A 57671-nucleotide genomic window follows, 5' to 3' on the forward strand; every position below is an offset into this window, starting at 1 on the left:
TCTAGCCCTGATAGAAATGGTTACCCCGCAGTAAACAAGGGACAGCTCTTGGTCTTGATGCGGGAACAACGGCGCGAGGAGTAGAAATGGATAGCAGGAAATAGCTCCTGAATAAAAAAGGAAAGGTTACCTCTATTATAGGTAACCTTTATATTATATATTATAAAGAATTTATTTTTGCAGAACTCTTGTTTAACTGTTGTTATAATAAGTTCTAATCTTTTTTTATTTCTTTATAAATTACACTTAGAAATTCTGCATAGGACTTTTCAAGGCCGATAATATCTCCTGATTTAAGATTCAGTCCTCCTACCCCTGTATTATCCGGTTTAACTTTTAAAGACGAAATCTGAAAATATAAATTATCATCGTTAGCTTTTGGCTGAACCTTTACTGTGGAACCTAAAAGTTTTTTGGTTGAAATGGTATAAATTTCTCCGGGTACAATTTTTAATTTAAAAAATGATCTGGGAGACAAAATATAGTCTTTACGGTTAATGTTTATTTTCTGATCTTTTTCCGAAGACGCAAATACATACATTTCCCCATTCTTAACGGCCAATTTTTCTTTAGGTGTATAGTAAAGGGCAATTTTATAGTTTGCAGCATTGAATGCCTGCGGAGTTCCATCAACATTTTCAAAAGGCTTCAATGCAAATGTATTGGCACCAATTTCTTTTGCTTTTTTATACACCAGAGAAAAAACAAGCGCATCATCTTTTGAAAAGCCCTGAACTTCTACTTCTCCCAGGTAGGTAGCTTCTGCCGCATCTTCTTTTTTATAGAAGAATTTATCTTTATTATCATTGGTTTTTTCAACTTTAGTAAGATAAACATTTTGTGCATTGCAAAGCTGAACACACCATAAAGAAAGAATGATTACTATATTTTTCATATCTAATTATTGTTGTGAAAGTGTACCTACACATTCTTCAAGGCTATTCTCCCAATGTTTAGGTTCAATATTGTAGGTTTCCTCTATTTTGTCCAAAGACATTGTACTTCTTACTGGTCTTTTGGCTGGAGTTGGATATTGCTCTGTTGTTAAAGGTTTTAATTTTACCGGAGATCTTGAAAACTCAGCGATTTTTTTTGCAAACTCGAACCATGTTGTCTCAGGATAGTTTGAAAAGTGAAATATTCCAAAGGTTTTCTTCGGAGCTTCGATAATTTTCATGATGGCTTCTGCAAGATCGTTGGCATTGGTTGGTTGCCCAAACTGATCGGCAACAATTCCAAGTTCTTCTTTTTGCGAGAACAGATTCAGCATTGTTTTCACAAAATTCTTATTAAATTCAGAATAAAGCCAAGATGTTCTGATTATAATTGTTTTAGGATTGATTTCTAATGCCAGCTCCTCTCCTTTTCTTTTGGATTCTCCGTACACGCCTATTGGATTGGTAAAGTCATCTTCAGAATAAGGGAGATTTGTGCTTCCATCAAAAACATAGTCTGTAGAAACATGAATCAAAATGGATTTGTAGTCTGTACAGGCTTGGGCAAGATGAGCTACTCCATCTGCATTTACAGCAAAAGCCTTTTCTTTTTCTTTTTCCGCCAGATCAACAGCTGTGTAGGCAGAAGCATTGATACAGTAATCCGGTTTGTTATCATAAAAAAAATCATTTACCTGCTCCTCGTTTGTAATATCTAATGTTGCAGAATCTGTGAATAAGAATTCATATTGATGTTCAAAATCGGGAGCTATTTTTCTAATGCAGTTCCCCAACTGTCCGTTGCTTCCTATTACTGCTATTTTTTTCATTTTTCTATTATTAATTTTTAAAATATGGTTATGAGTTTTTTGCATTCTGGGATCTTAAGAACTTAACTCTGGATTGGAAATCTTTCTGAATTAAATCTACATAAAACTTATCAAATATTTCTTTGATATCTTCCGGATGAATTTCAGATTTTCTTGTTTTTACATTGAAATAAATAACGGTAACCCAAAGTACGGCATGAATTGTTTTTTCATCCAGACTTTTCATTAGGATTTCAACCTTGGCAGTTCTATCCTGAACATCGATGGTCTTACTGCTAATAACCACTTGTGTATTATATCTTACTTCTTTCAGGTAGGCAATCTCATTTTGAATCGCAATCCATGTACACCCGGTTTTCTTTGTGTATTCTTCGTATGTAAATCCATAAAATGTTTCTACGTGGTCTTCTCTGGCATTGAACATATAATCCAGATATTTCACATTATTCAAATGCCCGATCGGATCACAATCACTAAACCTCACTTTTACCGTAGTTGATACTTCTTTTTCCATTCCGCAAAAATAAAAAAACCACCTCTAAAAGAGATGGTTAGTTTTATAAATCTTTGTTAATTTGCGAAATTACTGAATTCCCAGTTCTTTCTTTACAGCTGCTGTAGCATCTGCTCCTGCTTTGTAAAGGAATGCTGGTGAATTTGCATCCATAATGTAGTCGTATCCGTTAGCTTTTGCTACTTTTTCTACGGCATCATTTAATTTTTTCTCAATAGGTCCGAAAGCTACATCTTGTTTAGCTTGCAGATCTTTTTGAGCCTTATCCTGCATTTGAGCTATTTCTTCTTGAATTTTTTGTAATTCAGCTTCTCTAGCTTTGTTTTCGTCTGCAGTTTTCTTAGGAGCTTCTTCAGTATACTGCTTTAATTTAGCTTGTCCAGCATCTGCTTTTTTCTTAATCTCAGCTTGTTTTGTATCTAAGAATGTTTTAAGATCAGCATCTGCTTTTTTCTTTTCAGGCATAGCATTAAGAACTCCCATTACATCTAAAGTAGCAATTTTTTGAGCTTTTGCCATACCTACAGACACAACCATCATCACTGCTGCAAATAATACACTTAATTTTTTCATAATTGGTAAATAAATAATTTAATTTGTTTTTAGATTTTAAATTGTAGCAAAAGTTAATTTATAAATTATTTTTTGCTTTTGCTATTAGTTTTATCTTTTGAAGAACTTCCTTTCAATAAGACATCCAATACTTTTTCTGAGTAATCGTATCTTTTCTCAACAATCAGTACATTATTCCTTGTTTTATCAAGAAGTATGCCTAATCCATTTTTTGTACGTACGGTTTCCATAGCGCTCCAGATCTGATCCTGGAAAGGCTGTACAAGATTGGTTCTCAGCTTTGTAATTTCTCCGTTTGTTCCAAAACGTAAGCTTGTTGTAGTTTTGATATTTTTATCAAGATCCATTACTTCTTTTTCTCTAAGCTTAAGCTGATCTCCAATCAACAAAACTTTTTCACTTTCAAATGCAGCCTTTTTTCTTTCATATTCAGACTGAAGGCTCTGAAGTTCTGATTCCCAGGTATCAATCTGTGCGTTCAATCTTGCTTCGGCTTCTTTATATTGAGGTAATTTATCCAAAATATACTCGGTATCTACCACGCCTATTTTCTGGGCATTGCTAAGCCCGAAAAATAGAAGCAATACGAATGTGAAAGTTAATTTAAAGTGCTTCATATCTGTGCAATTATAGTGTTTGGTTCATCAGGAAGTGGTTACGCCATCCGGACTTGTCTCCAGATAATGTTTTATCAAGACCAAGGGCAAAGTCAAATCCAATTAATCCAAATGCTCCCATATAAACTCTTACTCCTACCCCAACTGATCTTTTCAGCTGGAACGGGCTGTAAGTACTCCATGAATTCCATACGTTACCACCTTCAGCAAATGTTAGTGCATAAATTTTTGCTGTCTGGCTCATTGAGATCGGATATCTCAATTCTAAAGTAAATCTGTTATAGATTGTACCTCCTCCTTTTTGTGTAATATCTTCAGCCTGACCTCCTTCTGTAGTGGCATTTTCATAACCTCTTAAAGGGATCAATTCTCTACCGTCATATCTACCACCGAATAAACCTGTTCCTCCCATATAGAATCTTTCAAATGGCGGAGCTCCCAGGTTGCTGTTATATCCATCCATGAATCCCATTTCTGCGGAAGATCTTAAGACAAGTTTTCCAATGATTTCATTGTAGACATCTGCTTTAAACTTGATCTTATAGAATTCCATCCACTTATATTTGTCAATTGGTGACATTGTAGAATAGTCTTTCTTCTTGAACAATGAATAAGGCGGAGTCAGTTTCGCAGAAAGTTCGATATTGGATCCCATTGTAGGGAAGATCGGGTCGATACCTGCCGAGTTTCTGCTCAATCCCAGATTGACACTGAAGTTATTGGCCGTACCATTATATTCTGTTGTATCTCCAAACTGGAACGGATAGTTATTGAAGTCATACTTCTGGAACTGTATTCCTGTATATAGTGAGAAGTAATCATCCGGCCAGTTCAATAATCTGTTTAATCCTAGTGATGCAGAGAAAATGTTTAGTTTCTGTGCGCTTCCGTATTGATCTGTATATCTTACTCTTGAATTGTTCAAACTTACAGAAAGGGCTGTCGGCCTTGTTCCAAACAACCAAGGTTCTGTAAATGATACTCCATAGTTTTGGAAATATTGTCCTGCCTGAACCTGAATAGAGAAGGTTTGCCCATCTCCCTGAGGTACTGGTTTAAAATCTTTAAACTTAAGGAAATTCTTTAGTGAGAAGTTGTTAAAAGTCAAACCTAAAGTACCGATAAAGCTGTTACCTCCGTAACCTGCTTGTAACTGTACCTGAGATGATCCTTTTTCTACTAATTTCCAGTTGATATCAACGGTATTATCCTGTTGGTTTGGCTGAATATCCTGTCCGATCTGCTGAGGATCGAAGAAAGACATCCCTGCTAAATCAAAATAAGTTCTTTTGATCTCTGTTTTTTTGAACAGCTCTCCTGGTTTTGTTCTAAGTGATCTAAGGATAACGTGGTCATGGGTTGTAGTATTTCCCTGCCATGTTACTTTATTCCAGGTTGCCTGTTCACCTTCATTGATTCTGATCTCAAGGTTTACGGCATCTCCTGACACCGATTTTTCAACAGGTGTTACATTAGAGAAAAGGTATCCGTTATTCATGTAAACGGATTTGATATCAGAGTCATCTTCTTTACCGCCATCTTCTCCCACTTTTTTGTTGAATCCGACAGCATCGTAAATATCTCCTTTTTTATATCCTAAAAGTCTTTGTAAATATTCTGTAGAGTATACTGTATTCCCTGTAAACGTTACGTCTCCGATATAATACTTCTTACCCTCGTTCAATTTTACATTGATCTCGTAGTTATTTTTCTTATTTCTCCATACTGAGTCAGAAACAATTTTTGCATCTCTGTATCCTAAAGAGTTATAATAGCTGATAAGGCTTTGCTTATCCTCCTGATATTTATCTTCAATGAATTTTGAGGATTTTAAAATACCACCGATACCGAAACGTTTCTGTTTGGTTTCCTTGAATGCTTTATTTCTAAGCTTTCTGTCTGTAACGGTTTCATTTCCTTCAAACTCGATATGATCGATCTTGATTCTTTTGCCCTTATCTACATTGATTGTCCAGTCTACCAATGCAGGATCTCCGGCATTTACCTTGTCCTGAATAGTGATTTTGGCATCGGCAAAACCTTTTTTGATGTAGTCTTTCGGAATATTAGTTTTCAGACTTGAAACTAAGTTCTGTGTGATTTTAGTTCCCGGCTTAAGGTTGTTATCCTTCGCCAGTTTTTCACTTTTAGATTTACCGATACCTTTTCCTGCAAATTTCACTTCACCAAGTTCCTTCAGATCCTGTAAGTAAAATTTCAGAACGATAGTCTGACCTTCAATGCTTTGAACGTAAACTTCCACTTCAGAAAAAGATTGGGTGTCCCAAAGTTTTTTAACAGCATTGCTGATTTTCTGTCCCGGAATGTCTACACTTTCTCCTTTCGACAAGCCTGTAAATCTTAAGATCTGAGCTGGTGTATATTTTTTTACCCCATCTACAACAATGTCTTTCAGTGTATAGGTGCCTGCCTCATTTTCTGCATGTACAGCATTATTTACTTTTGTGCTGTCTTGTGGAGTTACTTGTCCATAAAAATGTGCAGAAGCAGCAAACATAATGATGGGTAATAGTCTAAACTTCATTTTATCGAGTCTTTCTTTTCTTAAATTTTTATTGGCTTTTTATCTGCTCACCGGTTAACCCGTATCTTCTTTCTTTGTTTTGATAATCAACAATACATTGGAAGAAAATATCTTTGGTGAAATCCGGCCATAGAACATTTAAAAACTGTAATTCTGCATAAGCAATCTGCCAAAGAAGAAAATTGCTTATTCTTATTTCGCCGCTGGTTCTGATGAGCAAATCTACAGGAGGAAAATCTTTTGTATAAAGATAGCTCTCAAATAGGTTTTCATTAATATTCTCTATCTCTACTTTTCCTTCTTTTACATCAGAACTAATATTTTTAACGGCTTCCAGTATTTCATTTTGTGAGCCATAGCTTATAGCCAATACAAGGTTTCCTTTTGTGTTTTCTTTTGTAAGATCTACCACACGCAGCAGCTGATCTTTTACCAAAGGAGGAAGCTTATCAAGGTTTCCTATAACATGCATTCTCAATCCTTTACTGAAGATCTCTTCTGCTTCAAGCAGTAAGGTTTCTACCAGCAGATTCATAAGTGTGTTCACTTCTTCTGCCGGACGGCTCCAGTTTTCTGAAGAGAATGTATACAATGTTAAATAAGGGATATTAATCTCATTGCATGCATTAATTGCATTTCTCACAGCATTAATGGCATTCTTGTGACCGAAAGTTCTTTCCTCGCCACGAGATTTTGCCCATCTTCCATTGCCATCCATAATGATAGCTACGTGTTTTGGTAAATTCTCAGAATTTATTTTTTCTTTAATCAACGACATATTATTCACAATAACATGGAGGTCTTCCGAACGAATATGTAAGACCTAAACTGAAAGTATTCATCCAGTCATTAGATCTTTCATCTCCAATATTTCTCTTTTTAATAAACTCTGCTTCTCTTTCTTTAGAAACCGCATAATAATTTCCTGACTGCAATAATGAAGCTCCTGTTGAAGGATCCAAAATATCAGCATTATAGGAAGTTTTTACATCTTTGGAAAGGATCTTACTGTGATCCAACTGATCCGTCAATGTATATCTGAATGTAGCTTCTGCAAATATCGCCCATGAGTGGTTAAATTTATATTTCAAACCTACTCCGAAGGGAATATGCATTGTTACTTTTTTCCCTAAAGAATAATCTGTTCTGGTTGTGAAATCCAGTTCATTGGTTGGAGCCATTGCCACGCCATCTGCATCTCTTCTGAAGTCATTCACAAGAGTTGCTTTAGGAGCATCAAACATTAAAGCACCGATACCTCCGAAAATATAAGGACTTAACATGCCCATCTGTTCATTATTTACAGGAAAAAAGTTATATTCAAACATTAAACTTGCCTCATACACATTATTCTTTCCGTATGAGTTTCTATTTCTTCTGTAATCTTCTTTTGCCGCTTTATCACTAAACTGAACCTGATTATAACCTAAATCCAATCTAACAGTCTGATGCGGGTTAAAATTAAATCTGTATAACAACCCTCCATAAAAAGGTATTCCCCAATCTGACACTCTGCTTAAATCCAACGGCTTTTGTAAAATATAATTTGTCCTTCCTACATCTCCCACTAGGTTACTCATACCTAGACGAACTCCCAATTCGTTTCTTTGTGCTTTAACACTTACCACTCCAAGGAAGGCAAGGAAGCTAAACAATAATTTTCTATTCATAAAAGAATATGGATTTATGGTTATTTTAAAATTTAATTTTTGCAAATATAAAACATTTTTATATTAATGATAATCTTAATGTTTAGTTAAAAATAAACAAAAAAACATAATTTGTTATAAAGTAAACGACAAAGTGACGAAAATATTCTTTTTTTCGTAGTACGAAAATACATCAAGTATGAAAAAACCCCCATTAAATGAGGGTTTAATGCTTTATTTTTTATTAAATAGTATCTGTACTTTATTTCTGATTCTGATCAAAAGTGGTTCTTTATAATTTTTATCTTCATCAAAATATCCGTAGCCATATCCGTAGCCGTAACCGTAGCCGTAGCCATATCCGTATCCCTGCTTCGTATTATAATCATTATAAATAAGACCTAAATGATCAATTTCGTTATTATGATATTTTTCCGTGATCATTTTCAACATATACTTTTCTGTATACTCATGACGTACAACATACAGGTTGGCATCAGAAAGCTTCATCAACTCATAAGAGTCTGCCACTAAACCTACCGGTGGAGAGTCTATAATGATGAAATCATATTTTTCTTTAAGTTCTTCAATAAATTTGATATTTCTTTCACTCATTAAAAGCTCAGAAGGGTTTGGAGGAATAGGTCCTGAAGTGGCTACATCAAGATTTGGAATTCTGGTTTTATTCACAATCTGATCAATTCCAACTTCTCCTGTCAGATAATTTGAGATTCCATATTTATTATCAATTTTAAAATCTCCAAATATTTTAGGTTTTCTGAGGTCCATTCCCAGCAGGATTGTTTTCTTATCGCTTAATCCTATTACTGATGCCAAATTGATAGAAACATATGTTTTACCTTCTCCTCCGACAGATGATGTAATCAGGATCACCTTACCTTTCTCACCCCCGTTATCCATCAGGAATCTCATATTTGCTCTGATTCCTCTGAAGGCTTCTGAAACAGAAGATTTTGGCTGCTCAAGTACTGTAAGCATATTTTCATTACTGTTATTACCGATTACTCCAAGAAGTGGAATCTTCGTTGCGCTTAGCAGTTCTTTAATGTTTCTGATCTTATTGTCAAGCAGCTCACCAATCAGGATAAATACTAACGGAAGCAGTAACATACCTAAAATAATGATAACTCTTGTCAGTTTCACATTAGGTCCTATCGGCATCTGCCCCAGGTTCTTCGCAGGGTCAATAATGGTAATATCAGACTGATTGGTTGCCATTCTCATCTGGGTATCACCTTGCCTGCTCAAAAGACTGTTATAGGTGGCTTCAATCATATTATAACCTCTTTCGGCATCCAGATATCTTCTTTCTTTTTCAGGGTAAGTTGCCAAATCAGAATTAGCACCTGAGATCTCACGATCTATTTTGTTGATTTCTTCGTAATACCTATTGTAATAGCTCCTCAAACTATTGGAGGATCCCATTTTTGCTTCATCAATAAGCCTGTTAATTTCTTTCATTGGCTCTGATGCAGGTTTATATATGGCCGCCATTTCTGACCGCTTAGTATAAAGGGCTTTAAGTTCTGAAACTGTTGCAGTAAACATACCATCTTCAAAACCTGCAGCATTCGTCCCGATCATTTTATCAAAATTCTGCGATTGGAGTGTATTTTTGATATTATTGAGAGAGGCTATTTTACTTACGATATCGGCCTTTTTCGCTTCAAGTTCTTTTATTCTTTCAAGAGATTTTTCATCTCTATCTTTAATGTTATAAAGCTTTTCCGATGTCTTTAAATAATTTAACACATTAGCGCTTGAATCTAATTTCTTACGAATATTGCTTAAATTTTCTTTTAAAAACAGATCTGTATTCTTATTAACAATATTTTTATCTGCCAGCCTTTTTTTCTGTAATTCGGCAACGGATTTATTCAGGAAATTGACCGTACTGTTAAGATTGTACCCTTTCTTAGTAATAATCATAATAGACTTGATTTCTTTATCAAAATCAACCCCTATTGTAGAAATAATTTCATCTACACTCTGATTCACAGATTTCAGGCTTACAATGATATTATCCAGTTTAATTTTAGATGGAACGGGATTTTGAAGCAGTCTGAATCTCAGATTCGGAGAGGTATACCATTCATTAATCCTGATTATTTTATTAACTGGTCTAACGTAAGGATTAATGCTCTGAAACCCTTCTATTTCATAATTATATAGATTGGTAGACTCTCCTTCTTCCGGCAGTACTACCTCATAGGCTCCTCCTCCTTTTGGAATAAGAGTGATGGGATAATTGATCTGCTGAAGATGACCTTTATCAATCTGAAGAAAAACAGATGAGTCATCCTTATCCAAATAAGTAGATTTTATAAGGCCCTTGGTAGAATAGTTCACAAAAAGGTCCAGTTCTTTTACAAGAAATTCGTTATGAGATCTCGATAAAAGCATTTTCTTTAAATAAAGGCCATCCTGATTTCCTGTATCTCCCCAGATGAAGTTAATAGACTGATTAGATTGTGTTGGAAGAAATTCTGATCCTTTACTGGATGTACTTAAAGAAAGGTCTGATGCAAAAATATTCTGTGCATAATATTTTCGGTAAACCCACGCAATGGTATAGCCAATCAACAGCATGAAAACAAACCAATACCAATTTTTAAGTACTCTTCTTAAAAAGTGTTCGAGATCAAATAATGCAAATGAACCGTACTTCTCTTTCAGAGCTTCGTTCTTTCCTACTTGTGTATCTTTTCCTGGAATCATAAGGATTAAAGTTTTTGTAGGATTGTGTATAGAGTTAATGCCGTTGTAATCGCCGTTACACCTGTAAGCAAAGTCTGAATAGGGTCTTTCCCGAATCCGTTTAAGCTTTTTCTTCTGGTATTAAGGTAGATTTCATCTCCATTCTGTACATAATAGTAAGGAGAGTTCATAATATCTTCACGGGTAAGATCTATTTTAGCAATCTTGATTCCTTCGGGAAGCTTTCTGTGTATAACAATTTCTTTTTTATCAATTGTTCTGTTCAACCCTCCGTTAATAGCTAATGCTTCGGTAATGGTAAGGGTATTTTTATGGGCTACTTTCTCTCCTGAAAGGCCAGTCGTTTCCACGTCACCAAGAATATAGTAAGTGATTCCGTCTGTATTGAGTCTTACTTCCGATTTGCCATCCTGAAAGTTTTCATTCACTTTGTCCTGTATTTCTTTGGTAACATCGTCAAGTGTTCTTCCTTCTGCTTTTACATAGCCTATTCCAAAAACATTGATATCTCCATTGGAATCCACTTTCAGCCCGTTGAAATAAAAATTCATATTTCCACCTCTGCTGACCCCGGTAGTACCGATTCCGCCAGCAATTCCTCCTCCTGAAGCAGCGGGGCTCATTGCACTACCGCCTCCAATACCGCCTGAAGTATTGTAAGAAGAATAAAACTGTGCCGCATCTCCTTTTGGGGTGGTCACAATGTTAAGATTAAGGATATCATTTTTTGTAATCCTGTATACAGGAATATTGTAGGGAACAAGACCTTCTTCGTTAATAACAAGACTTTCGCTTGGCTGTAAATATCTTACATCTTTTGTAGTGATGCACGAGGTAATTAAAAAAGGTATTATTAAAAATAAATACTTAAAGTTTTTCATCATATTCGAATATTGTTTACAAAAGTAATATTTAATTGTTAATTTTTGTTATTTCTTAATCGATATAGCAAATCTGGTAAATAAGCTCCGAAAAAACCTAATGCAATAACCACCATTAATAACAGATTTACATTAATATGTCTTAAGTAATAGGCAATTCCTACAATCATAAGATAGTAAAGAATAATATAAAAAGAAGATCTTCTATGGGTAAGATCAAGTTTTAGGAGTTTATGGTGAATATGGTTTTTGTCAGCATCGAAAGGTGATTTTTTGTTATAGATCCTCACAAGAATAACGTTTAAGGTATCTACAATAGGAAGAATCAGAATGGCCACTGCTACAACAGGAGCAGACTGAAGATGATACCTTGGAACATCCGGTAATTTTTTATCAATAAAAATATCTATAAAGCAAATGGATGTAAAAGCCAGCAAAAACCCAAGAAGCATGGAACCGGTATCTCCCATGAATATTTTATTGGTTCTGTAATTGGAAAGGTTGTAATATAAGAACGCAAGTACAGTTCCGATAATTACAACGGATAGAACAACCAGCGGGTAATTATATTCCCCTAACCGGTAATAACTTATTCCGAATAAAGCACTGCAGATCACAGAATATCCACCTGCCAGCCCGTCAATCCCATCAATAAGATTAAAGGCATTGATCAAAATAATAAAGGTAATGATACTAAAAATAATACTCACGAAATAGTCCAGCTCATATATTCCCAAAATTCCAAACAGACTTCGGATTCTGATATCTGACCCTATGACCACCAGTGAAGAAACCACAACCTGTGCAACAAGTTTTTTATATGCTCTCATCACAACAATATCGTCCATTACTCCTATATAGAGCAGAATAATTAATGAGGCAAACAGGAATTTATAAAGGTCAAACAGCTCATATGCAAATATGGAAGAGCAGATCCCTATTGAGTAAAAAATAGCAATTCCTCCAAGATTGGGAATTTTTCTAAGATGTGAACTTCTTATTCCCGGTTCATCCATCAGATTTTTTCTTCTGGAGATTTTTACAATAGTAGGAATAGAGAAAAAAGTAATTAAAAACGAGAACAAGAATCCCAGTCCTATTTTTATATAGAAAATAGGTATCCCCGATCCGCTTAAGAACAATTCAAAATTTTTCATTTTTTTATCCAGTACGTATATCCCCACAACAAAAATTCACAATACAGACTTTAACTTCATCCGAATTTTCTATTGACCGAAACAATAGCACTTACATTTGTGTTTAAATTAACTTCCTTATCAGTTTTTTCTGCCCGGCAAAAAATAACAGATAAAATATCTTTTTCTTCAAAGGCAAAGATAAAAGATAATTCTTACCAAAACGACTATACTTCAATATATCTTGAATTTTTATTTGTCTTTCTTTCATGAAAACAGCTAATTGGTCAGACATATTATAGAACATTTCTTTCTTTTTCACAAAGGCCAGATAGGCAAGAAAAGAATACACTCCCTCAAAAATCTGAAAATTTTTCAATTCTTTTTTTTTGTGGAAATATCGGGATTTTGCAAAAGCCTGTTCTACATCTGCGACTGCTTTCAGTATATCAAGCCCTTTTTCCGTATGTGTTTTTGTGATGGAATCTGTACGTTCAAGATACTGATAATGAAAATTTTGAGTTTGGGCTACAGTATCACATTCCAGCAGCAGCTGCGGAATCAGCTGTATATCTTCAAAGTGAACTCCTTTTTTAAATTTTTTCGGATCGAAAAGCTCTTTTTTAAACAACTTATTGCAGGCAAAATAACTGATATCCGAAAAAACTGAAAAATTATTTTCTAGCTGTATAACTTCCGGCATGTTGGGAAGCTGTGTCAGCTTTTGGGTAATGCTGCCCTTTTCATCCACTTTCTGAATATTACAGATCACCATTTTCGCATGATGTTTCTCTGCCAGAAGAAACATTTCTTCAAACATTGTTTCGGTAACATAATCATCACTGTCTACAAAACCTATATAATCACCTTCAGCGTGATTGATTCCAAAATTACGGGCATCGCTCAAACCGCCATTTTCTTTGGTAAAGGCCTTTATTTTTTCAGGATATTTTTGTGCAAATTCTTCAATGATCTTTTCAGAATTATCTTTGCTTCCATCATTCACCACAAGAATCTCAATATCTTTCAGACTCTGATTCACCAGAGAATCAAGGCATTTTGTCAAATAATTTTCGACATTATAAACGGGAACAATGATGGAAACTTTTGAGGGAACGTTTGTCATACATTAAAATTTCGTCAGTCGTGCATTCAGCCATCCTTTTTTAGCTTCATCAAAATCTTTTCTTGAACATGGAATGCAGTTTTCTATATTTTCATCATCGCCAAAATACCACAAATTACTGAAAGTATCACGTTTAAATGCATACTGTCTGTCATCTATCAGAACATAAAAAAGTTCATAATGTCTTTCTTTCGGGTGAGAATGCTGAATATTGATCCCTTCAATCAGATACCATAGCATTTGTGCTAAAAGCTGATGGTTCAGCTGGTTTTCAGAATAAATATTGTAGTTAAAAATTCCTACGGACTTCAGATTTTCACTCAACCCTATTTCTTTCATATAGGCACAAACTTCTCTTCGGTTCAATCCGTTTACCTGTGGATTCATAGAGAATGGCTCACTGAAACTTTCAATAGCATCACAATTCACTGTTGCCAGGTCTGCTTTTCTGAAGAAAGGTTCGGTTTTTTCGGTAGAATTCATCATTTCCGCAAGCCGGATAATATCGAATTCCACTTCTTTGATCAGCCTTACAGAATCCATTTCATTCAGATGTTTCTGATACCCTAAATGGTGGTAATTCTTAATGGAAAAATTTTTGGCTCCGAAAATTTTGCTTAAAAAAGTATGCTCATTAATGGTTTCGCCTTGCTGAAGGGAGATAATATTACTGATCTGGGTGTAATTAATGCTTTTCTTATGAAAGTTCAACGCAGAAAATAATGAAAAGGCAAAATCATTGGACCCGCCAATAATTACCGGAATGGCTCTTTTGTAATGACATGCCGACAGCACTTCCTGCAAAATATAGTGGGTGTCCTGAACAGACTTCCCAGATACCAGATCTCCAAGATCTACAACCGGAATTTCGAAATCCATCTGTGAAAGCTTGTAAAACTCTTTCCTTACTGCTGTAAAATCCTGTACTTCCGCATCTCCGCCTGCCCCTCTGTAATCTGATACAAACAAAAGAACAATACTGTCTTCTTTGATATCTTTTGTAATCCGATTTCCTATCTGCCAGCTTTCTGTTTTGAAATTTCTTGGTGAAATGATAAAGTCTTCGAAATCCATATTTTATTTTGAAATGTAATAATTGATTAATTGCTTGACATAACAAACATACAAAAAAAGCCTTCCTTGAGGAAGACTTTTGATAAGATATAAAATTATTTCTTAGTTACTTTTTTATAAATTTAGACTTTATATTTCCTTTTATGGTATGAATATCAATAAAGTACAATCCTGAAATCAAAACACTTATATCAATTTTTTCTTCTGAAAGATTAGTTTTCGAGTGTATTATTTTCCGCCCGTTATTATCATAAATGTCATAACTTATTATTTTCTCATCTGATGTAATATGCAGAAAATCTTTAGCCGGATTTGGGTATACTTTCACACTCTTCAATACTGCTTCTGAGGTTTTCAGACTACCTGCATTAAAAAAATATTTCTTACAAAAAACCGCTAACAAGCAATGTTAGCGGTTCTATTATTCTATTGAATTATTATTTTTTCTTAGCAGCAGGTTTCTTAGCTGCTGTTGTTTTCTTTGTTGTAGCTGCTTTTTTAGCTGCAGGCTTTTTCTTTTCTGCAAAGGCTTTAGGATCCTGATCTGTAATCCATTTTTTAACCTCATCTAAAGAAAGCTCTTTCAATTCGTCTGCTTCATATTTTGTATCGTCTGCTTTCTTCGGAATTTTGAACATCGCTTTTCCAAACTTAATGAAAGGCCCCCATCTTCCGTTTTCAATGGAAATTTTTTCTTTTTCCCATTGCTGGATATATCTGTTTGCTTCTTTTTCAAGTTTCGCATCAATTAATTCATTGATATCGCTTTGAGAAAGATTTTCGAAATTGTATTTTTTCGGAACATTCACAAAAATATCTTTGTATTTGATGAACGGCCCGAACCTTCCTGTTCCTTTTGTTACCGGCTCTCCTTTATACGTTGCAATCGGAGCATCAGCAATTTTCTTTTCATTGATAATTTCCTCAGCTCTTTTTTGGTCTACAGAAAGCGGATCTTCACCTTTCGGAATACTGATATAGGTTTCTCCCCATTTCACATAAGGCCCGAATCTTCCAACTCCTACTGAAACCGGCTGCCCGTCAACTTCACTTAAATCAAAAGGTAATTTGAACAGCTCCAGTGCTTCTTCAAAAGTAATGGTAGCAATATTTTGGCCTGTCATTAATGAGGCGAAGATCGGTTTTTCTTCATCATCCGTCTCACCAATCTGGATCATAGCTCCAAACCTTCCGATTCTTGCGTGAACATTTTTTCCGGTCTTAGGATCTACTCCTAATAATCTGTCTCCTGTTGCACGGTCTGCATTTTCTTCTACATCTTCAATTCTTGGGTGGAATTTTGAGTAGAAATTCGTCATCATTTCTTTCCATTTCTGGTCACCGCTTGCAATTTCGTCAAAGCTTTCCTCTACTCTTGCTGTGAAACCATAGTCAAGGATTTCTCTAAAATTATCGGTTAAGAAATCATTCACTACCTCACCTATGTCTGTAGGAATGAATTTATTTTTATCTCCCCCGAATTTTTCATCAAGGACTACTTTTTTAATCTTATCTTTTACCAGAGACATTTTGATCACCTCACGGGTTTGTGGCTCAATCTCTCGTTTATCCACATATTCTCTGTTCTGGATGGTCTGAATGGTTGGAGCATAAGTAGAAGGTCTTCCAATCCCTAATTCTTCAAGCTTTCTTACCAATCCCGCTTCCGTATATCTTGCACTTGGTCTTGTGAATTTTTCTGTAGCGGTAATGGTTTTATAATTTAAAACTTCGCCTACGCTTACTTTCGGCAATAGTTTTTCATTGTTCTCTTCATCATCATCTTCCGTCTTTACAATCCCATAAGCCTTAAGGAAACCATCAAATATGATAACTTCTCCCTGTGCTTCAAAATGGTGTGGTAATGATGCATTTCCGATCTCGATTACTGTTTTTTCTATTTTGGCATTGGCCATTTGAGAAGCAAGTGTTCTTCTATAGATCAGCTGATAAAGTTTATTCAATTGAGCATCACCTATACTTTTCACTCCAAAATCTGTAGGGCGGATCGCTTCGTGAGCCTCCTGTGCTGAAGCTGATTTTGTGGTATAATTTCTTGGAGAAGAATATTCTGCCCCATATTCTGATATAATCTGTTTTTTTGCTCCTTCAATAGCTTCCTGAGAAAGGTTTACCGAGTCTGTTCTCATGTAGGTAATGAACCCTTCTTCATATAATCTTTGTGCCAGACGCATGGTGTTGGTCACATTATATCCTAATCTTGAAGATGCTTCCTGCTGTAAAGTGGAAGTGGTGAACGGAGCAGATGCTGAACGTGTTCCTGGTTTGGTTTCTACATTCAGAACTTTAAATTCTGTAGTTTTCGCCTGCTCAAGGAATTTTTCTGCCTCTTCTTCTTTTTCGAAGTCTTTTTTAAGTTTGGCAGCAATCTCCTGTTCTGTTTTATTTAGAAATATCCCGTCAAGTTTAAAGCTTGCTTTGGGTACAAATTCACGGATTTCTTTTTCTCTTTCAACAATTAATCTTACGGCTACAGACTGTACTCTTCCCGCAGAAAGGCCTGGTTTTACTTTTTTCCATAGTACAGGCGACATCTCAAAACCTACGATTCTGTCCAGCACTCTTCTTGCCTGTTGAGCGTTTACCAGATTCTGATCAATATCTCTTGGATTGTCAATTGCTTTTAGAATAGCATTTTTGGTAATCTCATGGAAAACAATTCTTTTTCTGTTTTCCGGCTTCAGCTTCAATTCGTCTGCCAAGTGCCATGCAATGGCTTCTCCTTCGCGGTCCTCATCGGAAGCCAGCCATACCATCTCTGCTTTTTTTACTGCCGCTTTTAATTCGGTTACCAATTTCTTTTTGTCTGCTGAAACTTCGTAATCAGGACTGAATGTAGCTAGGTCTATCCCCATTCCTTTTTTAGGAAGATCCCGGATGTGTCCGAAACTGGATTTCACTTCAAAATCCTTTCCTAAATATTTCTGAATAGTTTTTGCTTTTGCCGGGGACTCTACGATTACTAAATTTTTCGACATTCTAAAAATTTTTGCAAAAGTAAAGCTTTTTTATTATATACTTTTTGTTAAACGGGTTTAATTTAAAAACCAAGCTGGTTTCCCCAACTGTTTAAGCACTATTTGTTAAACAAACAAGTCCTTTGTACTGTTGGTTTTAGCCTGTTATTAGCTTTTCAATATGTAATGATATAGAAATTTTCATCAGCTATAATAGACACGAAAAATATATTTTAGACTGAAAAAGTGAAAAATAAGGCTCAAAAACACTCGTTAAAAACTCATTTTCAAGCGTTAACGTTTTATAATTTTCACAATCTTTACGGAATTATTTATTCTAATCAAATAAATTCCCGAGATCAGAAAGGAAACATCCGCTTGATGATTTACAAACGTCCCGGATGTTACCAGCTGACCTAAAAAATTATAAATCTTGTATTGGTATTCTTTACCTTCTTCGCCTTTAATATAGAGAGTATTGGAAACAGGATTTGGGTACAAAACGATTTCCGTATCTGATGTTTTCATTTCCGCATCAGCAGTCTCCAAAATAGGTCCTCCTAACACGACAGGTTGTTTTGAAGCAGGCCCTTCTTCATTTCCATTCGCATCATATTCTATTTTTACACACCGGCAGCCGGTTCCAAAATAAGGATCATTATTATCGTGAAAGGTCATTAATCTATTGGTATTCGTATCAAAAAGTAAATTGACCGATCTTCCCAGATAGTTTGAAGCCAGGGCATCTGTCCAGATTGCAGGATACTGGAAGTTGACCACATTAAAAGTTCCTTGTGGAGACTGGTTGCCAATCACACTTCTAAACCCTCTTGATCCTGAATCCGGATAATTACCCACCGGATACGAAGGATCACTAAATAGATAACCGATTGTAGAATTAGAAGTATTCCTTACCCTAACTCCTGAATAATCCGTTGTAAGAACGTAAGATGTAGCTATATTTTTGTCTTTTTTATACCATGGAGTCTGTCCAAAATCAGCTCCTGAAACTATTGCCGAATTGGTCAGATCCGGGATACGCCATCCTTCAGGGCATGGATCAAAAGGAGATTTCTTCCCACCCCTTCCCCATCTATCCGGTGCCAGATTAGGCTCTGTTGACAGCCAGTCTGTTCCGTTAGTATAGTTGGGTGTACCACTGTTAAAAGGAGCAAATGTGCTCGGAATCATGTATACCAAAGGATTTTTGACAGAGTAAGACAATATTTTGGAAACTTTATCGGCAGGTTTATCGGCAGTTTGTACACCCGATGCAGAAGAATATACATCATAAGGTATAATATAATTTCCGGAAAGGTTGTTATAAACGGCCGGAGTAAGTGTGGAATAGGAAACCGTTCCACTAGCCGTAACTGTTCCCAAAAAGACATTATAAGAACTTCTATTGTCTGCATTCTGAAAAACAGGAATAGGATCTTTTCTCCCCCATTGATAATGTAATCCTGTGGCTGCGCGTATTTTGGACAGTTCACCTGCGGTAGGTGTAAGAGGATTTACAATATTGGGAAATGCGTCTGTTGCTCCCAAATTACGATCCATAAATATTGTCTGTAAGGGAACATCTGCTTTCGGCACATAATTTACATAGTTTACTGCTGCAGCTACCGGCACTTCTGTTGTATACACATAAGATGTAATCGGAGTATCTGTTACCCAGATATGCCAGCTCCAATATACCGGAGCCGTAATACTTCCATTATGGAGTGTCACAACTGCATTCCCACTTTGATTAGGAACAACCGCTACTGATATTTTTGAATTTACAAGATCCTGAAGTGAAGCAGGTGAAGGATTAACCACAGAAACATTACTGATAAGATTGACATTACTGGACCAAAGAACATTTGCTTTTAAATTATTAAAACTTGAAGTATTCAATATTCCAGGATTATTTAAAAGTCCGCTTTGCACTGAAAAAGCTTTACTTACCGGAATTTCTATTACTGAAAGTGAATTGTTTTTTACGATCTGATAGCTGTTGGGATTATCAATACCTTCGTTATATTCTACTACAGCAGGAAGATATTCTGTAGGAAAATCATAATCATTTACAACATATAAAGGATCTTTTATACACCTGCACCCATTAGCATCTGAGGTATACATTCCGGACAGCGGAAAATAAAAATAACGGCCTTTTATATCAGGATAATTGGGATCCGGAATATCGGGCTGTGTTTTATCGGGAATCATAGACAACCCTCTTACACTTACAGCTGGCGATGTATCAAAATGCCGAGTCATTGTTGCTGTCCATAATGCAATATGATGCTGGTCTGTATATTGCCCTAAATGAGCACTCCGTATAAGCTGTCCGTTACCCGGAAAGACTCCCATATCACTTCCTCCGGCATTGGAGAGATCAAAGCCAAGGTTTGGATATACTTTAAAGCCTGTCATAAATCCGGGACTACCTGCATCGGTAGGTTTTATAATATGATATTTATTGGTTTCAAATGTATTTTTCGGCATATTCGTTTTCACTCCAAAAGGGGAAAAGTCTATTCTTATATCATCAATATATGCCGGAGAAGCCAGATTAGCGACAAGCACGGAAGGAATCCTCCATCCGTTCGGACATGGATCATAATAAGATTTATCCCTGTACGGCTTTGCACTGTCATCAGTATTATAAATAGTTTCAATTGTTCCTTGCGAATTATCTGACCAAAGATTAAGCTCCGAAAGCCTGTTGTCCGGCAAAGCAGTTGATTTTCCAAACCAATTCACAGGAAGATTGACATTATTATTGTAATAAGCCTGGCCGGAGTTATCATCTTTATTAACATAGATAATGCTCAGTGGATTTTTTACAGAAAGCCTGAGGTTGTTTGTTACCTCTGCATTTGAAAGCAGAACAAACTTTCTGAGATCATCAATACTTACAGCATTGGTCATATTCTTTGCTGCTCTATGTCTTACGCGGCCTGCTGACCCTGAAACTTCATAGAAGTCATTCCCTCTAGTAACCAGAGGCGGAATTGGATCTTTTCTTCCCCATTGGTAAAGAAGCCCGATATTTTTGTTCCAGTCTGATGATGTGATGGAACTCGTCAGCGCACCGAGGTTTCTGTCCATCCATTTCCAGTCTGAATCCGGAATTGGCTCCACAGTTCCGTCTGATTTCATTCTTTTAAGATTGTTAAAACTTTTGTAAGAGGTTCCATTGGAAGGATCATCAGTTACCCAAACATGCCAGCTCCAATAGATCTCACCGTTTACTCTGAAAGCCACTACAGCATTTCCTTTTTTAGTTTTATTGATAGGAACTTTTATTTTAGCATCCTGCCCGGAACCTACCATTTCCAGCGCATAGTTTACTCCTGATTTTATTAATCCATGTACATCTTCCCACAATACATCAGTAGTTATTGTTCCCGCAGGAATACCACTGCCATTTAAATATCCACTTCCATCCCACATCGCATAAGCTTTTCTTACCGGGATCCATAATCCTTCACTATTCTGTGCCGGATCAAAAATATAACTGTTAGGTGCTTTTTTCCAATCGGGAATTAGAATCTTATTTACATATTCATGCAATGGTCTGCTCAGCGAATCTGGCTTTTCAACAGCCACAGCATATTCTACACATGTCTCTGGGATTAAATTTCTTTTTGAAATGATATTACCCTTCGAACATATTCCCATCAATACCAGGCAAAGAATTGCCGTTAATTTTTTAATTGATTTTTTCATACCTTATTGATTATGTGTTGATAACGAAGTGCAATTTTTAAGCCTATATCAACAAAAAGAGATTTATTTTATAAATAAAAATAACATATTTCAATTACGTTATTAATGACACAAAAATAAAGCATTTTAAACATTACATACTTCAAATTTCATCACAAAAAAAAAGACAGCTTTTTCAAGCTGTCTTTTAATAGTATATAATAAGAAGGATCAATTTACGGAAGAATATAGCTTTTATAACCATCTATTGAGAATCGCCCCGCTTTAATATTGTTAAATATTGAAAAGACCACAAAATTAAAGACTACAAGTGTAATAATAAATGCATAAATCATATTCTTTACTCTTGGAGAAACAACATACATTGCATTCGGAATAATTATATACGCGAACCCGATGAATGCCCCTGCAAGCCTTGACGAGAAGATGGGGTTATTTCTAAAAATGAAATACAAACAGACTCCGATTACGGCATAATTTCTATGATATTCATAATAGGGGTACAATTCTTTCATTTTATTATCAAAGACAAAGAGGAAGAAAGTCAGAATAGCCATCATTACTTCAGGAATCCCGATAGCACCGTTCAATCGTTGTATGCTTTCGTTCATATATCCGTTGAAACCTTCTACGAGCATATTTTCTGATGCCATGCCATCCAAAAATCCTCCGAACGATCTATAAACCTCAAACGGAGACAGAAATACTGAACCTATAATCATGATCAGCATCACTGTTTTATTCAAAGGGACACGAGCAAGCCAATACATGGGAAGAAACAAATAACATACACTATGTATACCTGAGCCTATGAATATGAAAAATAAATAATGCCAGAATTTCCGTTCTTTGATATACCTTATAGCGAAATACACAATAAACGTCCCCAGATTTTGCCTTATCTGCCCACTTTCCCCGATAAAAAAGTTGGGAATAAACATAAACAGCGTAAAGGTAAAGGGATAAAACGTGTTGTCTTCCGTGTACTTCACTTTAAAGATCATCGCTAAAATAGCAATAACAAGCGTCACCATATAAAACGGAGCATCCAGAACATTGAGCAGGAATTTATTGATAAGCGTATACAGCCATTCCACATCCAGAGTGTCCGGTCCCTTCATATGGAGCATTTTCATAAAGATACTGTAGTAGCTTTTGGTATCAGAATAGATATAAATTCCTTTGTAACTTCCGTAGTCAGGTCCAACATCTTTTCTAAAACCTACAATAATGATAAAATAAATTGCCAGGAACCAAAACCACTTTTTATCTACCTTTTTCCCATATACTTCCTGAATACTAAAGAAAAGCATATAGATAATCGCAATGATGTAATATGGATGTAGTAAAGTCATGCTAGATCTCTGATGTATTTTTAAACTGGTGATATGCTATGATCATTCCTGTCAGAATTAAAGGTAAAAAAAGTCTTACTTCCCAAAAAAGCCCCACTAAAGTAATCATAATAAGATAAGGAATCGAAAAGAAAAAATATTTTCCAAAAACTTGTCTGTTTTCAGGATCTGTACAAAGCTTATAGATAAAATAGATTACCGTTAGGGCAAAGACCAATCCTGCAAGATTGAAAGGACTTGAAAAGTTTCTGTTGATATAAAATCCTTCTACAAAGGTAGTTTCTCTGTTTGCCAGCAGCGCTCTTAACCCCAGGTAAGGAAGAAGAAAAGCAACAACCAGCGGTATGAGTTTCCAAATGATCCTATAATTTCCTTTTTTCAATTCGTCTATATTAAAAAATACTGCGGCAAAAAAAGCAATGTTAATGCATGCTGTCTCTCTTACCAGTGTAGAAATTCCGATTAAACCGATTAGAATAAAAAAGAATATATTTTTCTGGGTATGCAAATATTTCAGAGTTAAAAAAACACCCGCCAGATAACAAAACAAAGCGATAATATCACAGTTGGTAGGTGCATACTGAGTGATTACAATAAAAAATACGGATAAAAGATGGATGATTCTCCTTGCGTTGATATTTAAAACCAAACCTATTGGTTTAAGTTTAAATATGGCATTCAAAATCAATGAACAAAACAGGAAGAATATGCTGTTCATAAGGAAAAGCCCATGATAAAAGGGAGTTCCGTTTTTGGATAAAAAATCTTTAAAAAAGGAAAGAGGCCCGTTGATAAGGTTATACATCAGGTCTGTCATCAGTACACTCAGGTAATTGGGAATCACTCTGTACGCGTATACTGAGGAGAATAAAAAATCGGGAGTTTTTTCTGATGTTTTCAGCCTTGTGTAGGAAGATTCAAACCCGTAATAAGACATGGCAAACAGCAGAAGCGGAAGTACTATAACAAATAGAAATCCGTTTATTTTTTCATCATTTCTTTTCAACATATCTAAAACAGATTCTTATTTTTTTAATAATAATTGTGATTTAAAATACATTTCTATAAAAGGGAACTTTTGCAAAAGTAGAATATTTTTTCATTCTTCCTAGAATATTTTATTGATTTTCAGCCAAAACTTATCTTCAACTATTTTGAACTAATTCTTAAAAATTTAAATTTGCAGACTTGATTTAAATGCAATGCATCGCTTTTTTATATTTTTATATTATCTGATCTCCAAAAATAAGATCCTTTCTGTACTCACAGCTTTAGGAATTGCCGTTTTATGTCTCTTCTTTGCTTCCAGGATTAATTTTGAGGAGGACATCAATCAGATTATTCCTAAAAACGAGAAATCAGATCTTACAGCAAAGGTTCTTAAACAGCTTAACTTTTCGGATAAGATCATTGTAATCATTGAAAACAAATCCGGAGAAGACAGCTTTCTGCTTTCTGAAACTGCAGATACTTTCCTGAAGAAAATTGAGCCTTTACAAAAGTATATCGGCTCTGTTCAGGGGAAAGTGAATGATCATGAAATTTCAGAAACCTTTGACTTCGTCAACCAAAACCTGCCATTGTTCCTTAATGAAACAGATTACAAAGAGATTGAAAATAAGCTTCAGAAAGACAGCATTTCCAAACAGGTAGAAAGCAATTATATTTCTTTGGTTTCTCCCACAAGTCTTGTAACAAAAGAGTTTATCAAAAAAGATCCTCTGGGACTCACCTTTCTCGGAATCAAAAAATTAAATGCATTAAACATAAGCAAAGACTTTAAACTTGAAGACAGCTACATTGTAACCAAAGATGGAAAAAATCTTTTACTTTTCATTGACCCTAAGAATAAAAGCAATGATACAAAAGCCAACGAAGCATTTGTAGATCAGCTCAATCTTATAAAAGACAGCATTAACAAACAATTTAAAGGAAAAACGGAACTAAGTTATTTCGGTTCTCCGGTAATTGCTGTAGCCAATGCTCAACAGATCAAAAAAGATATTCAGAATACAGTGGTTATTTCTTTGACCGTGCTTTTGATCCTGCTGATCTATTATTTCAGAAACTTCTTTACACCCATCATTGTCTTTTTACCAACTGTTTTTTCGGTACTCCTGGCCTTACTGATCTTGTATTTTATTAAAGACAAGATCTCAGCAATTTCATTAAGTGTGGGTGCCATCCTCATCGGAATCACGATAGATTATGCCTTGCATATTCTTACCCATTATAAACACAATAACAATATTGAGGAACTTTATAAAGAAATTACACAGCCCATTGTTTTGAGCAGTGCAACAACTGCCGTTTCCTTCCTGTGTCTTGTTTTTGTACGTTCCGAAGCGTTGAAGGATCTTGGCCTCTTTGCCGCCATTACAGTCATTTTATCTTCAATTACCGCTCTCATCATTGTTCCTCAGCTTTATAAACCCAAAGCATTAGAAGAAAAGCATAACACCAACTTTATTGATAGAATCGGGTCTTATCCTTATGAGAAAAATAAGCCATTAATCATAGGATGCACTGTCATTATTATTGCCTGTCTTTTCGGGTTCAGACACGTGGGCTTCAATGAAGATATCGGGGATCTGAATTATATTCCTAAAGAGCTGAAGATCAGTGAAGCCAAACTACAAAAGCTTTCGGATATCACTTCAAAATCTATTTACACCATTTCCTATGGAAATTCAGAAGAGCAGGCGCTGACCAGGAATTCGAATTTGAATAATTTCCTCGAAAAAGAAAAAAAAGATGGCAAAATCCTAAGCTACAGCTCTATTGGCAATATCGTTCTCTCTGAAAAAGATCAGCAGAAAAAGATTGAGGAATGGAACCGCTTCTGGAATGACAATAAAAAAAATCAGATCATTTCCGAATTGATCAGCAATGGAAACAAATTCGGGTTCAACAGTTCCGCATTTGATAATTTCAATGAGGTTTTACATAAAAACTATGCTACACTAAGTCTGAAAGATTACGAAAAAGTAAAAGCACTTCAGATCTCAGAATTCATGAGCCATGAAAATGGTTTCTACACGGTTTCTAATGTGGTAAAAGTGGATGAAACCAAAAGAGATGCCTTCATCAAGGATATTGAAAAAAAGCACGATGCTCTTGCTATCGATCGCCAGCAGATGAATGAAAACTTCCTCGGGCTGCTGAAGAGGGATTTCAGTACTTTGATCAACTATTCACTTTTAGCAATCATTTTAACGATCATTGTTTTCTTCCGGAATTTTGAACTAACTGTTCTTACCATGTTCCCCATTGTTCTAACGGGTGTTGTAACAGCCGGAATTCTTTATTTTTTAGGTTTGGAATTAAATATCTTCAGCACCGTGGTGTGTACACTGGTATTCGGTGTAGGAGATGATTTCAGTATTTTCCTTACACAGGCCATGCAAAAAGAACACACAACAGGAAAGAATGAATTGCCAACCTACAGAATTTCAATTATTCTTGCGGTCTTCACAACAATCCTTTCTATTGGCTCCCTTATTTTTGCCAAACATCCTGCTTTACATTCGCTGGCTTTGGTTGCTTTAATAGGGATGTTCTCAGTGATTATTATTACATCTACATTATATCCTTTCTGGTTCAGATTACTTATCACCAACCGTGCAAAGAAAGGGCTGTCTCCCATTACATTCAGAATGTTCTTCCAGTCCGTTTTTTCGTTTCTTTATTATGGATTGGGCGGATTGATATTCTCAGCTTTCGGAAGTTTTTTTGTTAAAAACTCTAAAGGCAGAACTTTAGACATCATAAAACTAATTCTGGCGAAATTTTTAACATCCGTATTGTATTCGAATCCTTTTGTAAAGAAAAGAGTTATTAAAAATACGGCTGAAGATTTCAGCAAACCTGCAGTAATTATTGCCAATCATACTTCTTTCCTGGACACCCTGGCTATTGCCATGGCCACTCATAAAATCATTTATCTTGTTAATGACTGGGTGTATCAGTCTCCTGTTTTCGGAAAACTGGTAAGAGCACTGGGATTTTATCCTGTTTCCCAAGGGATAGAAAATGGAATGGATAAACTAAAAGAAAAGATTGAGCAAGGGTATTCTCTTGTTGTATTTCCAGAAGCGGAACGTTCTTACACCAATGATGTAAAGAGATTCCATAAAGGGGCATTTTATCTTGCCGAACAATTCGGATTAGATATTCTTCCTCTTTATATCCACGGAAATTCTGAAGTACTGCCTAAAGGAGATTTCATCATCTATGATGGAAGTATTACAGTGAAGGTAGGTAACAGAATCATCAAGGATGACATGAGCTTTGGTAAAAATTACTCTGAGAGAACGAAAAAGATCAATGCTTATTTCAGAGAAGAGTTCGCTAAACTAAGAGAAGAGGTTGAGGATGAAAATTATTTTAAAAAGAAATTATTCTTAAGTTTCTTATACAAAGATGCTGAAGTAATAAAGGCTGTGAAAGATGATTTCAACACCAACAAATCAGTATATTTTGAGCTCAACAAATATATCTCCTCCGACGCAAGTATTCTTCATATTGCTGATGACTTCGGACAAAAAGATGTTTTATTAACATTATATCAGGCGAGCAGAAGAGTCTTTTCACTGATCAGAAATGATGAAAAAAGAGAAACCGCCGCCCATAGTTACCTGATAAAAAGAAGAAAGATACATTATATAAAAGACCTTTCGGAAATCAATAAAACAATTGATGTGCTTTTGATCTCGGATGACGGTTTTAAAACGAATGATCTTCCGGTTCATCCTGACACCATCATTTTTATAAATACCAAAGACACTTCGTTTGTAAGTGAAAATTATACATTAGAATTGAGTACTGAATTCATAAAAGTATTTAAAGCCCAATAATAAATATGAAAAACATATTTTTGTAAACGCTAAATAAAAACTAATGAGAAAGAATATACTTGTCATATATTATTCACAAACCGGCCAATTGGAAGATATTGTGAGAAATATAGCCAGACCTTTTGAGGCTCGAAAGGAAGAATATGATATCACCTATTATAATATTCAACTGAAGGAAGACTTCCCTTTTCCATGGCCAAGTGATGTTTTTTTCAACACTTTCCCGGAATCTTATCTACAAATTCCAAAAGAAATAGTACCTCCGTCAGAAGAGATACTTCATAAAAAATATGACCTGATCCTGTTTGGATATCAGGTGTGGTACCTTACTCCATCCATCCCGATTATTTCCTTCCTGAAAAGTGATTATGCAGGAAAGATTCTCAAGGATACACCTGTGGTTACCATTTCCGGAACCAGAAATATGTGGATGCTTTCACAGGAAAAACTCAAACTCTATTTAAGAGACTTAAAAGCCAAACTTGTAGGAAACATTGCCCTGGTAGACCGCCATGATAATTACACCAGTGTACTGACCATTCTTCGCTGGCTGACAACGGGGCAGAAAGAAAAGTCCGGGATGCTTCCTGCAGCAGGTGTTTCCGATGAAGAAATTTCCGGTTCGGTAAAGTATGGCCAGATTATTGAAAAACATTTTAAGAACAATGATCTTAATGCTTTACAACCTGATCTTGTTAAAAACGGGGCCATTGAAATCCGTCCGTTTCTGGTACGGGTAGAGAAGGTGGGTAATAAAATTTTTACGGTATGGTCTAACCTGATAATCAAGAAAAAAGAGAAACGTCCATTGCTGATAAAATTCTTTAAGGTATATTTGATGGCTGCGATATGGATTATCTCACCTGTCGTGTTGGTATTACACCTGCTTACTACCCCAATATTTTGGTTTAAAAGACAAAAACAAAAAAGATATTTACAAGGAATTAATTTAAAATAGAATGTACGACGTATTTATAACAAAAGCATCAAAATACTTACCCAATGAGCCGGTAGCGAATGATGAAATGGAGACTTATCTTGGGCTTATCAATGATGCGCCATCTAAAGCAAAATCACTTATCCTAAGAAATAATAAAATTACGACAAGGTACTATGCTTTAGACAAAGAAGGAAACCCTACGCACTCCAATGCGCAGCTTACTGCAAAAGCAATAGAAGGACTTTTTGACGAAAATTTCAAAAAGGAAGATATGAAATTATTATCTGTAGGAACTACTTCACCGGACCAGATCCAGCCTTCTCACGCTTCTATGGTTCACGGTGAACTGAACATCGGAAAATCTATTGAGATTAATACTGCAACAGGTCTTTGCAACTCGGGTATGAATGCTCTTAACTACGGATTTCTTTCTGTAAAAGCAGGTGTACAGGATAGCGCAGTATGCGCAGGTTCCGAAAGAATGTCTGCCTGGATGACTGCAGATAAATTCAACCATGAAGCCGAAAACCTGATATTACTGGAAGAGAGACCTATCATTGCTTTCAAAAGAGAATTCCTTAGATGGATGCTTTCTGATGGAGCCGGAGCTTTCTTATTGGAAAATAAACCAAGAGAAACAGGAGTTTCTTTAAAAATAGAATTCATAGATTTTTATTCTTACGCTCACGAGATTGAAGCATGTATGTATGCAGGATGCGACAAACAGGAAGACGGAAGCTTAAAATCATGGGCAGATTACCCTTCGGATGAATGGTTGAAGCAATCTATTTTCGCGATTAAGCAGGATACGAAAATCCTTGATAAATATATTCTTGTAAAAGGAGCTGAAAGTTTAAGGGCTTCTTTTGACAAACATAATCTGGATCCGGATAAAATTGATCATGTTTTAGCACATATCTCTTCCGGCTATTTCAAAGATGGACTGAAAGATGAGTTTGCTAAAAAGGGAATGGATTTCCCGGCTGAGAAATGGTTCTATAACCTTTCTGACATCGGAAACATCGGTGCTGGCTCTATCTTTGTTGCTTTAGAGGAATTAATGAATTCCGGGACATTGAAAAAAGGAGAAAAAGTACTTCTTTGTGTTCCTGAAAGTGGAAGATTTGCTTATTCTTGCTCACTGTTAACGGTTTGCTAATGGAAAACAGATTACCCACCTCTGATAAAGATTTTGTAGAAAGCCTTATTCCGCAGCGTTTTCCTTTTGTAATGGTACATGAGCTTACGGAATATTCTGAAAATCATCTTACATCGGGATTTGAGATAAAAGAAGGCAATCTCTTCATTCAGGACGGTTTTTTTCAGGCTTCAGGGCTAATAGAACATCAGGCACAAAGTGTTGCACTTCATACCGGATATAAATATTATCTGTTGGGAAAAGATGCTCCTACAGGGTATATTGGAGCCATCAAGTCGTTTGAGGCTGAAATACTGCCTAAAACAGGAGATCACCTGAGTTCTGAGGTAACCATCCTTAATGAGATAATGGGAGTAACGTTAGTAGATATCGTAACCAGACTGAACGGTGAAGTGATTGCAAAATCACAAATGAAAACCGCTGTAAAATAACTGAAAATGGAAATAAAGGAAGATAATATCATTAACATACACAACTTTTTACCTCATCGTGAACCGATGTTGATGGCAGACTATATTCTGGAACTGACCAAGGAAAAAGTGGTGACTTCCTTTGAAATTAAAGAAGATAATATATTTGTCCACAACCATGAGTTTGTTGAAGCAGGTTTAATTGAAAATCTGGCGCAAACCTGTTCATCTATCCTTGGGCAAAGCTTTTTTGAGAATCCTGAAACAGACACAAAGGTGATCGGATTTATCACCAACATCAAGAAAATTGAAGTTTTTGCCCTTCCAAAGGTAAATGATAAGATTATCTCCAAGGCATCGCTTATTTCTCAGTTTGAAAATATCTGTCATATCTTCTGTGAAACTTTTAATAATGATGAATTACTGATCAGAGCAGAGATTAATCTGTTCATTCAGGAAGTAACATCATAAAGAAAAGCCCAAATTAAAATAAAGAAAGCTGTACATTTTTTGTACAGCTTTTTCATTTGTTGAATAAATTCATTTTGTTTTTAGAATTAAGTCTAGGCTAAAGCCCACTCCTATTGAATACTTCACAAAATTTTCGTAAAAAAACATCATTTTCATTTACATTCTGCTAACAAAAGCACCCGCAAACAATTAGTAATCAACAAAATACACCATACAAAACATCCTTAAATAAGGAATTATTTCACGTGAAACATTATCCAAATCCGTGAAACATTCATCAATAAAGAAAAAATGTTTAGCTAAAAAAAGTGGAACATTTCTGCTCCACTTTATAAGTATATCAACTAAAAGATTAGTATCCAAAAATTTCTTCAAGTGATACTTCCTGGAAATCTCCCATTTTATTGATAGATTCCATATTCAGGTTTTCTTTCTTACCGATAATTGCTGTATTATATTTTACAGGCTTCACTTCAGTATTATAGAATCCTGTAAGCTGCGGCAGTGTCAACCCCTGAATTTCTGAATAAATATCTTTTCTGATATCATAATCAACACCAAGCTTTTTCAGTGCCAACTGATTAAAGAAAATATTTGTTCTGTTGATTCTGTTGGAAGCAATCTGCTTCAATGAGGAACCTCTTGCGTTTTCAAACTGCGCAGGAATCTGTGGTAATGCAACCATCAGCTCATTCATTGCATTTACTGCTAAAGGCAGCTTATTCGCCTGTGTTCCTATATAATTGGTGATATAATTGGCATGTCCTTTTTCAGAAGCATTGGCATAAGACACATAAGCTGTATAAGCCAATGACTTACTTTCTCTGATCTCCTGGAAAACGATAGAAGATAAACCTCTTCCAAAGTATTCATTGAAAACGTTTGCTTTCCCAAAGTTGCCAAGATTTACATTGCTTCCTTTTGCCACTTTGGACATTTCCATCTGCACCATATCATAATTGGTGAAATATACCTTTCCTTCAGTAGCAGGCTCTGCATATTCTTTTGCCTGTGCAGGCTGGAGGCTTGTATTAGAGATGAAAGGTTTAACAGCTTTCTCTAAACCAGACTGATCCTGTCCGTAAAGGAAAACCTGATAAGGATATTGGTTCAGGGTTTTTACTTTTTTCATCAGCTCTGTAGCATCAATACTCTCAAGACGATCTTTGGAAATAACATCTGCCATTCTTGAGTTTTTACCATATTTAGCATAGTTTGAAAGCGCACCCATGATTCTTACCTTATCTTTCTTGGCTGCCGCTCTTGATTCAAGAATTGTTTTTACCGTCTGACTGTAAATTGTTTTATCTGCTTTTACATTCATCATCCAGTGATTCATCAATTCTACTCCTTTCTTCATGTTATTTTCAAGACCACTTAAAGTGATTACCATCTGATCACTGGAAGTTCTCAGATTATAGCTGATTCCTAATTTATAGAATTCTTCTTTCAGTTGTTCGGGAGTATATTTATCTGTTCCAAAATACTCAAAAGCTGTTCCGGCAAGAGAAAGCTCCTTATCATTATCCGTTCCGAAAGGGAAAACATAACTTACCTGGGCAATCTCATTGTATTTGTTCTTTACAAAGCTTATAGTCTTGTCCTTAACTTGTGACGTCTGGATTGCAGATTTAAAATCAATAAACTCAGGTTTGATTTCTGCAACTTTTGTATTTAAAATATCTTTAAGGAAAGGAGATTGTGCTTCTCTGTTCAGTTTAATAGGTGTAATCCCCGGATTCTCTACACGAACAAGTTTATCATTCACTCCTTTTTCCTTATAAACCACTACATAATTGTCTTTGAAGAAATTGTTCGCAAACTTGACAACATCTGCTTTTGTGATTTTTTCATATTGATTGATCTCATCCAATTCCTGCTCCCAGGTTCTCCCTTTAATATAAGAATCATAAAGTTCAGTAGCCAATCCATCAGCGGTTTCCCAGCCCTTCATGCGCTGAACCTTTTTATCATTGATGATAGCCTTCAGCATCCAGTCCGGAAACTCGCCTTTTTTCACAAGATTCAATTGATCCAGCAGTAATTTTTTAGCTTCATCAAAACTTTGTCCTTCTTTAGGTGTTACTACCAGAGCAAAAGAACCGTACATCTTAAAAGGAGATTCATAAGCTCCCGCACCAAGAGTCTTTTGTTTTTGATTGATATTAAGATCAATTAATCCTGCATCACCTCTATTGCTTAAAATCTCAGCCACAACATCTGCAAGCCTTGCTTCCTGAGTTCCGTAAGAGTCGGTTCTCCAAGCTATTGTCATTCTAGGGGTAGACGGACTTTTTACTGTTCTGGAAACAATCTGCGTCATTGGTTCCTCTGTGACCATCTTTTTCATCGGAAGTTCTTTATACTTAAACGCGCCGAAATATTGATCAACTAATTTTATAGTTTTATCAAAATCAAGATCACCAACCAACACCACTGCCATGTTATTAGGTACATAATAAGTATCAAAATACTTGTGGATTGCCTCCATTGAAGGGCTCTTCAAATGTTCTGAAGTTCCGATCGTCGTCTGCTGTCCGTTTGGATGTTTTGGGAAAAGCGCTTCCATTAAAGCATAATTCACCAGGCGGCCGTCATTATCCTGCGCTCTGTTATATTCTTCATAAACTGCCTCTAGTTCTGTGTGGAAAAGACGTAACACCAATTCTGAAAAACGTTCTTTTTCTACTCTTAACCATTTCTCCAATTCGTTGGAAGGGATATTGTTTTTATAAACTGTTTCATCCAGCCAGGTATGAGCATTTGTTCCGGTAGCTCCCAGTGAAGAAATTGCTTTATCATACTCGTTGGCGATGGCATATTTAGAAGCTTCCTGAGAAACTTCGTCAATCTTCTTATAAAGTTCTTTCTTTTTTGCCGGATCTTTTTCTGCTTTATGCTGTTCATAAAGATCAGAAATTTGTTGCAATAAAACCTTTTCCTTCGCCCAATCCTGAGTTCCTAAATGCGAAGTTCCTTTAAACACCATGTGCTCAAGATAGTGAGCCAATCCCGTATTATCACTCGGATCATTATTAGATCCTGTTCTTACAGGAATATACGTTTGAATTCTTGGTGCATCCTCATTCTTAGCAAGATAAACTTTCAGACCGTTTTTTAAAGTGTACACTCTTACACCCGATTGGTCATTTTTTACCGTTTCATAGGTATACCCTTGAGCATCTGTCTGCTTTTGGGTTTCAAATTTCTGAGCCATTGCGCTTATCATGCAGAAAAGCGAAACAGAAATAAAGAACTTTTTCATAGTTGTTATTTAATAATTGTTTTTATATTCAAATTTCAAAACATTAGTCTTATCATATAATACACTTGTTACAGCGGATCTGTTACAAATATTTTAGAATAAAGACTCATATTATATTCTAAGATTCCAATAGACAAGTTTTGTTAAACTCATTGCTTGAAAAATCCTTGTTAATATAAGTATTTGACTCATAATGCCATGCAAAAAGAACAAATAATCATTTCATTTTCTGTATTACTCATTAAAATCGTAAAAAAACAAGTTATACTTTTGATTAAAAACGATGTTCTAATCTTTGATACAGCCTCTTTCTCACGACGATACCAACCTCAGGTTTAATATGATTTACATATAATGTATTTTCACTATTTTAGCCACCTGATTAAAAGAATCAAAACAGGTGAACCCTATTTCATCTGGAATCTAAAAAAATTAACATTATTTAGATGAAAAAACAAGACCTGCCTCAAGACGAAAGTAATCTGAAATCGGCCAACATGACAGAAGTTCTGTATGTAACGGATGAAAACGATAATTACACCACTGCCAACAGCTCTGGATGGGATGCCAAGAAGGCCGCTCTGGATGAATCTATGGAGCTTATCCATGAAAGAATTGAGGAGGCCAGGCAAAATGTTGCCAATCATATTGTGAGCCCAATTGTTTATTTTATGGAACTTAATAAAATGGATCCGGGAGTACTTGCTTCTTATGTAGGAATATGGCAATGGAGGGTGAAAAGACATTTTAAACCCAGAATATTTAAAACACTAAGCGAAACTGCACTGAAAAAATATGCCGATGCATTTGGAATTTCAGTGGATGAATTAAAAAACTTCGATGGAAAACAAATGAAATAATAAGGTATATATTTTGCCTGATTTCGTTTAACCAATGAAAAAGATACAAGCTGCTAATGAAATTAAACTTTGAACACCATCAGACTGCGCATTGCGAAAACGGTGTTGCTTCTAATCTACTGCTTAATAAAGGCCTGAAACTAAGCGAGCCGATGATCTTCGGGATCGGCTCCGGATTGTTTTTTGTCTATCTTCCTTTTTTAAAGGTGAATTTTGCTCCGGGCTTCAGCTATCGTCCGATGCCGGGTGCTATTTTCAGTAAAGCAGCCAAAAGATTAGGAATTAAAATCAAAAGAGAAAAATTCTCAAATCCTAAAGATGCCCAAAAAGCTCTTGAAAGAAATTTAGAACAAAATATACCTACCGGACTTCAGGTGGGAGTTTTCAATCTTACCTACTTTCCTGAAGAATATAAATTCCATTTCAATGCCCACAACCTTGTCGTATACGGAAAGGAAAACGGGCAATTCCTTATCAGTGATCCGGTAATGGATTATACCACTTCCCTTTCTGAGGGAGAGCTTGAAAAAGTAAGATACGCAAAAGGAGCATTACCTCCGAAAGGACACATGTATTATCCGGTGTATGTTCCCGAAAATATCAACCTTGAAGAGGCTATTAAAAAAGGAATCAAGGATACCTGCAAAAATATGCTGGCACCGGTACCTCTTATCGGGGTAAAAGCAATGCGATGGGTAGCAAGAAGCATCCCGAAATGGGCAGAAAAGAAAGGAACAAAAGTAACCAATCATTACCTGGGACAACTGATCAGAATGCAGGAAGAAATTGGGACCGGCGGCGGCGGGTTCAGATTTATCTATGGAGCATTTCTGCAGGAAGCAGCTGTCATTCTTAAAAATGATGAACTAAAGGAATTATCAAAAGAGATCACTTCAATAGGGGATCTTTGGAGAGATTTTGCAGTAGATATTGCCAGGGTTTATAAAAACAGAAATTCAAAAAGCAACATCTACAATGAACTTTCAAAAACGATGCTGCACATTGCGGATCTGGAAGAAGCTTTTTATAAAAAACTGAGAAAAGCGATCTGATATGGCCGAGAATATGATTGAAATCAAAAACTTATATAAAAAATACAAAAATTCCGATGAGTTTTCTGTAAATGATATCTCTTTGAATATCAGCAAAAATGAAATCTATGGTATTCTGGGGCCTAACGGGGCCGGAAAAACAACCCTGATCTCTATGCTTTCAGGATTGATTAAACCTACTTCAGGATCATTTACAATTAACGGATTATCTCCACATACTTCAGGCTTCAAAATAAGACAGATTATTGGCATTGTTCCTCAGGAATATGCTATTTATCCTACTCTTACGGCTAAAGAAAACCTGATGTTCTTCGGAAGTTTATATGGTTTAAAACATAAACAGCTTACCAAAGCTATTGATGAGTCTCTGGAAATCATGGGCCTTTCAAAATTTGCCAACAAACAGGTGGGACAGTTTTCAGGAGGAATGAAACGCCGTTGCAACCTCATCGCCGGAACCCTGCACAATCCGAAAGTTCTATTCTTAGATGAGCCAACCGTTGGTGTTGATGTACAATCCAAAAAAGCAATTATTGACTATCTTTTGAATCTCAATAAACAGGGAACCTGTATCATTTATACTTCTCATCACCTGTCGGAAGCAGAAGAATTCTGTACTAAAATTGCTATCATTGATCACGGAAAAATTCACGCAGCAGGAACCCCTGAAGAGCTTGTTTCTCAGATTGCCAATGCGGAAAACCTTGAAGATGTTTTCATTTCATTAACCGGAAAAGAATTAAGAGATGTTGTTGTATAAACTGTGGAGAAGCTTTATTAAGGAAATTCTTCTGCTGAAAAGAGATATCGGAGGAATTGTGATCATCTTTGTGATGCCCTTACTTCTGATTGTAACTATTACCCTTATTCAGGATTCTACCTTTAAAAACCTTGAAGGATCAAAAATCCCGATCATTTTTATTGATAATGATAAATCTGAAGTTTCAAAAAATATAAAAAGTGAGCTGGAAAACAGTAAAACCTTTCAGTTACTAACCAATTTCAATGAGAAGTCGGCTCAGGATGCAGTTTTTGCCGGAGATTATCAGATGGCGATTGTCATTCCTGAAAATTTAACCAAGGATTTAAACTCCAATATCGATTCTAAAGTTCAGACCATTGTGAGTTCATTCGGTCTGGAAAATGATTCGACAAAAGTAAAAACAGCCGCTCCTAAAGCAAAGGAAATTCATTTGTATTTTGATCCTGCCACCAATGCCGGATTCAAAAACTCTGTGATGAACTCCGTCAATAAAATGGTTTTCGAGATTGAAAATAAAAAGATCTATAAAGCTTTCCAGGATCAGCTGGGAACCACAGAGAATCTTGACGAAAATAAAAACCTGATCAGCTTTAAAGAAATTACTCCGAAAAAAGGAGCAATGGATGTGATGCCGAATTCCGTTCAGCATAATGTTCCTGCATGGACTCTTTTTGCAATATTTTTCATTGTTGTTCCTTTATCAATTAATCTGGTAAAAGAAAAAAGTCAGGGTACAAGCGTAAGAGCAAGAATAAGTCCTACACCGTATTTCGTTCATATTTTAGGAAAGACATTTACTTATCTTATCATTTGCATCATTCAGTTTTTATTGATGGTGGCGGTAGGAATTTATCTTTTCCCTTATATGGATCTTCCGGCTTTTGATGTATCAGGAAAGATGTTCCAGCTGGTTATGGTAACTTTATTTGCAGGATTGGCTGCCATTGGCTTTGGGGTTCTATTGGGAACTATTGCCGATACTCAGGAACAATCCGCCCCATTCGGAGCAACTTCCGTAGTGGTTCTTGCTGCCATCGGCGGGATCTGGGTTCCGGTTTTTTTAATGCCTGAATTTATGCAGACCGTAGCCAGGTTCTCCCCTATGAACTGGGGACTGAATGCTTATTATGATATTATTTTAAGGAACAGCGGTATTGGAGGAATTGCCAAAGAACTGGCATTCTTATTTTTATTTTACCTTGCCACCGTATCCATTTCTATTTTTTACGAAAAGAAACAAAATGCAGTCTAAAGAAAATATATTATCCTGTACCGAGGAAGTAAGAGTAAGATTCAATGAGACAGATCCGCTGGGAATTGTCTGGCATGGTCATTACATTGTTTATTTTGAGGACGGAAGAGAAGCTTTTGGCCGCCAGCACGGCCTAACCTATCTTGATATTCAGAATGCAGGATATGTAACACCTATCGTAAAAAGTACCTGTGAGCATTTTCTCCCGTTAAAATATGGAGAAACTTTCAGAATTGTAACCACCTACATAAATTCTGTTTCTGCCAAGCTCATCTACAGATATGAACTCTTCAATAAAGAAGATCAATTGGTTTGCAGCGGAGAAACCATTCAGGTTTTTCTGGATAGTAACGGAAGCTTATGCTTATACAATCCGGAATTTTTTCAAGCCTGGAAAGACAAAATGGGACTATCATGAGGAAGGAAATTTACATCACAGACTACAACTGTGTAACTCCGTTAGGTTTCAATGTTGATTCCAACTGGAAGGCTCTTTTAGATGGGAAATCTGGAGTTGCTTTACACAAAATCATAGACAATCAGGAGGCATTTTACGCTTCCATGATTGATTCTGAGAAAATAAATGAAGAATTCAATAGGTTCTTCAACGGTACTCAGAATGACATCCGAAATTTAACAAGACTGGAGAAGATGCTGCTTTTAAGTCTTCAGCCTCTTGTTGAAAAATATACAATATCAGAAGAAACTGCCTTTATCCTATCTACAACAAAAGGAAACATCAGTCTGCTTAAAAACCAGTCTGAATTACCGGAGGGCGTTTATTTATCAAAATTAGCTCAGAAAATAGCTGCCTTCTTTGGATTCAAAACAAAGCCTATTGTTATTTCCAACGCTTGTGTTTCAGGAGTAATGGCTATTTCAGTGGCAAAAAATATAATTCAGGCAGGAAAGTACAAGGACGCTTTCATTATTGCGGGAGATGAGCTTTCTGAATTTGTTATTTCAGGCTTCAATTCATTTCAGGCGATAGGATCAGAACCTTGCAAACCTTATGATAAAAACCGAAACGGAATCAATATCGGTGAAGCCGCCGCTGCCGTGTACATCACTTCACAGCCTTCTGAACATGAAAAATTCAGATTTAAGGTTCTTGGAGATTCTGCAGTGAATGACGCCAACCATATTTCCGGACCATCAAGAACAGGTGACGGTTTGTATGCCAGTATCAAAAATGCAATGACAGAAGCGAATGTTTCTTCAGAACAAATTGATTTTATCTCTGCCCACGGAACGGCAACATTATATAACGATGAAATGGAAGCTATCGCATTCAACAGAATGGAATTACAGCATGTTCCCCTGAACAGTATGAAAGGATTCTATGGACATTGTCTGGGTGCATCAGGACTTCTGGAAAGTATCATCTCTATGGAAAGCGCTCTTCACAGTACTTTAATTCCATCCAGAAACTTCGAAGAAATGGGTGTTTCCCAACCTTTGAACATCATTAAAGAAAACCAGCCTGCAGCCATCAGATATATTTTGAAAACAGCTTCTGGTTTTGGCGGTTGTAACGCAGCTGTTGTATTGGAAAATTGTTAACCCGAATATGATGAAGACAACAAGTACCTGCACCATAGAACATTCAAAGATAACCGTAAACGGAAATCTTATTTTTGAAAGCCAGCACGAAGTTTTTCAGGAATTTGCTAAAGAAGCCTATAAAAGTTTAGACATAGCCTATCCTAAGTTTCATAAAATGGATAATCTGAGTAAACTGGCCTTTCTTTCTGCTGAAACCATTTTAAAAGATGAAGACCACAGCAGAACTGCCATTGTTTTTGCCAACAGAGCATCAAGCCTGGATACTGATTTTAAATATCAGGAAAGCATCAACGATCAGGATAACTTTTATCCGAGTCCGGCAGTTTTTGTTTATACTTTACCCAACATCTGTGTAGGTGAAATCAGCATCAGGCATAAGATGCAGACAGAAAATGCCTTTTTCGTTCTGGATGAATTTGATGAGGAATTTTTAAACGATTATTCTGAGCAGATTCTGCTATCCGGAAAGGCCGATAAAGTATTGTGCGGCTGGGTAGAATTGTATCAGGAAAATTACAAAGCTTTTGTATATTTGCTAACCTTGTAAAAATGTAACAATATAACAATGTAGAAATGTAACAATTTTAGCTATTGGTAAACTGGTACATTGATACATTCGTAAATTAATTAAATTATGGAAAACTTAAAAACAGAATTGAAACACAAAATTATTGAAGTCCTTAACCTTGAAGATGTATCTGTAGAAGAGATCAAAGATGGAGATCCATTATTTGGTGGCGGATTAGGACTTGATTCTATTGATGCATTGGAGCTTATCGTTCTTCTTGATAAAGATTATGGAATCAAATTAGCTGATCCTAAAAAAGGAAAGGAAATTTTCCAGTCTATCGATACGATGGCTAAATTCATTGAAGAAAACAGAACGAAATAAATTACTATAACAATCTGACAGTGTATCAATGCAGCAATTATTGGTAAGTTGTTAGATTGATACACTGTCAGATTATCGAATACAATGAGTCAAAAAATTGCCATAACAGGAATGGGCATCATTTCCTCCATAGGACATAATGTGGAGGAAAATTTTATTTCCCTGCAATCCGGACAACACGGAATTTCAGATATTCAGATGTTTGAAACCCGCCACGCCGGAACTATTAAAACCGGTGAAATAAAATTATCCAATGAAGAACTTGTACAAAAGCTTCAGCTTAATGAAGACAACAATGTGACAAGAACCTCTTTATTAGGAATGGTTGCTGCAAAAGAAGCTGTAGAAAGTGCCGGAATCTCAGATATCAACGAATACAAAACCGGGCTTATCTCTTCTACCAGTGTAGGAGGTATGGATATCACCGAAAAGTATTTCTACACCTATGAGGATTTTCCTGAAAAGCAAAAATATATTGATGCTCATGATGCCGGAAATTCCTCATTGGCTATTGCCGATTACCTGGGGTTAAAAGGTATGGTTTCCACAATCAGCACAGCCTGTTCTTCGGCTGCCAATGCTATCATGATGGGAGCCAAACTGATTAAGAACGGAGTTCTTGACCGTGTTATTGTTGGAGGAACAGACTCTCTTTCAAAATTTACGCTGAACGGATTCAATACATTAATGATCCTTACAGATTCTTATAATACTCCTTTTGATAATGACCGAAAAGGCCTGAACCTTGGTGAAGCAGCCGCTTTTCTGGTTCTTGAATCTGAAGAAGTAGTCAAAAAAGAAAATAAAAAGGTCTTAGCTTACCTATCCGGATATGGAAATGCCAATGATGCCCATCATCAGACTGCATCCTCAGAAAACGGACAGGGGGCATTTTTAGCGATGCAGCAAGCTTTGAAGATCTCCGGCTTAGCCAAAGAAAATATAGATTACATCAATGTTCACGGAACGGCAACTCCCAACAATGACTTGTCTGAAGGTATTGCAATGATCAGAATCTTTGGAGAAAATCAGGTCCCTGAATTCAGCTCTACAAAAGCATTTACAGGACATACATTGGCAGCAGCAGCAGGAATTGAAGCTGTATTTTCAATTTTAACCATGCAGCACAGTGTCATTTTCCCAAATCTGAATTTTAAAACGAAAATGGAAGAGTTTGATTTAACACCGGTTACCGAACTGAAAGAAAAGAACATCAATCATGTACTTTCCAATTCATTCGGGTTTGGAGGAAACTGTTCAACTTTAATTTTTTCAAAATCATGAGTGCAGTATACATCAACAGTGCATCCTGTATCTCAGTTCAGGACACATTAAACGAGAATATCCTTCAGAATCTTAAACCTGAAAACACTTCGCAGATCATCAAAGCAATAGAACCGAACTACAAAGAGTTCATCCCTCCGGCTATGATCAGAAGAATGTCTAAAACCGTAAAAATGAGCTCCGTAGCTTCACATTATGCATTGAAAGAAGCAAGAATTGAACAACCGGATGCTATTATTGTAGGAACCGGAATGGGCTGCTCACAGGATTCTGAAAAGTTCCTGAAAAATGTGATTGATAACCATGAAGAATTTTTAACGCCTACATTTTTTATACAATCCACTCACAATACCGTTGCAGGACAAATTGCTCTTGGATTGCAGTGTCATGCTTATAATTTTACTTATGTAAATACCTCTTCTTCACTGGAGTTTTCACTCCTGGATGCTAAACTTCAAATCAATGACGGAGAAGCCGAAAATGTTCTGGCAGGTTCTACGGATGAACAGACCGACAGAACAATGGAGCTATATCGCTTAAACAATACCATAAAAAAAGATACAGATCTTCCCGTTAATTATTTACAGTCCGATACTAATGGAGTGATCTGGGGTGAAGGTGCGAGCTTTTTTGTGATAGGAAAAGATAAAACGGAAAATTCTTACGCAAAGCTTAAGAATATTCATATCAGTAACAAGGTAGAACTGAACGAGGTACAGGATTTTATCCAAAATTTCTTAGCTCAAAATAACCTTTCAACGAACGATATTGATGCTGTTATTTTAGGATTCAGCGGAGATGCGGAGTCTGATGTTTACTATACAAAAGCGATTGATCTGTTCCCAGATTCATCACAGCTGTATTATAAACATTTGAGTGGAGAATTCAATACAGCTAGTGGTTTTTCCATGTTTATAGCCTGTCATATCCTTAAAGAGCAGCAGATTCCGGAAGTTATGATGATTAACACACAGAAAAAAGACAGTGTGAAGAATATACTTCTTTATAATCATCTGGCGGGTAGTGATCACAGTCTGGTATTATTGGAAAAAGCTTAGTCAGCGAAAAAGTAAAAGGGCGGAAAAGCAAATTTGCCTGGTAGTCTGGCATTCTGAAAGGAATAGTATAGTATACAAAAATATTATGCCCAGAAGATTCTAAACGAACTGTTCAATATAAAAAGTAATCAGCAATGAAACATTATCTATTCATCCTGTTCTATCTCTTTTGTAACGTTTTTATTTATGCGTTTCATGGGAGCTTCTGGGTTTATCTGTTTTGTTTTTTTGCATTTTCTGCGGTAGTGGTATGGGGTTCTTTCGATATTGAACTGGACTATTTCGTCAACAGTATTACTCACAAGCGCACCAGAATTAAAGAAGTTGCACTGACCTTTGATGACGGCCCTACTGAATTCACTCCCAAATTTTTAGATGTACTCAAAGAACATCAGGTGAAAGCAACCTTTTTCTGTATCGGGAAACAGATAGAAAAATATCCGGAAACATTCCAGAGGATTATTGCGGAAGGTCATACCATCGGGAATCATACGTTATCTCATTCTAACTCAACGGGTTTTTTATCCGCTTCAAAAATGATTCACGAGATTGAAAAATGTGATGAGATTATTCAAAATACCGGAAATATAAAGACCTCTCTTTACAGACCTCCTTTTGGGGTTACCAATCCGAATATTGCGAAAGCTATCAAAAAAACAAATAAAAAAAGTATAGGCTGGAATGTCCGCTCTTTAGATACAATCATTGATGATGAAAAAAAGATCTACGGAAGAGTGACAAAAGGCCTTAAAAAAGGGAGTATCATCCTCCTTCATGATACATCAGAAAAGACTTATCGGGTACTGATAGATTTATTAGTATTTTTGAAGGAGAAAAAATATTCAACTTTTACAGTTGATTCTGTTATAAATTCAAATAAAAATGATTAAAAATATAGTTTTAGGAACATTTTTACTGGTTTCTGGTTTCTTTTTTGCCCAGAATACAGCAATGTCAGGTACAGAAGCAAAAGCATTTGTATCAAAGGTTTCTTCTGATACCAAAGAGATCAAGACATTGCAGAGTGATTTTACCCAAACCAAGAAAATGGACTTTTTGGATAAAAGCATTGTAACTTACGGAAAAATGTCTTTGCAGACCCCCAATATGCTAAGCTGGAAATATACCAAACCTTACCAGTACAGTATTGTTTTTAAAAGTAATAAAATTTACATCAACGATCAAGGGAAGAAATCTTCGGTAGATGCTAAAAGCAAAACGTTCGAAAAAATCAATAAACTGATCGTAGGAAGTTCAAATGGTACAATGTTCAATGATCCTGAATTCACTGTAACCTATTTCAAAAACGGAAATTACAACGTGGCCAGATTTGTCCCAAAGACTGCCCAGCTGTTGAAATACATCAAGCAGATCGAACTTTCCTTTCCAAAGAACCAGTCTACGGTTTCTCAGGTTAATATGACGGAAGCTTCCGGAGATACTACCAATATTGTTTTCAAAAATACCAAGATCAATGCTTCGATTCCTGCGTCAGAGTTTAGTTTATAGTCTGGTTATATTACTGACAGCTTCTTGCAAAACCTATAAGCTGGCTGATGTAAAGCCGATTTCAACCGCTGAAAAAACGGTTGAAAATCTATATTTTTCTTCTCATGATGATTATGTGTATAAATGCCAGATGGATATTTATAAGAACCATGTAAGCGGTATTCTGATCATCAAAAAACTGAATGAAACGACACACCGCGTTGCTTTAACTTCTGATTTCGGAAACAAACTGATCGATTTTGAAGTTTCAGACCATGATTTTAAGTTGAATTATGTTCTTCCTGATCTGGATAAAAAGATCGTTATTAATTTTTTGAAGAATGATTTTCAACAGCTTTTGAAAAGACAATATCCGGTGAGTGAAAGCTTTGAAAACGAAAATGCCAGAATCTATCTTTCGAAAATTGAAAATAAAAGCTATTATTTGTTCTTCAACAAAGAAACCGGATTACTGAAACAGATTATTTATACAAAAAACAATAAGGAAAAAATCGATTTTACTTTTGATGCAAAAAAGCATATCTTCGCGGATAGTTTAAATCTACAGCACAAAGATTTTAAAATCAACATAAAACTATTTCAAATAACCGAAACGGAATAATCTCCGACATGAAAAAAATACATTTCTTATTTTTTGCACTTTTTACTTCTTTTTCTTTTGCTCAGGTAACTTTCAATCCGGGAATCAGAGTGGGCGCCAATATTTCACATCTATCAGAAGGCCAGAATAATTATTGGTATACTGACCAGCAAAGTTATTATCAGTATGGAACAGACCGATATGATATAAAATCAAAAGTTGATTTTTATGTAGGGTTTCAGGCGAATATACGATTTGCCAGATTTTACGCCCTTCAACCTGAACTTTATTATACCCGCCAGGGAGCCAGGTTTGAAAAGCAAAATACAAATGCAGAATCTAAAACGGTAAGTCTTTCATATGTAGGAGCAGCAGTGGTAAATAAATTTTATTTTGATAAATTTAATATTCATTTCGGACCTACCCTGGAGGTACTTACTGATAATAAAAATATTCCTTCTCCTGCGAGTGTGGATCTGGGAATATTATTAGGTGCCGGATATGATATAACAAAGAATATTGGAGTAGAGGCCCGAATTAAAAAGGGTTTTGTAAAGATATTTAATGACCACACCAATGTAACATTCCAGGCTGGAGTTTATTATACATTTAATCTTAAAAAATAAGATCATGCAAACCATTCTTACAGACTTTTATACTTTAACATCATACGAAAAAGCAGAAGACGGAAAATTTACTGCTTATATCAACTTAAATAAAGATCATGATATCTTCAAAGGGCATTTCCCAGGAAACCCTGTAACTCCGGGAGTTTGTATGATGCAGATTATAAAGGAGCTGACAGAAGAGTTTACAGGTTCAAAATTATTTTTAAAAACAGCCTCCAATGTAAAATTCATGGCCATCATTAATCCCTTTGAATCTCCGGATTTAAAGCTTCAACTGGATATTGATGAAAATGGTGAAGATGTTAAAGTAAAAAACATCACTTCTTTTGGCGAGACTATTGCATTAAAATTGTCTGTAAGCTATAAAAAATTACTATCATGAAACTTATTTTATCCTTTTTAGCAGCATTTTTCTTTTTCTTTCAGTCTGATATTGAATCATTGAGAAACAGCTACGCAAAGGCCAATGAATCTAATGCCAATACAGAAAACTTCATTGAAACTGCAGAAAAACAATCCGGTTCTGATGCCGTAACACTGGGGTATAAAGCTGCAGCTAAGATCATGGAAGCAAAAATTGCCAAAAGCAACAGAAAATCATTGGTAAAAACCGGAGCCACAAGTCTTGAAGGTATTATCAAAAGTAATCCGAATAATGCGGAACTTCGTCTGATCAGATTAAGCGTTCAGGAAAATATTCCAAAAATAGTAGGATACAGAGGCAGCTTAAAGGATGACAAAGCATTCCTTTTAAACAATTACAGCAAACAGAATGCAGCTTTAAAAAACTACATCAAAAGGTTTGCTATGCAGTCTAAAACCATTACAGAGGCAGAAAGAGCCACTTTAAAATAAAATAATGTCCCTTGCTGAAGTACAAAATGCAATTTCTGAAAAGAAGATCTGCGTTTTAATACCTACTTACAATAATGAAAAAACCCTGAAAAGGGTTATTAACGGTGTGCTCAATTACACCGAAAGTATTATTGTGGTTAATGATGGCTCCACCGATTCTACTCCGCAAATTCTCACTCAATATCCTCAAATTACCATAATCTCTTTACCGGAAAACAAAGGAAAAGGGAACGGATTAAAAATAGGTTTCAGAAAAGCAAAAGAGCTGGGATTTCAATATGCAATAACCATTGATTCTGACGGGCAGCATTATCCGGATGACATTCCGGTGTTTGTAAACGCTCTTCTTCAGGAAAAAGAAGACCTCCTTTTAATTGGAAACAGAAATATGTCTCAGGATGGGATTCCTAAGAAAAGCAGCTTCGGAAACAGGTTTTCCAACTTCTGGTTCTGGTTTGAGACCGGAATTAAGCTGGAAGACACCCAATCCGGATACAGGCTTTACCCTTTGCATAAAATTCCAAAGAAATACTTTACTCCAAAGTTTGAATTTGAAATAGAAATCATTGTAAGAACAGCCTGGAGACATGTTCCAGTAAAGAATGTTCCGATAAAGGTGCTCTATGATCCGGCTGAACGGGTTTCCCATTTCAGACCTTTCAAAGATTTTACAAGGATCAGTATTCTGAATACTATTCTTGTAACCATAACTTTACTCTATATTATTCCGAGAAACTTCGTGAATAATTTCAAAAAAAAAAGCTTTAAAAGATTCATCCAGGAAGATGTATTAGAAAGTGACGGAACGAACCGTACAAAAGCATTTTCTATTGCATTGGGAGTATTTATCGGGTTTTCTCCTTTCTGGGGATTTCAGACGCTTCTGGTGATCAGCTTATCAGTTCTTTTTAAGCTGAATAAAGTACTTGCATTTGTAGCATCCAATGTAAGTCTTCCTCCTTTTATTCCCTTTATTATTGCTGCTTCTCTGTTTTTGGGAGCTCCATTTGTTCATGGTGACAGTGATATTCTGAATCAGGATCTGAATTTTGATCTGATCAAAAACAATCTTTTACAGTATATAATTGGAAGCTTTATTCTAAGTACAACATTATCTGCGATTGCAGGAACAGCTACCTTCTTTTTTCTGAACAAACTGAACCCCGAGAATAATTAAAAATAAAAAGCCCGGAATATATCATTCCGGGGCTCTTTACAATCAGTTATTATCTATTATTTCTATTTTGAAACGATGATTTTCTGAGAGTAATCAATTGAATTACTACTCACTTTTACAATATAAGTTCCATTGATCAGTTTCTCTGCACTGATCGTATTTTGCTTATTAAGATTAATGTTTTCCTGAGAGATCAGTTTTCCTGTGAAGTCATAAATAGAAACAGTTGTAATTCCTGATAGATTTGTATCAGACGGTGTTTTTATCGTGAATTCATTTCTTACAGGGTTCGGATAAATGGATATTCCTTTAGAATTTTGAATTTCTTTTACTGCCAGTACCTCACATTCTGCCGGAATGGTAAAATCTTCCACCTGGTCATTTAGATCCGGAGCAGGCTGATCAAAGCCTAACCACCTTCCAATAAGCCCGCCTGGTGCTGCATTAACTCCCAATCCTCTTTTTGCAAATGTTTTCCAGATCATGCACTTATCAGCACCGTTTGTTGTAGCCATTTCAGCAGCTAATATTGCATTTCTTCCCTGTATAAAGCTTGGGCTACAAGGTTGTAACTTAAGGGCATCCATAACCAACTGAAGCACTCTTGCACTTCCGCTATTTGTGTCAGCCAATACATTACTGTTATAGCCATATTTATCTACATAGTTCCAATGTAAATCCCAAAGCATTGTTGCCCAAACAAATCCTATACTATGGACATTTGCTCTGGTAATTTGAGTCCCCGACGACTCTGTATCATTAATTTTCATTCCATTGGTTTTCCCATATGTATAGTTATTTATCATAAAATCCGGTGAATATTTCTTTGGTCTTATCCCATCTCCATCAGTAGACTCCCCATCAGCAAAGGTTCCCATTCCTCTTGGAACAGAAGCGTTATCACCAGGTCTGTTGGTCAGCATCAAGGCAAAGAAATCAGACCATCCTTCTCCCATCTGTTCATTATCTGTTGTATAATTTAAACAACCAACACTTGTACCGGTAAGACGGGTAGATATACCATGTCCATATTCATGAGTAACAATCCCGTTATCAAGACTTCCATCTTTATAAATATAATTGTTTTTATCATATTTTAAGGTTCCATTCACCGGAGTAGAAGCCAATTGATTAACAATGGCAACCCCTTCAGAGTTTATTATTTCTACTGAAGGTATCGTAATGGTAGCATCTGTTCCACCCATCTGACCAGTAAGCGGTGTAGATGTTGGGGCATCATAAATGATAGCTCCTACAGCTCCTTTTAGCTGCGCATTTTTAACCTTGAGAGCAAAACCACAACCATTTGCTCCTCCTCGTTGTATCAAAGCTATTTTTCCGGTCAGATCTTCAGTAATAGCAGTACACCCATCAATAGGAGTGGTCACTGCAATATTGGCAGTAACACCATTTACTGTCAGTGCCGGTCCAAATTGGGCTGTTTTAGAAGTTGGAATTCGTGACGTAAATACTGCAGGCGAATTATAAAAAAGATTCTGCATGTTTTTAGGTTCAAATAAATACATCTGCATTCTTGGTGCAAAACCATCGCTTGGTGTATTAAAATTTGCATTGTTGTAGGATTTCCCATCTCTGGCTTCTGCTAAGACAGCATCATTACCAGAGCCACCTTTTCCAAAGTTATTGATTTGGAAGTTTTTGGCAGATTCTGTAAATCCGAACTTATAAAACACATCATGAATCTTATTATTCAAATAAAATAAATTGGTCACTGCTGCAGATGTGTAATTTTGTGGAGGCAATGTTATATCTAATGGATAATCGAAATTTCTTCCTGCACCTCCGTCCGGAGAAAACTGAGGGATATTGGTATTATTTTCATCTGTATAGGCATATACATTATTTCCTCTTGTGTTGGTATAATGATTCGTCCCATCTGAATGCCAGCCTTCAGATGAAGCAGTAAGATCCCATGGATTGGTAAGTAAGGTTCTGCTCCCGAATGTAGGAGCTTCCACAGGAAGTGCAAATACATTGTAAGAAGCATTATCCGGGGCTAAAATAAAATTTGTTTCTTGCTTTATATTCTCCTGAAAACGAGGGAACATAGCCGCCATAGTACCATCCGAAGAATGATTATAAGCTTCAGAGTGGAAGTTACAAGATAAGGTAATATTTTCTTGATATAAAATAAAGCCATCATCTGTACTTATAATGGTATTCAACACATTACCAGTTTCTTTTTCTTCAACATAAAACTGGTAACCTAAGATTAGTTCTCCGTCTTTTGCAAAATAAACAGTATTCACCTTTATCGGCTCTTCTTTCCCGTCAATATTCTTTATTGAAGATAAACCATTCAGTTTTGCAATGGTTCCTGCCACCAGCGCATCCTTTGATGCAGTCTGTTTTCCTTTGATGCTGGAAGGATAAGTTTTGATAAAAGTATCTGCAAAGCTCAGCACTTTATCTTCTCTGATCAGAACATTTGCAGAACTTCCAAACACCGGAATACCGTTAATTGTCTGCTGTATCCCTACAATGTCTCCTTTCAGGCTCTTTGAATGATCGATATTGATGATTTTAAATGTTTTCAGTTCCGGATTTACTCTCTGGAATGATCCCTGACCTGAATTAACATAGTCTTTGATTGTTTGTTCAAAATTTTGAGCAGATACTGCACCCGCACCAAAAAGAGAGCAAAACAATAACAGTCTAATACTTAGTCGAATTTTTTTCATATAAATTGCTTTTTGGTAAATATTAACACTTTAAATTATTCAGTTAGTAGGGAAATAATCTAGATGTTACATATTTAAAAACAATTTATTCAATAAAATTGATTATGTTAAATAAAAACAATTCTTTAATAAAAATTCGAAAAAACTATTTTAAAATAAAAAGTGTAAGGTCTCGTAAGAATTCTTCATCAACTTTCCCTTTTATCTCGTAATCTTTCGGAGAGGGCTTCCCTGAGCCGGAAATGAATAAGTGGCTTAAAGAAGGATAGAATTTAAATTCTGCCGTTTTATTATTTTTCAACTCATTTTTCCAAAGATTAAAGTCTTTTTCAGTAACCTGATAATCTCTTCCACCCTGAGCAAAAAACATAGGAGCTTTAATCTTCTTTACTTCAGTAAGCTGGTTATAGTCTTTTAGGTATTTCCAGTAAGCAGCAGATTGCCCCAGAGGAAGATCACTCGCGGGTGTATGTAAGGAGAATTTTGATGAATTTAATAAAGCAACCTGCTTTTTTATTTTCTGAACTTCATCAGCTGGAAGTTTTGCAGGATCGATATTGTGAATATATTCGTATTGTTCAATGATCAGATTTTGTAAAGGTCTTGCATTTCCTGCCATAAAAATATATTTAGAGGCCATGGCTCTTTCTGCAATCTTAGGCATCAAATAAGCTCCTTGGCTGTGGCCTAAAATAATAATCTGATATCCTTTAAAGTCTGTATTATTTTTAAAATAATTCGCTGCATTCACAGCATCATTGATTGTTTCCTGCTCTACAGTAGAATTTTCGTTGAATGTTTCCGGGTTGGAATATGTTCTTTTATCATAACGGTATGAAGCGATGCCATTATTGAAAAGATACTCTGCAATATCTTTGAAGGGTTTATTCCCGCCTATTGTTTCATCTCTGTCACTGGCTCCTGATCCATGAACGAAAATCACCAGTCTTTTCTTATTATCGGAAGTGGGAACCAGTAATGTTCCATTCAAATCAATATCATCACTTTTTATTCTCAGTGTTGTTTTTTCATCTCGCTCTTCAAATGTTTTATGAGGCACTAAAAAGAAACCAAGCAGCTTATTATTTTCATTAAAAGTCAGTTGAATATCAAGTTTAGATTTTTCAAATTCTGTGTAGTAATAGTAAATATCTCCTTCGTTATTTACTTCAAGAATTTGTTTAATACTTCCCATCTGTTCCTGGAGCTGATCCATAACTGCTTTAAGCTGTTCTATCGGAATATGGCCTGCAATTGAGGAGTCAAAGGAAGTGTGTGCTTTTTCTATATTCTTATCAATAAACAAAGTTTTGATAAAAGTACTGCCTATTTCTTTTCTGTTCTGAGAAAATGACAATAATGAACAAGTGATAAAAAGAAAAGTTAATAGTTTTTTCATGGTATATTATTTATAAACAACGTCGGAGAATGATAAAGGCCCCATCATAATGGTAATAAATATCGCAATAATCACCAGTGCCAGCTGTGTTGTATGATAGGTTTTCTCCCTGTCGTTTTCATTGATTTCAAAAGTAAACTTTATTTTATCCGGCCTTCTGATAATCCTCCAGATGATGACAAGAATAACAAGATTCAGTAATATCGGCAGTACAAGGAATATTTTATTTCCATAATTATCTTTTACATTTCCAAAACTGTGAATGGGAATAATATCCGGAACTGAACTGTATACCGTACAAAGGTAAACGGAATAGCAAATGATAATAATAAAAGGAATACAGAACAGCAGTTTTATATGTTTTGGAATCATTTCAGCTTATGTAAGGTTTTCTTAAGGTATTTCTCTACTTCTTTTCTATCCGGAACGGTGGTAATTTCTTTTGTCAAAGCTTTTTCAAATTCAGATTTTGCTTTTGAATATTCTTTATTCTTAAAATAATATTTTCCGGCCAGATAATATCCTTTCCAAAAATAAGGATTTAAAGCCTGATAATGAGCAAGAAATTCATCCGAAAGCATTTTGTTGTCGTCAATAGCATTATTTATTTCCGGGCTAATTTTCCTGTATTCTTCATAGTTTTTAAATTGTTGAGAGTCTGCAAAAGGATCTCTGGCAATATTCAGTTTAGATTTTGAAAGATCATCAGGTTGAAGACCATTCTCTGAAAATATTTCGTTGAGATCATAGCAAACGAATTCTCCTAACTGATAAGGATTGGAAGAAACCCAAACCAGCTTTTTCTGAGGCGAAAATATAACGGCATGATGGGAAATAAGCTGATTTAATGCTTTCTCATTTCCATAGCCAATATTTTCATCTTTTAACCCTGATGTATTTCTTAGAATAGAAGCCATTTTTTCCGGATTAAGCTTTCTTTCTTCCTGCAAAAGCTCCTGCAGCTTTTCATAGCGGTATTCAGAATGACTTTCCATAATATGTTTCTGATTTCTTTTATCATCTTTGTAAGCTTCAGACTGGAAATGATTGGTACAAATTACCTTACTGGTATTCTGCACTTTATATACTCCGAAATTTTTAGGTGAAACCTCAATGATCACAGCGTTTTTATCGGCTGCACTTCCCACAAGAATAGATTCCGAAACAAAAACTTTTCTTTTCTTAGCAATGGCAATGGCTTCATCAATATTCTTGGCATATTGTAGAATTTCTCTGGTAACAAGAGAGATCGGAGTCTTTGCTGTGAGCGGAATTTTTGATTTTCCGGCATTGATTGTCACCGTAATACCTTCTTTATTCATCCCGGAAACTACTCCTATCATTCCAGGCCAGCTGACTGACATATAAGGAATTCCATTTTCCGGCTGTACAAATTCAACAAGCTTATTTTTAGCGAAATCATCACCTACATAAAAGTCGAAGTTCCTTCCAATCAGCAGGTCTCCATCTTCCGTATTTTCATTCCATACAGCCAGAGAGCTGCAGCCAACCATGGCGAGATCCTGCATTGCATGGCCAATATCGTGGGCTCCGTGGAGATATAGATTCCTTAAGTATTTAGGGGCAATAAAATCAAACTGATCGGAAGAATATTGAGATAGTCCATATAATTCCGCCTGATAATCTTCTCTTACATTGAGATACATTTTTCTGTTGTACCATTTTAAGAAGCCCCTCAACAGTCTTTGTTTGAATTTTGAGGGTACAAACCCTTCCACCTTTGAGAAGAAAATACCTTCCTGTTTCTGCATGAGGTCTTGCGTCAATGCTCCGTTATTATATCCCAGCTGCAATGGATTTCCTTTGATATAGAGTTCCCAAAGCTGCTGTTTATTTTTCGTTAAATAATTCTGATGATATCTGAAAGTACTATCGTTTATCTTTGTTACCTCAGGAACTTCCAATGAATATTGTTTTACCTCAGGAATATGGTGAATTGATTTTGATATTCCACATGAGGAAAGTAGAAAAAAGAAAGTCAGGCAAACAATGATTCTTTTGTAAAATGGTAGTATGGTATTCGTTTTTTTCACTTTTCGTTTTTATTAATCATTGATTGATCTTAACCTTGCATCAATGGTTTCCTTTCCTAAAATTTCAGCACAGGTATTGAAAGCTCCAATGGTTACACCCAAAATTCCATGCATGTTTACAGACTGTCCGGTAAGGAAAAGATTATCGATTTTGGTACGTGGAGAAACCATTGTTTTAAGAGGATTCTCCGAGCTTTTCATGTATCCGTACATATTCCCTTCAAAGTTTCCGATATAATCCCTGTAAGACAATGGAGAAGAGGTGTATATCTTTTTAACAGCATCTCTGAGGCTTGGTATCTTCTTTTCCAAGGCATCAAGCATTTTCTCTGTCTTTTCAAGTTTAAATCTTTCGTAGGCCGCTCCTCTTTCATGTTCATCAGCCACTGTATTGAAAGTGTTTTCCCATTCTTTAACCTCATCAAAATCCATATAGGAAATCGCCGTAAGACTTTCTGCAAATTCAGGATGATGTTTTGATAGTGTAGATGAAAGCATATATGTTTCCGGCCAGGCTTCTTTTTGATAGCGGAATGCCTTCCAAACCAAATCTTCTGATGAATAATGATATATATTATAATTAAAATTCGGAAGACTCTGAGGTTTTAAAACCAGATAAACACTGAAGCATGATGAGACCGGCTGCCAGCTTAGAACCCTGTTCAGAAAGGACTTCTTGAGTCTGTCTTCACCGATCAGCTTTACTGTGGAACGAATTTCAATATTCGAAATAAACTGTCTCGCAGTATATTCTTTTCCTGATTTTGTTTTTGCTGAGGTCAGTACATTATTTTCATTAAAAATAAATTCAGAAACTTCCGAATGTTTATGTACTTCTGCTCCATATTCTCTAAGTTTTCTAATCAACAGTTTTGAAATCTGGCTTCCTCCCTTCACGCATTTATAAGCACTCTGAATATAAGAATTAACCGTTAGGGCATGAACGTAAAAAGGTACATTTTCGGAATCTCCTGCATATAAAAAATTAGAACCCAGTAAAACCGACTGCAGTTTTTTGTTCTGGGTAACAGATTCTATAAATCTTTTGGTATTTAAATGCAGGATCTCTTCGTTGTAATTATCTTTCCCTACTACATGATATCTTGGAAACTGGCTGCAGACATACTGAATTTCTTCGCAATAGTTTTCAAGGTTTTCTTTTTCATCCGGAAAATATTTTGACAGCTGTTCTATAAAATTCTGATAGCCCTGTGCATGGGGATATTCAATGGTGTCGCCATCAAATGAAATTCTGTCGTATCCGTCTTCATCCATCTTCTGAAGCTCAAGATCATTCATAATCTCCAGATAGGAAAAGAAGCGGTTCAGGTTCTGCCCTTCCGAAAGCCCTCCAAGATAGTGAACTCCGGTATCAAAAATTAATTTATCTCTTGAAAAAGTTTGTAGATTTCCTCCATACTGGTTGTTTTTTTCCAGCACACAAACTTTCAGGCCTTCTTTCGCCAAAATAAGAGCCGAAACAAGACCTCCCAATCCGCTGCCGATTACAAGTATGTCATATTCTTTTTTCAAAAGAGAATGTGCTTTTAAATTAAGAGATTGAGAAATTAAGAAATTCAGACATTATTTTGGTATCGTATGCAAAGAAATCCTATTTGGGCAATACTATTTGGTGATTCTAAATTCTCAGTTAATCTTAATGGTTTTGAGTTATTTTATTAGTTTTTCAGGGATAAAAATAGAAAAATTAATCAATATCATCCCAAAAATCAAAATAATTAAACCATTGAAGCGGATATTTTTTCACCATGGTTTCAAGATTTTGAACATAAGACTGCAAAAGTCCCTGTGAGTCACGGTTTTTAATATTTTGAGCGACTCTTGCGTATAAATGATAATGCAGATTATTTTCTTTCATTACATACACATATACTACCGGAACTCCAAGTCTTGAGGCAATAAGGAATGGTCCTGCCGGAAATTTTGCACTTTTCCCCAGTAATTCAGCTTCCAGATATTTGGAGCCCTCAAAATAGCGGTCACCGGTAAAGCAGATTAGTTCATTGTTTGATAAAGCCTGATTGATCTCAAAAATATGAGACATATCTTCTTTCACATAAATGAATTTGATATTACTTTCTTTTACGGCAACGCTTTCCAGGTATTCTTTGATTACGGTCACTTCCTGATCAGTGGTTACCAGATTGATCTGGCAGTCGAAATCGATATCGGCAAAAAAATGTTCTGCAATTTCAAAGTTTCCGATATGAGCACTGATCAGAACCCCGCCTTTTTTGGCAGCCAGAAGATTTCTTAGATTTTCAATCCCGTCAAATTCGTAAGTGTATTTTTCTCTTAATCCGGCAGAAATAGCCGTTTTATCAATAAGAACCTTTCCAAAAGTGAAATAGCTTTTAAATATGGAACTTTTAGCTTTCCAATATCCGTAATTCAATCTTTTTTGAAAGTAATAAAGAATATAGCGGTTACTTTTTTTCTGAAACAGCGAGTAATAGGCTGCTACAAAGTAAAGCACGCCATATGAACTTCTGATTCCGATATTTCTAATACACCAAACGAATATCCTGTATCCTAATACCGTTCCTTTAGATTTACCTTTCCATTTGTTCATAAATACAATTTACCAATATAAGAGTATACCAATGTAATACTATTTTTAGTGTATGCTGTACACCGTTATATTATTACATTGGTACTTTTTATAGAATAAAGGTTTACTCGATAATTAAGCTTTTTTTTCAGCTATTTTATTTTCAATCGTAGTGTAGAAATCATCAAATGTTACCATTTTCTTGAAGTCGGCTTCTCCTAATTTCACTCCGAAATTAGATTCAATCACAACTACCATGTCAATATAATCCAGACTATCCAAGCCTAGTGTATTTTTAAGGTTGGCATCGTTACTGATTTCATCTCCGTCTACTTCGAATTCATTTACCAGAAAATCATTAACAATGGCAACAATCTTTTCCCTTTCCATGTTTTTAATCAAATTTTTTAACTATTAGTGCAGAATTGGTTCCCCCAAACCCAAAAGAATTCGACAAAAATACATCAATTTTTTGATTTTTTGTTTTTGCGATTAAATTTATCTTTTTCGCCTCATTATCAGGGTTTTCCAGATTAATATTGGGAGCCACAAAATCGTTCTGCATCATCAGAATGGAGTAGATAACTTCACTTGCGCCTGCCATCCAGCATTCATGTCCCGTCATGGATTTGGTAGAACTTACCGGAACTTCGTTTCCGAAGATCTCATAAATTGCTTTAGCTTCATTGGCATCACCAATGGGTGTGGAAGTTGCATGAGCATTGATATAATCGATGTCTGAAGCATTCAATCCAGATTGTTTTAGGGCTCTGTCCATAGCTAAGGCAGGTCCGTCTACATTCGGAGTAGAAATATGCCCTCCGTTTGAAGAGAAACCATACCCGATAATTTCAGCAATAATGGGAACTCCTCTTCTTTGGGCGGATTCCAGACTTTCAACGATTAAGGTTGCAGCTCCTCCACTTGGAATTAATCCGTCTCTGTCTGCATCGAAAGGTCTTGATGCTTTTTCAGGTTCGTCTTCTCTTGCGGAAAAAACGCCTAAACCGTCAAAGCTAGCCATTGAATATTTGTTGGTTTCCTGTGCACCTCCGCAGATAATCATATCCTGAAAACCGTTTTTGATCATCATATAAGCAAGACCCAAAGAATGTGAACCGCTTGCACACGCCGCACTTATGGTAAGATTAATCCCTTTCAGCTTAAAGATTGTTGAAAGATTCATCGTTACTGTTGAGTTCATTGATTTGAAGATCGCTCCCGATCCCATCAATGTTGTATCTTTCTTTTCCCTTGCGATATCGATAGATTCTACGACTGCCTGAGAAACACTGTCATTTCCGTATAGAATTCCCACCTCGTGAGTATCTAAAAACGTTTCATCCAGATTAGCCTGTTTTAGTGCATCAATGGTGGCAAGATAAGCATATTCGCTCTCTTCTCCCATGCTGATACGCTGGCGTCTGTTCAAAAGATTCTTCAGATCCGGTTTAGGAACAACCCCTGTAAGGCCTGATCTGAAACCGAATTCTTTTCTGTCTTTATCTAAAACAATACCGGATTTTCCTTGATATAGGGATTCCCTGACCTCTTCTAAAGAGGTCCCGATGCAGGAATAAATTCCCATCCCGGTAATCACAACCCTATTTTCCATTTGTTTATATTAAGTTTAGCAATGTATCAGCGTAAGAATGCAGTCCTATTTCCATTGAAATTCAATCAACATTGGCTCT

General features: G+C 35.9%; 49 protein-coding genes. 22 read left to right on the forward strand and 27 right to left on the reverse strand.

The features are described 5' to 3' along the window. Window positions 1-214 precede the first annotated feature (214 nt). From F3J23_RS19860 to F3J23_RS19945, 18 genes are all read right to left on the reverse strand, one after another. A complete protein-coding gene (locus F3J23_RS19860; RefSeq protein ID WP_167033012.1) occupies window positions 215-895 on the reverse strand; it encodes a hypothetical protein in 681 nt (226 codons plus the stop codon). A gap of 6 nt (window positions 896-901) precedes the next feature. After that, window positions 902-1810: a dTDP-4-dehydrorhamnose reductase gene (gene rfbD, locus F3J23_RS19865; protein ID WP_167033014.1), complete on the reverse strand. Its 909-nt coding sequence runs from the start codon at window positions 1808-1810 to the stop codon at window positions 902-904. Next, entirely contained in the window at window positions 1794-2279 is a 486-nt protein-coding gene (locus F3J23_RS19870) for an acyl-CoA thioesterase (RefSeq protein ID WP_167033016.1), read from the reverse strand. The genes rfbD and F3J23_RS19870 overlap by 17 nt, the downstream gene beginning before the upstream one ends. 69 nt (window positions 2280-2348) lie before the next feature. Continuing rightward, window positions 2349-2852: an OmpH family outer membrane protein gene (locus tag F3J23_RS19875; protein WP_167033019.1), complete on the reverse strand. Its 504-nt coding sequence runs from the start codon at window positions 2850-2852 to the stop codon at window positions 2349-2351. 65 nt (window positions 2853-2917) lie between these two features. After that, on the reverse strand, window positions 2918-3469 hold the full coding sequence (locus F3J23_RS19880) for an OmpH family outer membrane protein (protein ID WP_167033020.1): 552 nt from the start codon (window positions 3467-3469) through the stop codon (window positions 2918-2920). A 10-nt stretch (window positions 3470-3479) separates the two neighbouring features. Then, complete coding sequence (gene bamA, locus F3J23_RS19885; RefSeq protein ID WP_167033022.1) at window positions 3480-6014, reverse strand: outer membrane protein assembly factor BamA; 2535 nt, start codon at window positions 6012-6014, stop codon at window positions 3480-3482. Between the two features lie 28 nt (window positions 6015-6042). Beyond that, on the reverse strand, window positions 6043-6792 hold the full coding sequence (uppS, locus tag F3J23_RS19890) for a polyprenyl diphosphate synthase (RefSeq protein WP_167033024.1): 750 nt from the start codon (window positions 6790-6792) through the stop codon (window positions 6043-6045). Window position 6793: 1 nt separating this feature from the next. Further along, window positions 6794-7684, reverse strand: coding sequence for a DUF6089 family protein (locus tag F3J23_RS19895; protein WP_167033026.1), 891 nt, complete (start codon window positions 7682-7684; stop codon window positions 6794-6796). Between the two features lie 213 nt (window positions 7685-7897). Next, window positions 7898-10402, reverse strand: coding sequence for an exopolysaccharide transport family protein (locus F3J23_RS19900; protein WP_167033029.1), 2505 nt, complete (start codon window positions 10400-10402; stop codon window positions 7898-7900). 5 nt (window positions 10403-10407) lie between these two features. Next, window positions 10408-11286 (reverse strand): polysaccharide biosynthesis/export family protein, encoded by an 879-nt coding sequence (locus F3J23_RS19905; protein ID WP_167033031.1) that lies wholly within the window; start codon window positions 11284-11286, stop codon window positions 10408-10410. 35 nt (window positions 11287-11321) lie between these two features. Further along, complete coding sequence (locus tag F3J23_RS19910; protein WP_167033033.1) at window positions 11322-12440, reverse strand: glycosyltransferase family 4 protein; 1119 nt, start codon at window positions 12438-12440, stop codon at window positions 11322-11324. Window positions 12441-12543: 103 nt separating this feature from the next. Further along, window positions 12544-13545 carry a glycosyltransferase family 2 protein gene (locus tag F3J23_RS19915; RefSeq protein WP_167033035.1) on the reverse strand — a complete coding sequence of 334 codons (1002 nt, stop codon included), beginning with the start codon at window positions 13543-13545 and terminating at the stop codon, window positions 12544-12546. Window positions 13546-13548: 3 nt separating this feature from the next. Further along, window positions 13549-14619 (reverse strand): formimidoylglutamase, encoded by a 1071-nt coding sequence (locus F3J23_RS19920; RefSeq protein WP_167033037.1) that lies wholly within the window; start codon window positions 14617-14619, stop codon window positions 13549-13551. Between the two features lie 106 nt (window positions 14620-14725). Continuing rightward, window positions 14726-14947 carry a T9SS type A sorting domain-containing protein gene (locus F3J23_RS21855; RefSeq protein ID WP_167033039.1) on the reverse strand — a complete coding sequence of 74 codons (222 nt, stop codon included), beginning with the start codon at window positions 14945-14947 and terminating at the stop codon, window positions 14726-14728. A 109-nt stretch (window positions 14948-15056) separates the two neighbouring features. Continuing rightward, complete coding sequence (gene topA, locus F3J23_RS19930) at window positions 15057-17618, reverse strand: type I DNA topoisomerase (RefSeq protein WP_167033040.1); 2562 nt, start codon at window positions 17616-17618, stop codon at window positions 15057-15059. Between the two features lie 273 nt (window positions 17619-17891). Continuing rightward, window positions 17892-21317 carry a T9SS type A sorting domain-containing protein gene (locus F3J23_RS19935; protein WP_167033042.1) on the reverse strand — a complete coding sequence of 1142 codons (3426 nt, stop codon included), beginning with the start codon at window positions 21315-21317 and terminating at the stop codon, window positions 17892-17894. A gap of 215 nt (window positions 21318-21532) precedes the next feature. After that, the gene (locus F3J23_RS19940; RefSeq protein ID WP_228455391.1) at window positions 21533-22672 is read right to left on the reverse strand and encodes an EpsG family protein; all 1140 of its coding nucleotides are present in this window, start codon (window positions 22670-22672) and stop codon (window positions 21533-21535) included. Window position 22673: 1 nt separating this feature from the next. Further along, the gene (locus F3J23_RS19945) at window positions 22674-23681 is read right to left on the reverse strand and encodes a hypothetical protein (RefSeq protein WP_167033044.1); all 1008 of its coding nucleotides are present in this window, start codon (window positions 23679-23681) and stop codon (window positions 22674-22676) included. A gap of 193 nt (window positions 23682-23874) precedes the next feature. Here F3J23_RS19945 and F3J23_RS19950 point away from each other — a divergent pair, with 193 nt between their 5' ends. The 5 genes from F3J23_RS19950 to F3J23_RS19970 are packed head-to-tail and all read left to right on the forward strand — an operon-like array spanning window position 23875 to window position 30508. Beyond that, entirely contained in the window at window positions 23875-27528 is a 3654-nt protein-coding gene (locus tag F3J23_RS19950; protein ID WP_167033046.1) for an MMPL family transporter, read from the forward strand. Window positions 27529-27571: 43 nt separating this feature from the next. Then, window positions 27572-28486: a dialkylrecorsinol condensing enzyme DarA gene (locus F3J23_RS19955; protein WP_167033048.1), complete on the forward strand. Its 915-nt coding sequence runs from the start codon at window positions 27572-27574 to the stop codon at window positions 28484-28486. Between the two features lies 1 nt (window position 28487). Continuing rightward, window positions 28488-29627: a beta-ketoacyl-ACP synthase III gene (locus F3J23_RS19960; RefSeq protein ID WP_167033050.1), complete on the forward strand. Its 1140-nt coding sequence runs from the start codon at window positions 28488-28490 to the stop codon at window positions 29625-29627. Continuing rightward, window positions 29627-30058, forward strand: a complete 432-nt coding sequence (locus F3J23_RS19965) for a hypothetical protein (protein WP_167033052.1) — start codon at window positions 29627-29629, stop codon at window positions 30056-30058. Before F3J23_RS19960 ends, F3J23_RS19965 begins: the two co-directional genes overlap by 1 nt. 6 nt (window positions 30059-30064) lie before the next feature. Beyond that, window positions 30065-30508 carry an ABC transporter permease gene (locus F3J23_RS19970; protein WP_167033054.1) on the forward strand — a complete coding sequence of 148 codons (444 nt, stop codon included), beginning with the start codon at window positions 30065-30067 and terminating at the stop codon, window positions 30506-30508. Window positions 30509-30860: 352 nt separating this feature from the next. On the opposite strand, the gene F3J23_RS19975 is transcribed toward F3J23_RS19970, so the two are convergent. Beyond that, entirely contained in the window at window positions 30861-33773 is a 2913-nt protein-coding gene (locus F3J23_RS19975) for a M16 family metallopeptidase (RefSeq protein WP_167033056.1), read from the reverse strand. 446 nt (window positions 33774-34219) lie between these two features. On the opposite strand from F3J23_RS19975, the gene F3J23_RS19980 reads away from it, so the two are divergent. The 17 genes from F3J23_RS19980 to F3J23_RS20060 all read left to right on the forward strand — a co-directional run bounded on the left by F3J23_RS19980 (window position 34220) and on the right by F3J23_RS20060 (window position 47250). Continuing rightward, complete coding sequence (locus tag F3J23_RS19980; protein ID WP_167033058.1) at window positions 34220-34633, forward strand: hypothetical protein; 414 nt, start codon at window positions 34220-34222, stop codon at window positions 34631-34633. A gap of 56 nt (window positions 34634-34689) precedes the next feature. Next, window positions 34690-35685, forward strand: coding sequence for a BtrH N-terminal domain-containing protein (locus F3J23_RS19985; RefSeq protein WP_167033060.1), 996 nt, complete (start codon window positions 34690-34692; stop codon window positions 35683-35685). A gap of 1 nt (window position 35686) precedes the next feature. Continuing rightward, window positions 35687-36445, forward strand: a complete 759-nt coding sequence (locus F3J23_RS19990; protein WP_167033062.1) for an ABC transporter ATP-binding protein — start codon at window positions 35687-35689, stop codon at window positions 36443-36445. Then, complete coding sequence (locus F3J23_RS19995; RefSeq protein WP_167033064.1) at window positions 36432-37700, forward strand: ABC transporter permease; 1269 nt, start codon at window positions 36432-36434, stop codon at window positions 37698-37700. Before F3J23_RS19990 ends, F3J23_RS19995 begins: the two co-directional genes overlap by 14 nt. Further along, the gene (locus tag F3J23_RS20000) at window positions 37690-38118 is read left to right on the forward strand and encodes an acyl-CoA thioesterase (RefSeq protein WP_167033066.1); all 429 of its coding nucleotides are present in this window, start codon (window positions 37690-37692) and stop codon (window positions 38116-38118) included. Before F3J23_RS19995 ends, F3J23_RS20000 begins: the two co-directional genes overlap by 11 nt. Continuing rightward, window positions 38115-39263, forward strand: a complete 1149-nt coding sequence (locus F3J23_RS20005; RefSeq protein WP_167033068.1) for a beta-ketoacyl synthase N-terminal-like domain-containing protein — start codon at window positions 38115-38117, stop codon at window positions 39261-39263. Before F3J23_RS20000 ends, F3J23_RS20005 begins: the two co-directional genes overlap by 4 nt. 10 nt (window positions 39264-39273) lie before the next feature. Further along, window positions 39274-39813 (forward strand): 3-oxoacyl-ACP synthase, encoded by a 540-nt coding sequence (locus tag F3J23_RS20010; protein WP_167033179.1) that lies wholly within the window; start codon window positions 39274-39276, stop codon window positions 39811-39813. An 87-nt stretch (window positions 39814-39900) separates the two neighbouring features. Further along, window positions 39901-40158, forward strand: a complete 258-nt coding sequence (locus tag F3J23_RS20015; protein ID WP_167033069.1) for a phosphopantetheine-binding protein — start codon at window positions 39901-39903, stop codon at window positions 40156-40158. A gap of 84 nt (window positions 40159-40242) precedes the next feature. Next, the gene (locus F3J23_RS20020) at window positions 40243-41442 is read left to right on the forward strand and encodes a beta-ketoacyl-[acyl-carrier-protein] synthase family protein (protein ID WP_167033071.1); all 1200 of its coding nucleotides are present in this window, start codon (window positions 40243-40245) and stop codon (window positions 41440-41442) included. Next, window positions 41439-42500: a beta-ketoacyl synthase N-terminal-like domain-containing protein gene (locus F3J23_RS20025; RefSeq protein WP_167033073.1), complete on the forward strand. Its 1062-nt coding sequence runs from the start codon at window positions 41439-41441 to the stop codon at window positions 42498-42500. The genes F3J23_RS20020 and F3J23_RS20025 overlap by 4 nt, the downstream gene beginning before the upstream one ends. 134 nt (window positions 42501-42634) lie before the next feature. Then, window positions 42635-43390 carry a polysaccharide deacetylase family protein gene (locus F3J23_RS20030; protein ID WP_167033075.1) on the forward strand — a complete coding sequence of 252 codons (756 nt, stop codon included), beginning with the start codon at window positions 42635-42637 and terminating at the stop codon, window positions 43388-43390. Beyond that, a complete protein-coding gene (locus tag F3J23_RS20035; RefSeq protein ID WP_167033077.1) occupies window positions 43383-44009 on the forward strand; it encodes a LolA family protein in 627 nt (208 codons plus the stop codon). The genes F3J23_RS20030 and F3J23_RS20035 overlap by 8 nt, the downstream gene beginning before the upstream one ends. Further along, window positions 43975-44610: a hypothetical protein gene (locus F3J23_RS20040; protein ID WP_167033079.1), complete on the forward strand. Its 636-nt coding sequence runs from the start codon at window positions 43975-43977 to the stop codon at window positions 44608-44610. Before F3J23_RS20035 ends, F3J23_RS20040 begins: the two co-directional genes overlap by 35 nt. 8 nt (window positions 44611-44618) lie before the next feature. Beyond that, window positions 44619-45215: an outer membrane beta-barrel protein gene (locus F3J23_RS20045; RefSeq protein ID WP_167033081.1), complete on the forward strand. Its 597-nt coding sequence runs from the start codon at window positions 44619-44621 to the stop codon at window positions 45213-45215. A gap of 4 nt (window positions 45216-45219) precedes the next feature. Next, window positions 45220-45600: a 3-hydroxyacyl-ACP dehydratase gene (locus F3J23_RS20050; protein ID WP_185156486.1), complete on the forward strand. Its 381-nt coding sequence runs from the start codon at window positions 45220-45222 to the stop codon at window positions 45598-45600. Further along, window positions 45597-46073, forward strand: coding sequence for a hypothetical protein (locus tag F3J23_RS20055; RefSeq protein ID WP_167033083.1), 477 nt, complete (start codon window positions 45597-45599; stop codon window positions 46071-46073). Before F3J23_RS20050 ends, F3J23_RS20055 begins: the two co-directional genes overlap by 4 nt. Window positions 46074-46077: 4 nt before the next feature. Then, complete coding sequence (locus tag F3J23_RS20060; RefSeq protein ID WP_167033085.1) at window positions 46078-47250, forward strand: DUF2062 domain-containing protein; 1173 nt, start codon at window positions 46078-46080, stop codon at window positions 47248-47250. Window positions 47251-47312: 62 nt separating this feature from the next. On the opposite strand, the gene F3J23_RS20065 is transcribed toward F3J23_RS20060, so the two are convergent. The 8 genes from F3J23_RS20065 to F3J23_RS20100 form a co-directional block, all read right to left on the reverse strand. Then, window positions 47313-49952 (reverse strand): T9SS-dependent M36 family metallopeptidase, encoded by a 2640-nt coding sequence (locus F3J23_RS20065; RefSeq protein WP_167033087.1) that lies wholly within the window; start codon window positions 49950-49952, stop codon window positions 47313-47315. Between the two features lie 145 nt (window positions 49953-50097). Next, window positions 50098-51351 (reverse strand): DUF3887 domain-containing protein, encoded by a 1254-nt coding sequence (locus tag F3J23_RS20070; protein ID WP_167033089.1) that lies wholly within the window; start codon window positions 51349-51351, stop codon window positions 50098-50100. Window positions 51352-51357: 6 nt separating this feature from the next. Further along, a complete protein-coding gene (locus F3J23_RS20075) occupies window positions 51358-51723 on the reverse strand; it encodes a hypothetical protein (RefSeq protein ID WP_167033090.1) in 366 nt (121 codons plus the stop codon). After that, window positions 51720-53405 (reverse strand): C45 family autoproteolytic acyltransferase/hydolase, encoded by a 1686-nt coding sequence (locus tag F3J23_RS20080; RefSeq protein ID WP_167033092.1) that lies wholly within the window; start codon window positions 53403-53405, stop codon window positions 51720-51722. The genes F3J23_RS20075 and F3J23_RS20080 overlap by 4 nt, the downstream gene beginning before the upstream one ends. A 12-nt stretch (window positions 53406-53417) precedes the next feature. Continuing rightward, a complete protein-coding gene (locus F3J23_RS20085) occupies window positions 53418-54938 on the reverse strand; it encodes a phytoene desaturase family protein (RefSeq protein WP_167033094.1) in 1521 nt (506 codons plus the stop codon). A gap of 175 nt (window positions 54939-55113) precedes the next feature. Continuing rightward, entirely contained in the window at window positions 55114-55998 is an 885-nt protein-coding gene (locus F3J23_RS20090) for a lipid A biosynthesis acyltransferase (RefSeq protein ID WP_167033096.1), read from the reverse strand. A 114-nt stretch (window positions 55999-56112) separates the two neighbouring features. Then, entirely contained in the window at window positions 56113-56367 is a 255-nt protein-coding gene (locus tag F3J23_RS20095; protein ID WP_167033098.1) for an acyl carrier protein, read from the reverse strand. Between the two features lie 4 nt (window positions 56368-56371). Beyond that, window positions 56372-57592 carry a beta-ketoacyl-[acyl-carrier-protein] synthase family protein gene (locus F3J23_RS20100; protein WP_167033100.1) on the reverse strand — a complete coding sequence of 407 codons (1221 nt, stop codon included), beginning with the start codon at window positions 57590-57592 and terminating at the stop codon, window positions 56372-56374. Between the last annotated feature and the right edge of the window lie 79 nt (window positions 57593-57671).

Origin of the sequence: Chryseobacterium sp. Tr-659 (genome assembly GCF_011752975.1) — a bacterium.
Taxonomy (GTDB): Bacteria; Bacteroidota; Bacteroidia; order Flavobacteriales; family Weeksellaceae; genus Chryseobacterium.

Coding starts and splice junctions, on each gene's coding strand:
- F3J23_RS19860 (WP_167033012.1), bottom strand. CDS start 895: ATGAAAAATATAGTAATCATTCTTTCTTTATGGTGTGTTCAGCTTTGC.
- rfbD (WP_167033014.1), bottom strand. CDS start 1,810: ATGCAAAAAACTCATAACCATATTTTAAAAATTAATAATAGAAAAATG.
- F3J23_RS19870 (WP_167033016.1), bottom strand. CDS start 2,279: ATGGAAAAAGAAGTATCAACTACGGTAAAAGTGAGGTTTAGTGATTGT.
- F3J23_RS19875 (WP_167033019.1), bottom strand. CDS start 2,852: ATGAAAAAATTAAGTGTATTATTTGCAGCAGTGATGATGGTTGTGTCT.
- F3J23_RS19880 (WP_167033020.1), bottom strand. CDS start 3,469: ATGAAGCACTTTAAATTAACTTTCACATTCGTATTGCTTCTATTTTTC.
- bamA (WP_167033022.1), bottom strand. CDS start 6,014: ATGAAGTTTAGACTATTACCCATCATTATGTTTGCTGCTTCTGCACAT.
- uppS (WP_167033024.1), bottom strand. CDS start 6,792: ATGTCGTTGATTAAAGAAAAAATAAATTCTGAGAATTTACCAAAACAC.
- F3J23_RS19895 (WP_167033026.1), bottom strand. CDS start 7,684: ATGAATAGAAAATTATTGTTTAGCTTCCTTGCCTTCCTTGGAGTGGTA.
- F3J23_RS19900 (WP_167033029.1), bottom strand. CDS start 10,402: ATGATTCCAGGAAAAGATACACAAGTAGGAAAGAACGAAGCTCTGAAA.
- F3J23_RS19905 (WP_167033031.1), bottom strand. CDS start 11,286: ATGATGAAAAACTTTAAGTATTTATTTTTAATAATACCTTTTTTAATT.
- F3J23_RS19910 (WP_167033033.1), bottom strand. CDS start 12,440: ATGAAAAATTTTGAATTGTTCTTAAGCGGATCGGGGATACCTATTTTC.
- F3J23_RS19915 (WP_167033035.1), bottom strand. CDS start 13,545: ATGACAAACGTTCCCTCAAAAGTTTCCATCATTGTTCCCGTTTATAAT.
- F3J23_RS19920 (WP_167033037.1), bottom strand. CDS start 14,619: ATGGATTTCGAAGACTTTATCATTTCACCAAGAAATTTCAAAACAGAA.
- topA (WP_167033040.1), bottom strand. CDS start 17,618: ATGTCGAAAAATTTAGTAATCGTAGAGTCCCCGGCAAAAGCAAAAACT.
- F3J23_RS19935 (WP_167033042.1), bottom strand. CDS start 21,317: ATGAAAAAATCAATTAAAAAATTAACGGCAATTCTTTGCCTGGTATTG.
- F3J23_RS19940 (WP_228455391.1), bottom strand. CDS start 22,672: ATGACTTTACTACATCCATATTACATCATTGCGATTATCTATATGCTT.
- F3J23_RS19945 (WP_167033044.1), bottom strand. CDS start 23,681: ATGTTGAAAAGAAATGATGAAAAAATAAACGGATTTCTATTTGTTATA.
- F3J23_RS19950 (WP_167033046.1), top strand. CDS start 23,875: ATGCATCGCTTTTTTATATTTTTATATTATCTGATCTCCAAAAATAAG.
- F3J23_RS19955 (WP_167033048.1), top strand. CDS start 27,572: ATGAGAAAGAATATACTTGTCATATATTATTCACAAACCGGCCAATTG.
- F3J23_RS19960 (WP_167033050.1), top strand. CDS start 28,488: ATGTACGACGTATTTATAACAAAAGCATCAAAATACTTACCCAATGAG.
- F3J23_RS19965 (WP_167033052.1), top strand. CDS start 29,627: ATGGAAAACAGATTACCCACCTCTGATAAAGATTTTGTAGAAAGCCTT.
- F3J23_RS19970 (WP_167033054.1), top strand. CDS start 30,065: ATGGAAATAAAGGAAGATAATATCATTAACATACACAACTTTTTACCT.
- F3J23_RS19975 (WP_167033056.1), bottom strand. CDS start 33,773: ATGAAAAAGTTCTTTATTTCTGTTTCGCTTTTCTGCATGATAAGCGCA.
- F3J23_RS19980 (WP_167033058.1), top strand. CDS start 34,220: ATGAAAAAACAAGACCTGCCTCAAGACGAAAGTAATCTGAAATCGGCC.
- F3J23_RS19985 (WP_167033060.1), top strand. CDS start 34,690: ATGAAATTAAACTTTGAACACCATCAGACTGCGCATTGCGAAAACGGT.
- F3J23_RS19990 (WP_167033062.1), top strand. CDS start 35,687: ATGGCCGAGAATATGATTGAAATCAAAAACTTATATAAAAAATACAAA.
- F3J23_RS19995 (WP_167033064.1), top strand. CDS start 36,432: ATGTTGTTGTATAAACTGTGGAGAAGCTTTATTAAGGAAATTCTTCTG.
- F3J23_RS20000 (WP_167033066.1), top strand. CDS start 37,690: ATGCAGTCTAAAGAAAATATATTATCCTGTACCGAGGAAGTAAGAGTA.
- F3J23_RS20005 (WP_167033068.1), top strand. CDS start 38,115: ATGAGGAAGGAAATTTACATCACAGACTACAACTGTGTAACTCCGTTA.
- F3J23_RS20010 (WP_167033179.1), top strand. CDS start 39,274: ATGAAGACAACAAGTACCTGCACCATAGAACATTCAAAGATAACCGTA.
- F3J23_RS20015 (WP_167033069.1), top strand. CDS start 39,901: ATGGAAAACTTAAAAACAGAATTGAAACACAAAATTATTGAAGTCCTT.
- F3J23_RS20020 (WP_167033071.1), top strand. CDS start 40,243: ATGAGTCAAAAAATTGCCATAACAGGAATGGGCATCATTTCCTCCATA.
- F3J23_RS20025 (WP_167033073.1), top strand. CDS start 41,439: ATGAGTGCAGTATACATCAACAGTGCATCCTGTATCTCAGTTCAGGAC.
- F3J23_RS20030 (WP_167033075.1), top strand. CDS start 42,635: ATGAAACATTATCTATTCATCCTGTTCTATCTCTTTTGTAACGTTTTT.
- F3J23_RS20035 (WP_167033077.1), top strand. CDS start 43,383: ATGATTAAAAATATAGTTTTAGGAACATTTTTACTGGTTTCTGGTTTC.
- F3J23_RS20040 (WP_167033079.1), top strand. CDS start 43,975: ATGCTTCGATTCCTGCGTCAGAGTTTAGTTTATAGTCTGGTTATATTA.
- F3J23_RS20045 (WP_167033081.1), top strand. CDS start 44,619: ATGAAAAAAATACATTTCTTATTTTTTGCACTTTTTACTTCTTTTTCT.
- F3J23_RS20050 (WP_185156486.1), top strand. CDS start 45,220: ATGCAAACCATTCTTACAGACTTTTATACTTTAACATCATACGAAAAA.
- F3J23_RS20055 (WP_167033083.1), top strand. CDS start 45,597: ATGAAACTTATTTTATCCTTTTTAGCAGCATTTTTCTTTTTCTTTCAG.
- F3J23_RS20060 (WP_167033085.1), top strand. CDS start 46,078: ATGTCCCTTGCTGAAGTACAAAATGCAATTTCTGAAAAGAAGATCTGC.
- F3J23_RS20065 (WP_167033087.1), bottom strand. CDS start 49,952: ATGAAAAAAATTCGACTAAGTATTAGACTGTTATTGTTTTGCTCTCTT.
- F3J23_RS20070 (WP_167033089.1), bottom strand. CDS start 51,351: ATGAAAAAACTATTAACTTTTCTTTTTATCACTTGTTCATTATTGTCA.
- F3J23_RS20075 (WP_167033090.1), bottom strand. CDS start 51,723: ATGATTCCAAAACATATAAAACTGCTGTTCTGTATTCCTTTTATTATT.
- F3J23_RS20090 (WP_167033096.1), bottom strand. CDS start 55,998: ATGAACAAATGGAAAGGTAAATCTAAAGGAACGGTATTAGGATACAGG.
- F3J23_RS20095 (WP_167033098.1), bottom strand. CDS start 56,367: ATGGAAAGGGAAAAGATTGTTGCCATTGTTAATGATTTTCTGGTAAAT.
- F3J23_RS20100 (WP_167033100.1), bottom strand. CDS start 57,592: ATGGAAAATAGGGTTGTGATTACCGGGATGGGAATTTATTCCTGCATC.